39 protein-coding genes (1 of these 39 cut by a window edge) are annotated in these 43,527 nt (G+C 62.2%); 19 read left to right on the forward strand and 20 right to left on the reverse strand.

The annotated features are described in order from the left end of the window. Both znuC and zur read right to left on the reverse strand, forming a co-directional pair. Nucleotides 1-369, reverse strand: partial view of a zinc ABC transporter ATP-binding protein ZnuC gene (gene znuC / locus BLU85_RS14925; RefSeq protein ID WP_092200118.1) — the beginning only. Its footprint begins 414 nt before the window's first position; only the first 369 of its 783 coding nucleotides appear in the window; the start codon lies at nucleotides 367-369; its stop codon lies beyond the left edge, outside the window. Beyond that, entirely contained in the window at nucleotides 369-851 is a 483-nt protein-coding gene (zur, locus tag BLU85_RS14930) for a zinc uptake transcriptional repressor Zur (RefSeq protein WP_092200115.1), read from the reverse strand. Before zur ends, znuC begins: the two co-directional genes overlap by 1 nt. Nucleotides 852-917: 66 nt before the next feature. On the opposite strand from zur, the gene znuA reads away from it, so the two are divergent. Further along, entirely contained in the window at nucleotides 918-1,847 is a 930-nt protein-coding gene (gene znuA, locus BLU85_RS14935; RefSeq protein WP_092200112.1) for a zinc ABC transporter substrate-binding protein ZnuA, read from the forward strand. Between the two features lie 175 nt (nucleotides 1,848-2,022). Here the strand turns inward: znuA and BLU85_RS14940 are convergent, their stop codons facing one another. Together BLU85_RS14940 and BLU85_RS14945 are read right to left on the reverse strand one after the other, a co-directional pair. Further along, entirely contained in the window at nucleotides 2,023-2,973 is a 951-nt protein-coding gene (locus BLU85_RS14940) for a homoserine kinase (RefSeq protein ID WP_092200109.1), read from the reverse strand. A gap of 59 nt (nucleotides 2,974-3,032) precedes the next feature. Beyond that, nucleotides 3,033-3,320 carry a DUF2782 domain-containing protein gene (locus BLU85_RS14945; protein ID WP_018602771.1) on the reverse strand — a complete coding sequence of 96 codons (288 nt, stop codon included), beginning with the start codon at nucleotides 3,318-3,320 and terminating at the stop codon, nucleotides 3,033-3,035. Between the two features lie 74 nt (nucleotides 3,321-3,394). Between BLU85_RS14945 and polA the strand changes: the two genes are divergently transcribed. Then, entirely contained in the window at nucleotides 3,395-6,163 is a 2,769-nt protein-coding gene (gene polA, locus BLU85_RS14950) for a DNA polymerase I (RefSeq protein ID WP_092200106.1), read from the forward strand. A gap of 439 nt (nucleotides 6,164-6,602) precedes the next feature. Here the strand turns inward: polA and yihA are convergent, their stop codons facing one another. Next, the gene (yihA, locus tag BLU85_RS14955) at nucleotides 6,603-7,244 is read right to left on the reverse strand and encodes a ribosome biogenesis GTP-binding protein YihA/YsxC (RefSeq protein ID WP_003196227.1); all 642 of its coding nucleotides are present in this window, start codon (nucleotides 7,242-7,244) and stop codon (nucleotides 6,603-6,605) included. Between the two features lie 191 nt (nucleotides 7,245-7,435). Here yihA and BLU85_RS14960 point away from each other — a divergent pair, with 191 nt between their 5' ends. The 7 genes from BLU85_RS14960 to BLU85_RS14990 all read left to right on the forward strand — a co-directional run bounded on the left by BLU85_RS14960 (nucleotide 7,436) and on the right by BLU85_RS14990 (nucleotide 14,748). After that, on the forward strand, nucleotides 7,436-7,726 hold the full coding sequence (locus BLU85_RS14960) for a c-type cytochrome (protein ID WP_038980343.1): 291 nt from the start codon (nucleotides 7,436-7,438) through the stop codon (nucleotides 7,724-7,726). A 46-nt stretch (nucleotides 7,727-7,772) separates the two neighbouring features. Then, a complete protein-coding gene (locus BLU85_RS14965; RefSeq protein WP_092200103.1) occupies nucleotides 7,773-8,384 on the forward strand; it encodes a c-type cytochrome in 612 nt (203 codons plus the stop codon). Between the two features lie 187 nt (nucleotides 8,385-8,571). Beyond that, entirely contained in the window at nucleotides 8,572-9,213 is a 642-nt protein-coding gene (locus BLU85_RS14970; RefSeq protein ID WP_092200100.1) for a thiol:disulfide interchange protein DsbA/DsbL, read from the forward strand. Nucleotides 9,214-9,228: 15 nt separating this feature from the next. Then, nucleotides 9,229-10,107 carry an endonuclease/exonuclease/phosphatase family protein gene (locus BLU85_RS14975; protein ID WP_092200097.1) on the forward strand — a complete coding sequence of 293 codons (879 nt, stop codon included), beginning with the start codon at nucleotides 9,229-9,231 and terminating at the stop codon, nucleotides 10,105-10,107. Further along, complete coding sequence (locus BLU85_RS14980) at nucleotides 10,104-12,176, forward strand: diguanylate cyclase (RefSeq protein WP_092200094.1); 2,073 nt, start codon at nucleotides 10,104-10,106, stop codon at nucleotides 12,174-12,176. Before BLU85_RS14975 ends, BLU85_RS14980 begins: the two co-directional genes overlap by 4 nt. 103 nt (nucleotides 12,177-12,279) lie before the next feature. Then, nucleotides 12,280-13,059 (forward strand): N-acetylmuramoyl-L-alanine amidase, encoded by a 780-nt coding sequence (locus tag BLU85_RS14985; RefSeq protein ID WP_092200091.1) that lies wholly within the window; start codon nucleotides 12,280-12,282, stop codon nucleotides 13,057-13,059. 75 nt (nucleotides 13,060-13,134) lie between these two features. Next, a complete protein-coding gene (locus BLU85_RS14990; protein ID WP_092200539.1) occupies nucleotides 13,135-14,748 on the forward strand; it encodes an EAL domain-containing protein in 1,614 nt (537 codons plus the stop codon). Nucleotides 14,749-14,766: 18 nt separating this feature from the next. Here the strand turns inward: BLU85_RS14990 and BLU85_RS14995 are convergent, their stop codons facing one another. Together BLU85_RS14995 and algB are read right to left on the reverse strand one after the other, a co-directional pair. Next, on the reverse strand, nucleotides 14,767-16,557 hold the full coding sequence (locus BLU85_RS14995; RefSeq protein ID WP_092200088.1) for an ATP-binding protein: 1,791 nt from the start codon (nucleotides 16,555-16,557) through the stop codon (nucleotides 14,767-14,769). 10 nt (nucleotides 16,558-16,567) lie between these two features. Beyond that, nucleotides 16,568-17,914 (reverse strand): sigma-54-dependent response regulator transcription factor AlgB, encoded by a 1,347-nt coding sequence (gene algB / locus BLU85_RS15000; RefSeq protein ID WP_053126909.1) that lies wholly within the window; start codon nucleotides 17,912-17,914, stop codon nucleotides 16,568-16,570. 437 nt (nucleotides 17,915-18,351) lie between these two features. Here algB and BLU85_RS15005 point away from each other — a divergent pair, with 437 nt between their 5' ends. The 5 genes from BLU85_RS15005 to BLU85_RS15025 all read left to right on the forward strand — a co-directional run bounded on the left by BLU85_RS15005 (nucleotide 18,352) and on the right by BLU85_RS15025 (nucleotide 22,940). Further along, nucleotides 18,352-18,636 carry a hypothetical protein gene (locus BLU85_RS15005; protein ID WP_092200085.1) on the forward strand — a complete coding sequence of 95 codons (285 nt, stop codon included), beginning with the start codon at nucleotides 18,352-18,354 and terminating at the stop codon, nucleotides 18,634-18,636. Nucleotides 18,637-18,716: 80 nt separating this feature from the next. After that, on the forward strand, nucleotides 18,717-18,881 hold the full coding sequence (locus tag BLU85_RS15010) for a DUF1328 domain-containing protein (protein ID WP_003177151.1): 165 nt from the start codon (nucleotides 18,717-18,719) through the stop codon (nucleotides 18,879-18,881). A 2-nt stretch (nucleotides 18,882-18,883) separates the two neighbouring features. Next, nucleotides 18,884-19,348 carry an inhibitor of vertebrate lysozyme family protein gene (locus tag BLU85_RS15015; protein ID WP_092200082.1) on the forward strand — a complete coding sequence of 155 codons (465 nt, stop codon included), beginning with the start codon at nucleotides 18,884-18,886 and terminating at the stop codon, nucleotides 19,346-19,348. A gap of 713 nt (nucleotides 19,349-20,061) precedes the next feature. Next, nucleotides 20,062-21,393, forward strand: coding sequence for a glutamate/aspartate:proton symporter GltP (gene gltP / locus BLU85_RS15020; RefSeq protein ID WP_060739872.1), 1,332 nt, complete (start codon nucleotides 20,062-20,064; stop codon nucleotides 21,391-21,393). A 317-nt stretch (nucleotides 21,394-21,710) separates the two neighbouring features. After that, the gene (locus tag BLU85_RS15025; protein WP_092167832.1) at nucleotides 21,711-22,940 is read left to right on the forward strand and encodes a nucleoside recognition domain-containing protein; all 1,230 of its coding nucleotides are present in this window, start codon (nucleotides 21,711-21,713) and stop codon (nucleotides 22,938-22,940) included. Between the two features lie 5 nt (nucleotides 22,941-22,945). On the opposite strand, the gene BLU85_RS15030 is transcribed toward BLU85_RS15025, so the two are convergent. The 10 genes from BLU85_RS15030 to BLU85_RS15075 form a co-directional block, all read right to left on the reverse strand. Further along, complete coding sequence (locus tag BLU85_RS15030) at nucleotides 22,946-23,578, reverse strand: ABC-type transport auxiliary lipoprotein family protein (RefSeq protein WP_092200079.1); 633 nt, start codon at nucleotides 23,576-23,578, stop codon at nucleotides 22,946-22,948. Further along, nucleotides 23,575-24,513, reverse strand: coding sequence for an MlaD family protein (locus tag BLU85_RS15035; protein ID WP_092200077.1), 939 nt, complete (start codon nucleotides 24,511-24,513; stop codon nucleotides 23,575-23,577). The genes BLU85_RS15030 and BLU85_RS15035 overlap by 4 nt, the downstream gene beginning before the upstream one ends. A gap of 1 nt (nucleotide 24,514) precedes the next feature. Continuing rightward, the gene (locus BLU85_RS15040; RefSeq protein WP_060739868.1) at nucleotides 24,515-25,318 is read right to left on the reverse strand and encodes an ABC transporter ATP-binding protein; all 804 of its coding nucleotides are present in this window, start codon (nucleotides 25,316-25,318) and stop codon (nucleotides 24,515-24,517) included. Further along, nucleotides 25,315-26,463: an ABC transporter permease gene (locus BLU85_RS15045; protein WP_092200074.1), complete on the reverse strand. Its 1,149-nt coding sequence runs from the start codon at nucleotides 26,461-26,463 to the stop codon at nucleotides 25,315-25,317. The genes BLU85_RS15040 and BLU85_RS15045 overlap by 4 nt, the downstream gene beginning before the upstream one ends. Before the next feature lie 52 nt (nucleotides 26,464-26,515). Beyond that, on the reverse strand, nucleotides 26,516-27,541 hold the full coding sequence (locus BLU85_RS15050) for a DUF5924 family protein (RefSeq protein WP_092200071.1): 1,026 nt from the start codon (nucleotides 27,539-27,541) through the stop codon (nucleotides 26,516-26,518). 197 nt (nucleotides 27,542-27,738) lie between these two features. Beyond that, the gene (locus BLU85_RS15055; protein WP_092200068.1) at nucleotides 27,739-29,121 is read right to left on the reverse strand and encodes a M16 family metallopeptidase; all 1,383 of its coding nucleotides are present in this window, start codon (nucleotides 29,119-29,121) and stop codon (nucleotides 27,739-27,741) included. Between the two features lie 185 nt (nucleotides 29,122-29,306). Continuing rightward, on the reverse strand, nucleotides 29,307-30,965 hold the full coding sequence (locus BLU85_RS15060; RefSeq protein ID WP_092200065.1) for a Na/Pi cotransporter family protein: 1,659 nt from the start codon (nucleotides 30,963-30,965) through the stop codon (nucleotides 29,307-29,309). A gap of 324 nt (nucleotides 30,966-31,289) precedes the next feature. Further along, a complete protein-coding gene (locus BLU85_RS15065) occupies nucleotides 31,290-32,057 on the reverse strand; it encodes a TerC family protein (protein ID WP_092200061.1) in 768 nt (255 codons plus the stop codon). Nucleotides 32,058-32,132: 75 nt separating this feature from the next. Then, nucleotides 32,133-33,440, reverse strand: a complete 1,308-nt coding sequence (locus BLU85_RS15070; RefSeq protein ID WP_092200058.1) for a CitMHS family transporter — start codon at nucleotides 33,438-33,440, stop codon at nucleotides 32,133-32,135. 449 nt (nucleotides 33,441-33,889) lie between these two features. Beyond that, nucleotides 33,890-34,228 carry a DOPA 4,5-dioxygenase family protein gene (locus tag BLU85_RS15075; RefSeq protein WP_072407747.1) on the reverse strand — a complete coding sequence of 113 codons (339 nt, stop codon included), beginning with the start codon at nucleotides 34,226-34,228 and terminating at the stop codon, nucleotides 33,890-33,892. A gap of 84 nt (nucleotides 34,229-34,312) precedes the next feature. On the opposite strand from BLU85_RS15075, the gene BLU85_RS15080 reads away from it, so the two are divergent. After that, nucleotides 34,313-34,972, forward strand: a complete 660-nt coding sequence (locus tag BLU85_RS15080; RefSeq protein ID WP_092200055.1) for an NAD(P)-dependent oxidoreductase — start codon at nucleotides 34,313-34,315, stop codon at nucleotides 34,970-34,972. 78 nt (nucleotides 34,973-35,050) lie between these two features. Here BLU85_RS15080 and BLU85_RS15085 read toward each other — a convergent pair whose 3' ends face one another. Then, a complete protein-coding gene (locus BLU85_RS15085; RefSeq protein ID WP_092200052.1) occupies nucleotides 35,051-36,001 on the reverse strand; it encodes a choline sulfate utilization transcriptional regulator in 951 nt (316 codons plus the stop codon). A gap of 114 nt (nucleotides 36,002-36,115) precedes the next feature. Here BLU85_RS15085 and betC point away from each other — a divergent pair, with 114 nt between their 5' ends. The 3 genes from betC (at nucleotide 36,116) to BLU85_RS15100 (ending at nucleotide 40,378) form a co-directional block, all read left to right on the forward strand. Continuing rightward, nucleotides 36,116-37,630, forward strand: coding sequence for a choline-sulfatase (gene betC / locus BLU85_RS15090; RefSeq protein WP_092200049.1), 1,515 nt, complete (start codon nucleotides 36,116-36,118; stop codon nucleotides 37,628-37,630). Between the two features lie 15 nt (nucleotides 37,631-37,645). Then, complete coding sequence (gene choX / locus BLU85_RS15095) at nucleotides 37,646-38,566, forward strand: choline ABC transporter substrate-binding protein (protein WP_092200046.1); 921 nt, start codon at nucleotides 37,646-37,648, stop codon at nucleotides 38,564-38,566. Between the two features lie 243 nt (nucleotides 38,567-38,809). Next, nucleotides 38,810-40,378 carry a SulP family inorganic anion transporter gene (locus BLU85_RS15100; protein ID WP_092200043.1) on the forward strand — a complete coding sequence of 523 codons (1,569 nt, stop codon included), beginning with the start codon at nucleotides 38,810-38,812 and terminating at the stop codon, nucleotides 40,376-40,378. Between the two features lie 137 nt (nucleotides 40,379-40,515). Here BLU85_RS15100 and aroE read toward each other — a convergent pair whose 3' ends face one another. Then, nucleotides 40,516-41,337, reverse strand: a complete 822-nt coding sequence (gene aroE / locus BLU85_RS15105; RefSeq protein WP_092200040.1) for a shikimate dehydrogenase — start codon at nucleotides 41,335-41,337, stop codon at nucleotides 40,516-40,518. A gap of 13 nt (nucleotides 41,338-41,350) precedes the next feature. Beyond that, the gene (gene hemF, locus BLU85_RS15110) at nucleotides 41,351-42,265 is read right to left on the reverse strand and encodes an oxygen-dependent coproporphyrinogen oxidase (protein WP_092200037.1); all 915 of its coding nucleotides are present in this window, start codon (nucleotides 42,263-42,265) and stop codon (nucleotides 41,351-41,353) included. Between the two features lie 162 nt (nucleotides 42,266-42,427). Between hemF and BLU85_RS15115 the strand changes: the two genes are divergently transcribed. Continuing rightward, nucleotides 42,428-43,405: a quinone oxidoreductase family protein gene (locus BLU85_RS15115; protein WP_092200034.1), complete on the forward strand. Its 978-nt coding sequence runs from the start codon at nucleotides 42,428-42,430 to the stop codon at nucleotides 43,403-43,405. The last annotated feature ends 122 nt before the right edge of the window (nucleotides 43,406-43,527 follow it).

The following is a 43,527-nucleotide window of genomic DNA, read 5'->3' on the forward strand; positions in this document are numbered from 1 at the left end:
GGAGACACTTTGCACCGGGCTGTCGATCACCTGTTCGGCGCCGACTTCGTTGAGCGCGGCCAAGGCCCGTGCGCGGTCCACGCCCGGCACCAGGCGCAGGAAGCGCAGCACGGACAGCGGCAGCGTCGGATCGACGTGAAGTTTTTGCGGCATGTAGCCGACGCGCAACCTGGGCTTGCGCCAGACGCTGCCGCTGTCGGGCTTGAGCAAACCCAGCACGGCGCGCACCAGGGTGGTCTTGCCGGCGCCGTTGGGGCCGATCAGGGTGACGATCTGCCCCGGCTCGACGCTCAGGTGAATGTTGTCCAGCACGTTCTGCCCGGCGAACGTCACGGCCACCTGCTCGAGGCGGATCAGCGCATGGCTCATCAGGCCCCCTGGCAGCCGGAGCAGAGACCGACCACCTCGACGGTCTGGGTGTCGACCACGAAGCCGACGTCCTTGGCGCTGGCGATGATGGCATCGCTGATGGACTTCTGTTCCAGCTCGATGGCGGCGTGGCATTCGCGGCAGATCAGGAACTGGCCCTGGTGGGCGTGCTCCGGATGGTTGCAGCCGACGAAGGCGTTCAGCGACGAAATGCGATGCACCAAGCCGTTTTCCAAGAGGAAATCCAGCGCCCGGTAGACCGTCGGCGGCGCGGCACGGCGGCCGTCCTGTTCGCTGAGTACGGCGAGGATGTCGTAGGCGCCCAGCGGCTTGTGGCTTTGCCAGACCAATTCCAGCACGCGCCGCCGCAGGGCGGTCAGGCGCAACCCTTGGCGCGCGCAGATGGCGTCGGCCTCGGACAGCGCGGTGTGCACGCAGTGGGAGTGATCGTGGGGACGACTGGCAAGGGGCGTAATAGGCATGGGCAGCGACGAGTTTAGTGAGAGACGTTATTATGTTACCCGTTCTCGCCTCTTCGAGTGGTCATCGTGTCCCGATTTTTTTCGCTCTTTGTCGCTTTTATCGCAAGTTTTCTACTGATCGGCCCGGCCCAGGCCGACGTCAAGGTCCTCACCAGCATCAAGCCGTTGCAGTTGATTGCCGCCGCCGTGCAGGACGGCGTGGCTGTTCCGGAAGTGTTGCTGCCGCCAGGGGCTTCGCCGCATCACTATGCGTTGCGGCCATCGGACGTGCGCAAGGTGCAGTCGGTGGACCTGCTGTACTGGATTGGACCGGACATGGAAGGTTTCCTGCCGCGCGTGTTGAACGGTCGTACGCTGCCGTCGGTCGCGGTGCAGGCGCTGCCGGGGCTCAAGTTGCGTCACTTCGGCCAGGACAGCGCGTCCCACGAGGACGATGACCATGACGGCGATGAGCACGATCACGACCACCGACCCGGCACCGTGGATGCCCACCTGTGGCTATCTCCGCACAATGCGCGGGTGATCGCCGCGAAAATGGCGGCTGACCTGAGCGCGGCGGATCCGGCGAATGCGGCCCGCTACCAGAGCAACCTCACGGGTTTCAACCAGCGTCTCGACGCCTTGGACGCGCGCCTCAAGACGCGTCTGGCCGGGGTCGCCGGCAAACCGTATTTCGTGTTCCACGAAGCGTTCGACTATTTCGAAGACAACTACGGCCTCAAGCACGCCGGTGTGTTCGCCGTGGCCGCCGAAGTCCAGCCTGGCGCCCAGCATGTGGCAGCGATGCGCACGCGCTTGCAAGCGGTGGGCAAGACCTGCGTCTTCAGCGAACCGCCCTTGCGCCCGCGCCTGGCCGAAACCCTGGTGGCCGGGTTGCCGGTGAAACTGGCGGAGCTGGATGCACTGGGCGGCTATACCCCGGCGACGGCGCAAGGGTATGAGCAGTTGTTGGAGAAGTTGGGGAATGATCTGGCGGGATGCCTGGAGTCGCTGTAACCCCGTCGATGCACAAACCTGTGGCGAGGGGATTTATCCCCGCTGGGGCGCGCAGCGGCCCCCAAGAAATATCTTCCACCGCGGTCCGCCAGATCCAAAGCATGGGGCTGCTTCGCAGCCCAGCGGGGATAAATCCCCTCGCCACAAGAACAGCCCGCTTCGCGCTTGCCTGCTGTTACAGGGCGAACGGCAACAACGCATGAACCGTCTGCCGCTGCGCCAGGCGCTGCTGGAACTCCATCGGATCGTGAATCAACACATCCTGCCCGGCGAACGACTCGGCGGCGATCAACCGCGACAGCCAGAACCGCACGCACGCCACGCGCAGCATGGTTGGCCATAGCTGGGCCTCGGCGGCGGTGAACGGCCGCAGCGCCGCATAGGCACCCAGTAAAGCCCGCGCCCGGGGACCATCGAGCACACCGCTGTCATCCGAGCACCAGTCATTCAAGGCGATGGCGACGTCATACAGCATCGGCCCGGAGCAGGCGTTGTAGAAGTCGATCAACCCGGTCAGGTGCGTGCCTTCGAACATCGCATTGTCGCGGAACAGATCGGCATGGATGTTGGCGCGCGGCAGCGCCAGGATGCCAACCTTCTGCTGCGCGATTTCATCCAGCGCCGTTTCGAGCAGCCGACGCGGCTCAGCGTCGAGGTGCGAGAGCAGCTTGGCGCCCTCCTCCTGCATCCAGTCCAGGCCGCGATCGGTCTTGCGCTTGATCATATTGTCGCGGGTCGCCAAGTGCAGATGCGCCAGCAACTCCCCGACCTGGGCGCAGTGCTGGGCGTTGGCCTGCTTGATGTGCTTGCCCGCCAGGCGCGGTTGCAACAGCGCCGGCTTGCCCGCCAGTTCCCGCAGCGCGACGCCGTCGGTGGTGCGCAAGGCGTAAGGCACCGGCAGGTCGGCGTCATGCAGCACATCCAGCAGTTCGATGAAGAACGGCATTTCCTGCACCGGGCCGCGCTCGACCAGGGTCAGGACGAATTCGCCCTGCTCCAGGCTGATGAAGAAATTGGTGTTTTCGCTGCCGGCGGCGATCCCCTGGAAATCAAGCAGACGGCCAAGCCCGTAAGGGGCGAGAAAGGTTTCCAGCTCGGGCCGAGCCAGGGGCGTGAACACAGACATGGTTAAAACTGCCAGTACGGGCGCCCTTCAGCGGGCGCCGGTTGAAGTGCAGAGTGGGGCTACCACTCAAAGATTTTCCACGAAGGGATCAGCATATCCGGCTGGTCCGAGCGGATGAAGTTTGCATCAGTGCCATCGGCGCGTACCAGGAAATAAGGCTTGCCGTTCTTGGGCGTGACCTTGATCGCGTACAAAAATCCGTTTTGCCGATACTCCTGAATGGTTTTATCGCCTTCGGTGCGGATGGTGACATCCGGGTCCGCCGAGGGTGCGTCATCCGCTGCCATGACGGCCAACGGGGTGATTGCAAACAAGCCAGCCAGTAACAGGCGATTTAGTGTACGCATGATAACCTTGTCCCTTTGTCGTCAACGGTCCCGCTATTCTAGCCCCGGACCCGCCGAAAAGGTTGATCCTGCTCATGAGCCAAGCCCCCCTCGTCCTGGTGGACGGTTCTTCTTATCTGTACCGCGCCTTCCACGCGCTGCCGCCGCTGACCACGTCCAAAGGCCTGCCGACCGGTGCGGTCAAAGGCGTGTTGAACATGCTCAAGAGCCTGCGCAAGCAGTATCCGGACAGTCCGTTCGCCGTGGTGTTCGACGCCAAGGGCGGGACATTTCGCGATGCGCTGTACGCCGAATACAAGGCCAACCGCCCGAGCATGCCCGACGACATGCGCGTGCAGATCGAGCCGCTGCATGCCAGCGTCAAGGCCCTGGGCTTCCCGCTGCTGTGCGTGGACAACGTCGAAGCCGATGACGTGATCGGCACCCTGGCCCGCAGCAGCGCGGCGGCCGACCGCCCGGTGGTGATCTCCACCGGCGACAAGGACATGGCGCAGTTGGTCGACGGGCACATTACCTTGGTCAATACCATGACCGGTAGCGCCCTGGACGTGGCTGGCGTGAAGGAGAAGTTTGGCGTCGCTCCAGAGCAGATCATCGATTACCTGGCGCTGATGGGCGATTCGTCCGACAACATCCCGGGCGTTCCGGGCATCGGACCGAAGACCGCTTCCGGCCTGCTGGTGGGCGTCAATGGCGGCCTGACCGAGCTGTACGCGCAACTGGACATCGTCGCCACCTTGCCGATCCGTGGTGCCAAGACCTTGGCCGCCAAGCTCGAAGAGCACAAGGAAATGGCGTTTCTTTCCTACGAGCTGGCGACCATCAAGACCGACGTGCCGTTGGACATCGGCCTTGACGACCTGCAAATGGGCGCACCCGATCACGAAAAGCTGGCCGAGCTGTACACGTTGCTGGAGTTCAAGAGCTGGTTCGAGGAAAACCAGCGGGACGCCAAGCGTGCCGGCCAGGAGATCGTCGAAGTGGCCGAAGAACAGCCCGGTGCCGCCGAGGCCAAGTATGAGGTCATTCTCGAGCAGGCGCGCTTCGAGGCGTGGCTGGCGAAACTGGAGAAGGCGCCGTTGTTCGCTTTTGTCACCGAAACCAACGGCGGTGATGCCCAGCATTCGCAACTGGTCGGCCTGTCGTTCGCCGTGGCCCCTTTCGAGGCGGCCTACATCCCGCTGACCCACTCCTACATGGGCGTGCCGGAGCAACTGGACCGCGACACGGTGCTCACGGCGCTCAAACCGCTGTTGGAAAACCCGAACAAGCTCAAGATCGGCCAGCACGCCAAGTTCGAAACCAACATCCTGGCCAACTGCGCCATCGGCGGCGACCAGAACAACGGCATCCTGGTCCAGGGCATCGCCTTCGACACCATGCTCGAATCCTACGTGCTGGACTCCACCGCGACCCGCCACGACATGGACAGCCTGGCGCTCAAGTACCTGGGCCAGAGCAAGACCGATTTCCAGGACATCGCTGGCAAAGGGGTCAAGCAACTGACCTTCGACCAGATCTCCCTGGAACTGGCCGGCCCTTACGCCGCCGAAGACGCCGACGTGACCTTCCGCCTGCACCAGGCCTTGCAGGAAAGGCTGGCCGCCACGCCAAGCCTGGGCCCGGTGCTTAATGACATCGAAATGCCGCTGATGCCGGTCCTGGCGCGCATCGAGCGCCAGGGAGCGTTGGTCGATGCCAACCTGCTGGGCGTGCAAAGTGTCGAGCTGGGCGAAAAACTGGTGGCACTGGAGCGTGAGGCGTTTGCCATCGCCGGCGAGGAATTCAACCTGGGTTCGCCGAAGCAATTGGGCGTGATCCTGTACGAAAAGCTCGGCTTGCCGGTGCTCAGCAAAACCGCCAAGGGCCAGGCGTCCACCGCCGAAGCGGTGCTCGCCGAGCTGGCGGAGCAGGATTACCCGCTGCCCAAGGTGCTGATGCAGTACCGCTCCCTGAGCAAGCTCAAGAGCACCTACACCGATCGCCTGCCGGAACAGATCAACAGCCGTACCGGCCGCGTCCACACCAATTACCAGCAGGCCGTCGCCGCGACCGGGCGCCTGTCATCCATCGACCCGAACCTGCAGAACATCCCGATTCGCACGGCCGAAGGCCGACGCATCCGCCAGGCATTCGTCGCGCCGAAAGGCTACAAGCTGCTGGCGGCGGACTATTCGCAAATCGAACTGCGGATCATGGCGCACCTGGCCAAGGACGAAGGGTTGCTTCATGCGTTTCGTAATGACCTGGACGTGCACCGGGCCACGGCGGCCGAGGTGTTCGGCGTCGACTTGGACGCGGTCACCCATGACCAGCGCCGCAGCGCCAAGGCGATCAACTTCGGTTTGATCTACGGCATGAGCGCGTTCGGCCTGGCCAAGCAGATCGGCGTCGATCGCAAGCAGTCCCAGGCCTACATCGACCGCTACTTCACCCGCTACCCAGGTGTGCTGGCGTACATGGAACGCACCCGCGCCCAGGCGGCCGAGCAAGGTTTTGTCGAAACCATTTTCGGTCGCCGGTTGTACCTGCCGGACATCAACGCGAAAAACCCGGCCCTGCGCAAAGGCGCCGAGCGCACCGCCATCAACGCGCCGATGCAGGGCACGGCGGCCGACATCATCAAGAAAGCCATGGTCGCCGTGGATCGCTGGCTGACGGCGTCCGGGCTGGATGCGAAGGTCATCCTGCAGGTCCACGACGAACTGGTGCTGGAAGTGCGTGAAGACCTGGTCGATCAGGTGCGCGAAGAAATCCGCCAGCACATGAGCACCGCGGCCACGCTGGACGTGCCGCTGTTGGTGGAAGTGGGCGTGGGCAATAACTGGGACGAGGCGCACTGATTCCCAAGCCCTGAGGTCGAGGACCCTTCTGGCGGCCGATGCCTCTGCGGGGGAATGAAAGATGGTCATCGCGAGCAAGCTCGCTCCCGCAATGGGTTTTGTGTCGAGCCGAATACCGAGCCCGACACCCATTCCCTGTGGGAGCGAGCTTGCTCGCGATAGCTTCGGCCCAACCATCCCATGCCACATTGGCTCACTGAAAATCCAGGGGCGATGTCTTTAGTTCGGAAAATTCCTAAGGCTATTTCCAAAAATAATCTGAACTAAACCCGTGAATCGCCACTCAGAGATTCTGAATGGCTGGTGAAGCCCTTCAATGCTCCTATGTTGTGTTAAGTGTTGGCAGATATCTGGACCCCGCCCTAGCGGTCCGGAACTTGAACCCCGAACTTCCCCCTCCCCATAAGAAGTCCGGGGTTTTTTTTGCCTGCGATTTGGCTTATTCGGCCTCTTCGCTGCCCTTGTCCGCCAATTCCATCCAGTCGGCCAGCACCGTGTAGGCTTCTTCCAGGCCCATGCGCTTGGGCGCCGAGAACAACTGGATGGTGATCGCGTCGCCCCAGCCCTTGCGAATTTCCGATTGCACTTTGAGCAAGGTGTTTTTCGCCGCGCCGTAGGTGAGCTTGTCGGCCTTGGTCAGCAAGATGTGCATCGGCATGCCGCTGGCGACCGCCCAGTCGAGCATCAACAGGTCGAAGTCGGTCATCGGATGGCGAATGTCCATCATCAGAATCAGGCCTTTCAAACTCTCGCGGCTGCCCAGGTACGCTTCCAGGTGGCGCTGCCAGTGTTGCTTGAGCGGGATCGGTACTTTCGCGTAGCCGTAGCCGGGCAGGTCGACCAAACGCCGTTCATCGTCTAGCTTGAAGAAGTTCAAGAGCTGCGTGCGACCCGGGGTTTTCGAGGTGCGCGCCAGGCTCGCATGGGTCAAGGTGTTCAGCGCGCTGGATTTGCCGGCATTGGAACGCCCGGCAAAAGCCACTTCGAAGCCTTCGTCGTCTGGGCATTGATCGACTTTGGCGGCGCTGAGCATGAAGGTGGACTGTTGGCACAGGCCAAGGATGGGGTTCTTCAGTTGCATGGGATTTCCGATGTGGGCGGCGTCGGGAATGGACGCGGCAAGCTGTGTCGTTTCCGTTTCAGTGACGCCAGTATATAATGCCGCAGATTTTGTGTGCGCTTTGTCCCAGCGTAGGATGAAGCTCACGGGAGCGACCGACCGAAATTGCGCATTAGAACGCAGCTCGTTCCCAACCCTGAAAAGGTCGTTTTATGACGAAATGGCTGCTAGCTGCCGGTGTCTTGATGCCGCTTTACAGCGCTCAGGCTACACAGGATCCGGAAGCTGTGTACAACCGTGTTTGTGGTGCCTGTCATTCCGGCCAACTCCCCATGGCGCCCCGCAAGGGTGATCAGGAAGCTTGGACGCCGAGGTTGGCGAAAGGTATGGAGACGCTGGTGCAACACGTGACCCAGGGTTTCAAGGCGATGCCGCCGCGTGGTTTGTGCATGGACTGCAGTGCCGAGGATTACCGAGCCATCATCCACTGGATGAGCGAGTAAACCCGGTCCATAACTCTTTAACCCTTAGCCGTAGTTGGATTAGCTGATGAACAAACTGATCGTGAGTCTGCTGTTGACCTTGGGGATATCCGGCGTAGCCCACGCCGCTGGCGATGCCGCTGCCGGTCAGGCGAAAGCGGCCGTATGCGGGGCCTGCCACGGCCCGGATGGCAATAGCATGGCGCCCAACTTTCCGAAACTGGCGGGCCAGGGCGAGCGTTACCTGAACAAGCAACTGCACGACATCAAGTCCGGCAAGCGCACGGTGTTGGAAATGACCGGCCTGCTGACCAACCTGAGCGATCAGGACCTGGCGGACATCGCGGCCTATTTCGCCAGCCAGAAGGGCAGCGTCGGCGCCGCCGATCCAAAACTCGTGGCTCGCGGTGAAGCGCTGTTCCGCGGCGGCAACCTCGACAAAGGCTTGCCAGCCTGCACCGGTTGCCATTCCCCGGATGGCAAAGGCAACGCCGCTGCCGGTTTCCCACATCTGGGCGGCCAGCATGCCCAGTACGTTGGCAAGCAACTGACCGACTTCCGCAAAGAAGAAGGCGGCCGGACCAACGATGGCGACACCAAGCCCATGCAGAGCATTGCCAAAAAGCTGAGTGACGAAGATATCGCGGCCCTCTCCAGCTACATCCAGGGCTTGCACTAAGGGCGTTGGAGGGGATACACCTCTTGCAACGTTAACGCTCGATTAATCTGTCGATGCGAGCATCAAAAGGGTGGCTTTGGCCGCCCTTTTTTGTGGCCGCTACCGTTACACTAGAGAAACTGAACCCGCTACGGTCTGTCTTAAGAAGCAGGTCTTGCGAGGCCCCCTCATTGTCCAGGAGTAAAGCATGCGTAATCTGATCATCAGCGCCGCGCTCGTCGCCGCCAGCCTGTTCGGCATGACTGCCCAAGCGGCTGAAAAGCCCGCCGCCCCCTATGTCGAATTGACCAACCCCGTTGCGGTGGCAGAGCCTGGCAAGATCGAAGTCGTGGAGTTGTTCTGGTACGGCTGCCCGCATTGCTACGCGTTCGAACCGGTCATCAACCCATGGGTCGATAAGCTGCCGTCGGACGTTAACTTCGTCCGCATCCCCGCCATGTTCGGTGGCCCATGGGACGCTCACGGCCAGATGTTCCTGACCCTCGAAGCCATGGGCGTCGAGCATAAGGTTCACGCGGCGATATTCAACGCGATCCAGAAAGAAGGCAAGAAGCTAACCAAGAAAGAAGACATGGCCGATTTCCTGGCGACCCAAGGCGTGGACAAGGAGAAATTCCTGGCCACCTTCGACTCCTTTGCCATCCAGGGCCAGATCAAGAAGGCCCGTGACCTGGCGAAGAAGTATGAGATCACCGGTGTACCGACCATGATCGTCAACGGCAAATATCGCTTTGACATCGGCTCTGCCGGCGGTGCCAATGAAGCGCTGCAACTGGCCGACCAACTGATCGCCAAAGAGCGAGCGGCCACCAAGGCTGCCGCCAACTAAGCGCGGCCCACGCCCATGGCCCGCTGGAGTAGCGAACGCATCGTTGGCCTGCATGAACCACGGGTCAACGAGCACCATGTCACGTCCACGGGCCTGCCTGGCGACAGCCGCTTGCGGCTGCTCAGCTTCAATATCCAGGTGGGCATCAGCACCGAACGCTACCGGCATTACCTGACCCGCGGCTGGCAACACTTGCTGCCGCACACCGGGCGTGCCGGCAACTTGCAGAAAATCGGCGACCTGCTCAAGGACTTCGACCTGGTAGCCCTGCAAGAGGCCGACGGCGGGAGCCTGCGGTCAGGCTATGTCAATCAGGTGGAACACCTGGCCCAATTGGGTGCCTTCCCCTACTGGTACCAACAACTCAATCGCAACCTCGGACGTCTCGGCCAGCACAGCAATGGCGTGTTGAGTCGTTTGCGTCCCTGGGCGATCGAGGACCATCCGCTGCCGGGCCCCAAGGGACGCGGGGCGATTCTCGCGCGTTTCGGCGAAGGTCCGGAAGCGCTGATCGTGGTCATGATGCACCTGGCGCTCGGGGCGCGTACCCGGACGATGCAGCTGGCGTACATTCGCGAGCTGATCGGCGGCTACAAGCACCAGATACTGATGGGTGACATGAACACCCACGCCAACGACCTGCTGCAGACCTCGCCCCTGCGCGATCTCGGTCTGCTCGCACCCCAACTGGAGGCGACATTCCCCAGCTGGCGTCCCCAGCGTTGCCTGGACCACATCCTGTTGAGCCCGACCCTGACCCTCGAACGCGTCGAGGTGTTGGCCCAACCCATTTCCGATCACCTGCCGGTCGCGGTAGAAATTCGTTTGCCGGGTTCGCTCACGGTCGATGCATTCCCCGCGCTGAGTACTGCCCCTCGCGGATCCGATGAATGAGCGACGAAGCCGAACGCTGGAGAGAGAAATACTTCAAGAGCATCGAGCAGCAGGAAAAGCTCGAACGCCGTTGGGATGCTCGGCTCGACTTGCTGCGTCGTGGCCTGGTGCGCAGCACACTGGCCGCCGAGGGCACTGATCGGGTCGTCGACCAATGCATGAAAGAGATGCGCGAGGTGGTGCGCACCGATGACATGGACGCCGGCCTCGCCGCCCTGCTGCCGCGCCTGGAAAAAGCCGTACTCGATTCCGAGCAGCGCCGCGAAACCCGCATCGAGCAGATGAGCACCGCATTGACGGCCCTGGTGGCCCAGTTGCAAAGCCTGCCGCTGCCGAAGGAAGTCAGCCGGCCCCTGAAGAAATTTTCCAAGCAGTTGGAAGAGCGGGTCGGCCAGGCCCGGGAGATTCCGCTGCTGCTCAGCGAATTGAGCGGTTTGCAAGGCAAGGCCCTGAGGGTTCTGGACGCCCCTGTCGAACCGAGCCGCCCTGGATTGCTGCAACGGCTGTTTGGTGGCCAAGGCCATGAGGACGCGCCGCCCCAGCCTCACGAGCCTGCCCAGGCCAGCGTGGCGCCCGCGGCAGACACGTCCCTGCCGCTAGTCGTTGAGCCGGCAGTTCACACAGCATCCGTCGCACCAGCACCAGCACCAGCACCAGCACCGTCGGTAGCGGAGCAAGCACCCACGCTGGAGGTAACGCCCGAACCGGTCGGCCAGGTTACGCCGCAGGCCGAACCCGCGCCGGCGCCCGCCCTGGCACCAGCAGCCGAAGAGGCTCAGCCGATCGACGAGCCGGACGAAGCCGCCGAGCCAGTCCCCTTGCCCGCGCTGGTCGTCGCCGACGAGCTCCCGGTAGCGGCACCCACCCTGGAAAATCCCGACGAGCTGATGCCCGAGGAGGCGCCACAGGCCCTCTCCGCCCCCTCGGCACCTCCAGCAGAAGCCGAGCCTGACGCGCCCGCGCCCTTGACCGCCGCCGATGTGGCTGACGCCCAATACGCCCTGCCCGACTCGCCTGAACCGTCCTACAGCTCGGTCGCCAAGCACATCGAAGACACTTTGCTGGGCCTGTTGGGCGACCTGACCTTGCCCGAGCGTCATCGGCCACAAGCCGAAGCCATGCGTGAGCGGTTGCGAAATGGCTTGAACTGGTATGAACTGCTACCGATCCTCGATGATCTGGCGGTATTGATGCTGGCCATCACCGACACCGGCCAGCATGAGTTCGAAGCGTACCTGCAACGCCTCAACGATCGTCTCGAGTCCTTCCAGAGCAGCCTGCAGGCCGCCAGTGAAGACCATGCCGACAACCTTTCGGCCTCCCGGGAAATGGACACCCAGATTCGCGAACAGGTGGACGGCCTGCAAAGCAGCGTGCAACAAGCCGATGACTTGGAAGGCCTCAAGCAGGTGCTTGAGAATCACCTCGAAGGCTTGCTCGGGACAATGGACCAGCACCGCCGGCAACGTGATCAACGCGAGCAGGAAGTCTCGACGCGCCTGAAAAGCCTGGCCGATCGCGTCGCGCTGATGGAGCAGGACGCCCAGGTCGTGCGGGAAAATCTTGAGGAACAGCGGCAGAAAGCGCTGGTCGATCCGCTCACCGGGTTGCCCAACCGCGCCGCCTGGTCCGAGCGTCTGGAGCATGAAGTCGTCCAGTGGCAGCAGCACGGCAACAGCTTGCTGCTGGCCATGCTCGATCTCGATCATTTCAAGCGCATCAATGACAACTACGGCCATCTGGCCGGGGACCGGGTGTTGAAACTGATCGCCTCGGTCCTGCGCAAACGCCTGCGTGGCGGCGATTTCATTGCGCGTTTTGGTGGCGAGGAGTTTGTCCTGCTGGTGCCGGATACCCCCCTGGCGGCTGGCGCCAAGCTGGCCGAGGCGCTGCGCCTGGCCATCGAAGCCTGCCCGTTTCATTTCAAGGGCGAACCGGTGACGGTGACGGTCTCGGTGGGCATGACGGCCTTCAAGCCGGGCGAACACAGCGATTCGGTGCTTAAAAGAGCCGATCAGGCGCTGTACCGGGCCAAAAATGCCGGACGCAACCGCGTGGAGCTGGGCTGAGGGCTAATTGTTCCAATTTGTTTAATATCGTCCCACGTACCGGATCATCGCGGGGCGATACGTTACACTGTTGCATTACTTCCAGCGCGTAATGCCTTCCGCCATGAAATTTTTCTCGCTCATTGTTTCTTTATTTATCCTGGCCGGCTGCACCAGCGGCCCTCGGTTCGACACCAGTCACCCCTCCGTCAACCATGACAACCGCATTCAATTCGTGGTGGTGCATTACACCTCGGCGTCCCTGGAGCGTTCGCTGGCCCTGCTGACCCATGGCGAAGTCAGTGCCCATTACCTGATTGGCGACGATAAAGACGCGACGATCTACAAGCTGGTGGATGAAAGCCGGCGCGCCTGGCACGCCGGGGAAAGTGAATGGGAAGGCCGGACCTGGCTCAATTCCAGTTCCATCGGCATCGAAATCGTCAATCCGGGTTTCGTCGACACGCCCACCGGGCGTCTCTGGTATCCCTACAGCGAAGCTCAGGTCCAGGCCTTGACCGTCTTGCTCAAGGACATCATCCAGCGCAACGGGATCAGCCCGCGCAGCATCATCGGCCACAGCGACATCGCGCCCCTGCGCAAGCTCGATCCGGGGCCGCTGTTCCCCTGGAAGCGTCTGGCGCAAGCGGGCCTGGGGGTTTGGCCGGATGAACAGGCCGTCGCACGCCAGCAGGTTTTCTTCGCCACGCAGCTACCCCCTGCCAGTTGGTTCCAGGCCGAGCTGGCCCGTCTGGGCTACCCGACGCCCCAGACCGGCGAATGGGACGTAGCCACCCACCACGTGATGGCCGCTTTTCAGATGCACTATCGGCCGACTCGCTTCGATGGCATGCCGGACCCGCAAAGCGCGGCGATTCTGCAGGTACTCAACCAGACAAAATAATGACGCCCGTCCGACGAATCGGGCCAAATTCAAATCAGAAGCTATAACTCATTGGTAACTTTCGGATTACCCATGATGACGGCTGCGCGCGAAACCTTACAGAGCTGGCTCCATCGCCCCTTGTTCCTGGCGATGATGGCGGCTGCCCTGAGTACGCTCCTACTGCTGACGGGCAGTCTGTTCGTGGTCGTGGAGCAGATCCAGCAGCGGGAAAGCGACCAGATGAATGCCCAGGGCGAGCGCTTTCTGCAACGGCTGGAACAGCTTTTCGGGCAATTGCGTGAAAGCCTCGACGACCTGCAAAACCAGCCGTTGCGCGGCTGCGACGATGACATGATCGCGACCTTGCGAGAAGTCAGCTTCAATTACCGTTTCGTTTATGAGGCGGTGTACATCGATGGCAGCGGCGTCTGCTCCAATCGTCCGCGCCAAAGCGGGTTGTCGGTGGCCCGTCCGCCCGATCTTCGAGGCCCGACCTACAGCTATTGGCTCAATACCACCACCGAACCCAACGAAGACCGCGCTGCGTTGATGCTGGGCCGTGGCAATTTCCGAGTCGCCACCTCCCGGGGGCATTTGGCCGACGTGGTCGACCTGCCACCGGGCAGCAGCCTGCTGGTGGTCCTGGATCACGGCACGCGGGCGATTCCCGTGTTGGGCACCCAACAATACTGGCCGCCCACAAAGCCTTGGCCACCGAAAAGCCAGAATGCCTTGCAGGTGACGCAGACCCAGCTGATTTATCGGATGCCCACCGACAGCCCGGAATATCAATTGGTGCTGATCGCCCAGCGCAACGGTTTCAAGGTGCCGGCCTATGCCTGGTGGATGTTGCCCATCAGCCTGGTGCTGGGCCTGGGGATTGGTTTCCAGGTGTTTCTGCTGGCGCGCCATCGCCAGTCCATGGACGCCGAACTGCACGGGGCCATCCGGCGCGGTGAATTGCAGGTGCTGTACCAGCCGATTTTCGACCTGGACAGCCGTAACTGCGTCGGTGCCGAAGCCTTGCTGCGCTGGCGACGACCGGACGGCACCCTGACCAGCCCGGACTTGTTTATCCCGATGGCCGAAAACACCGGGCAGATCCGCCAGATCACCGATTTCGTGCTGCAGCGGCTGTTCGATCAATTGGGCCAGTTGCTGCGGGCCAATCCGCAGCTGTATATCTCGGTGAACCTGGCGGCCTGCGATGTGATGGTGCCGCGTATTGGCGAAGTGATAGCTCGCCTGCTGGCGTTGCATCGGGTCTCGGCGCACCAGATTGCCTTCGAAGTGACCGAGCGTGGGCTGATCGATGTGTTGGTTGCCCGGGATAACCTGCAATCGCTGCGCGACGTTGGGCATCAGGTGCTGATCGACGATTTTGGCACCGGTTATTGCAGCCTGGCCTACCTGCAAACCCTGCCGGTGGACTGCCTGAAGATCGACAAGGCCTTCATCGACGCCTTGGGTCACGATGCCGCCAGCAGCGGCGTGGCTCCGCACATCATCCGCATGGCCCACGCGCTGCGGCTCAAGGTGATCGCCGAAGGCATCGAGCATGAAGCCCAGGCCTCTTATTTGAGCAGCGAAGGGGTGAGGTTCGGCCAGGGCTGGCTGTTCGCCCATGCCCTCAGCGCGGTCCAGCTCATCGAATTGATTACCCGTGGCCGACGCCTGCGTGGGCGTCGCCTTGATGATGAAGCCTAGGTTCCCCAGGCCTTGCGCTCAGACCGTCAGCGCCATGTAGAACTGCGTGCCCTGCCCCGGCCTTGAATAAACGCCCATGCGTCCGCCGTGGAGCTGGACGATCTCCTTGCACAGGGCCAGACCGAGGCCGGCGCCACCCTTCTTGCGTCCGACCTGGACGAAAGGCTCGAAGATCCTTCCCTGTTGGCCGTAGGCAATGCCTTCACCGTTGTCTTCGACACTGATGATCACCCGCTCGCCGTGGCGTCGGGCCTGCAGGCGTATCTGGCCGTCTTCGCCGGTGTGGCGCATGGCGTTGTCGATCAGGTTATCGAGCACCCGGTCCAGTTGCGCAGCGTCGGCATGCAGCCGCGGCAATGGGCCCTGGATCGCCACCAGCAGCTCGATACCCTTGGCTTGGGCCTGCTCGGCGAACCGCAGCCGGGCCTCTTCCAACAGGTCGTCGATGGAACAAGGCGCCAGGGTCAGCTTTTGCAGGCCGTTCTGGTAGCGAGAGAAATTCAGCAGGTCGTTGATCAGTTGCATCAGGCGCTGCATTTCTTCCGTGACGGTGTTGAGCAGGTCGGCCTCGCGGGACTCCGGCGGGAAGTGCAGGCGCTCCTGCAGCAGGCCGAAGGCCATGTGCATGCCCGTCACTGGCGTGCGCAGCTCATGGGAGGCACGCAGGACGAACTCGCTGCGCACCCGTTCGAAGGCGCGCTGTTCGGTGACGTCATGCAGCACCATGACCGCGCCGAGGATGTGGCCCTGGGTGTGGCTGACCGGCGTGAGGCTGTAGGTCAGCACCCGCGACTCGCCATCGACCTCGATGGTCAGGTCTTCCGGCGCTCGCTCCAGGGTTCCGCCGCGCAGCACCAGGTGCAATTCTTCATCCAGCTCCAGGCGTCCCAGCGCCTCGCCGAGCCCTTGGCCCAGGCGCGCCTCATCCCAGCCCAATTGACGCTGGGCCACCGGGTTGAGGTGCTCCAGCTGGCCTTGGCGATCGATCATCAGCAAGCCGTCGTCGATACTGTCGAGCACCGCTTGCAAACGCTGCTGGCCGGCGAGCAGTTCATCGACATTGGTGGCCTGATGTTCGCGCAGTGCCTGGGCCATGACCCCGAAACGACGGGTCAGCAAATTCAACTCGGCGGCGGAAGAAACGGGCAGCGTGACCTCGAAATTGCCCTGGCCGATGTCATCCGCCGCTGCGGCCAGCGCCTCGATCGGTGCGCCGAAACGCCGGGCAAGGCCATGGGCCGTGATAAAACCGATGACCAGGACCGCAAACCCCACCAGCCCCAGCAACCCGGAAATCCACAAGGCGCGTTCGCGCGCGCGGTCCTGGGTTTCACCGATCTTGGTCAGGGCCTGGCGATAACCTTCGATCAGTCCATTGCGCAGCACGTTGAATTTTTCGGTGAGGTCCTTGATGCCCGTGAGCTGTCTCGGTTGCTGGCGAGACGCGGTGAAGGCCTCGAGAAATTCAACGTAGTCGGCCTTGGCCCTGCTGAAGCTGGTGGCCGTGTTGTCCAGCTTTCTTTCGTGGGCGATCCCTTGGTCGATCAACGCCAGGTATTGCCGCTCGGATGCCTCCAGAGCGGCCAGGTCGGGGTTGTCGTCGAGCATGATGATCAACTGATCGCCGAGGGTCTGGCGCAGCTTGAGACCCAGGTCCAACAGGATGAAGTTGTCGCGTACCGATTGTTCCTGGGTATTGGCCATTTGCATGACGCTGACCAAGCCAAGCACCAATCCCAGCAATGCCACGGTGATCAGGGCCGAAATACTGAGGAACAGCCGTGTACGCAGCTTCATCGCAAGTTTCATAAGGTGTCGCTCACAGGTTGTACTGCTTGCGTTTGCGATACAGCGTGGAGGCATCGATACCCAAGGTCTTGGCCGCCTGATCGAGCGTGTCAGCCGTGGCCAGTACTGCCCCGATGTGGGCCTTTTCCAACTCGTCGAGGCTCAGTGCGGCACCGATGCGCGGGGCATTGTTGACTGGCTGCTCGGCCATGCCCAGGTGACTGATTTCGACTTTTTCCTGCGGGCAGATGATGCTGGCGCGCTCGACCACGTTGCGCAATTCGCGAATGTTGCCGGGCCATCGGTAGCCTAGCAGCGCTTCGCGAGCCTCGTCGCTGAAGCCCCGGGCCGGGCGTGCGTATTCCTTGACGAAACGGGCCAGGAAGCGGTCGGCCAGGGTCAGGATATCTTCGGCGCGCTCACGCAACGGTGGCAGATGCAGGGTGATGACGTTCAGGCGATACAGCAGGTCTTCGCGAAAGCGCCCGTCGCGCACCATGTCCTCGAGGTTGAGGTTGGTGGCGGCGAGAATCCGCACGTCGGCGCGGCGAGTGACCGGGTCCCCTACCCGCTCATATTCCTTGTCCTGGATGAAGCGCAATAACTTGGGCTGCAACGTCAGGGGAAAATCGCCGATCTCGTCGAGAAACAGCGTACCGCCGTCGGCCTGGTTGACCCGTCCCAGGGTACTTTCGCTGGCGCCGGTGAAGGCCCCACGGCTGTGGCCGAACAATTCGCTTTCCATCAATTCGGCGGTCAGCGACGGGCAATTGATGGTGACGCAGGACTTTTTCGCCCGCTTGCTCCAGCCATGGATCGCCCGGGCCAGTTCACCTTTACCGGTACCGGATTCGCCGAGGATCAGGATATTGGCGTCGGTGCTGGCGACCTGGCGGGCGGTCTCCAGGACGACCTTCATCGCCGGGCTATGGGAATCGAGACCGTCCTTGGGTTTGCGTACTTCCCCTTCCAGGGCTTCGAGCCTTGCCGACAGCTGGCGCACTTCCAATTGCTTGGCGGTGGCCAGTCGCAGTTGATCCGGGCTGCAAGGCTTGACCAGATAGTCGGCGGCCCCGGCCTGGATCGCATCGACTGCGGTGTCGACGGCCGAGTGGGCGGTGACGATGACGACCCGCATCCAGGGCGCCTGGATGCGCATTTGTGCCAGTACATCCAGGCCGTTGTCCTCCCCCAGGCGCAGGTCGAGAAAACACAGGTCAAACACCTGGCGTTGCAGCAGTGTGTCGGCCTGGGCGGCGCTGTTAGCGGTGGCGACGGTATAGCCTTCGTCTTCCAGGCAGTAACGGAACGTACGCAGGATGGCGGACTCATCGTCTACCAGCAGAATGCGGCCTTGGTGCTCAGTGGCGGATTCCATTTTCCTACGCTCCTTTAATGAATGATGTTGGTTAGTGTCAGAAAAATCGGGCAAGTTGCATGGTCGATTCTGAGGGGATATTACCCATCGAACCTGCCTCTGTGGACGTGTGACTCCTAAAAGACTGATTTGAGTTCCTTTTTTTCTTGTTCGTAAGGGTCGGACGGTTCGCATCGCTGATTCCGACGGCTGCGTCTGACAGGAAATTCCAAAACAACCTTACGCCTTTTCCTTCCCATTCGTGCAATACGCACGACGTGCGCGTGGGCCATCGTGCAGGATGCGTTCCCCATGTCTCTCAATCATTTATTAACTAATTGATTTTAAAGGGATTTAACTCTTAAAAAATCCTGGCACGCCGACTGCAATGCTTTGGTCAACGTGGCGTGAGAGCGCCTCAACCAGATCACCACACCCGGGTGGGGAGGAATTTCAGGATGAATCGTCAATGTGCCGTGCAGTTTCGACTCTCTTCCTTGAACGTCCAGCAGGGCTTATGGGCTGCACTGGCCTTGCTGGTCACGCTCGTGATTGGCCAGCAATGGTTGCTCTGGCATGAACGTCAACAGCCAGAAGCGCCACAGGTGTCCATTTACCGTGCCCCACAAACCCATTTCACCGCCGTCAGCGTCGCAGAAGCCTCCGCTTCCATGCGCATGATGGATGTCGATCAGGCTCAGCCAGTGACCGATATGCCGCGTGAAGAGCGTTGGGTGTTTTAACTCGATGTACCGGTCGTCCACTGTGCCGGAACCATCACCGCGAGACCCTCACTAAATAGAAAAGCGTAAGGAGAATCACCATGTTGAGCTGGGCAATTACTTTCCTGATCATTGCCATCATCGCCGCCGTATTGGGCTTCGGTGGTATCGCAGGCACCGCCACGGGTATCGCCAAGATTCTCTTTGTCGTGTTCCTGGTGATGTTCATCGCTTCCTTCTTCTTTGGCCGTCGTGGCCGAGGCTGACCATGAGCGTTTCATTCAAAGGACTGGCCGCCGCCCTGTTGCTGGGCGGCAGTGCCGTGGCAATGGCTGCCAATGACGGACAAATGCGCGCCAACCAGTTGCTGGAGGCGGACCCGCAATACCGCGAGACTTGGCAGCATGTCGTCAAAAAAGAAGAACGCCTGCCCGAATGGGTGATGAACCTGTCAGGCGATTCGGAACAGATGAATGCTGTCGAGGAGGACGGCGACAAGTACCTGGTGGGGCCGCTGTGCGAAACCCAGGCCACGTGTCGCAGCAAGCGGCTGATCGTCGCCTTCAGTTTCGACAAGGACGAGGCCTACGCCATGTTGGTGGAAGTCCCCGCCGGACTGCCGGCCGACAAGTCGCCGACCCGTCATGCCGACTACCGTTTTCTCGGTGATCCCGATGAAGGTATGCAAAAACTGTTAATGGAACAACTCAAGAAAGACCCGAACTGGTACTGATTTTGAAATGATTTTGAAAATGGGAAAAGCAGCCTTGCTTTTCCCTGTTGCACAGCCCGAGGAGGGCCCGTGCATGACCAAGGGGCTGGGACGTTCTGGCGGATGGGCGTCGGAGTGACCTACGGGCACAAGGGGTGCCTGCGAAAGGGCCGGGTCAGGTAAAAGCTGCGACGCAAGTTCGCAAAGCCCTCACGGCTTGGCGAACTTGCGTAGAGCTTCGTCTCACACCATGCATGCCCAGAGCGGTTGCTCGATGCTGGCGTCGCAAGCAGGCCGCGATGCGGCATTTTGTCTCCTTCGGCCAATTTATTGCCCTTTCCCTGACCGTATATCGGAGAATACCGAGACGATTTCACTCCTGGGTCGCGTCTCGATCCGTTGCCGTTTCATCGACTCCTCACGCCTGGAAGAAAAAGCCCGGCTACGCTGAAATGGCCGGTTCACGGCACTTATGCCAGCAAGAATGTCGCATTCGAACCGCTCGTAATGCGGGTTTCGTTTGGAAATTCTCATGCCGATTCGGCATAGGGTAGGCGTTTACGGCATTAGACGAGCCCCCCTGGCATCGCAATAGTTGCGCCTTTTTTCGCCTGCCAGTAAGCCGCTCATGCGCTCGGGGTGACCTTATACGGGGGCGGTGGCGCAAATGTCTTTTCGTCAGCGACGAGCCGTTCGCGCCACTGCCCGAGTCCAACTGAAGTAAGGGTAACGATATGAAGAAGGCACGACTAAGCCTCGCCTGGCAGATCCTCATCGGTCTGGTGCTCGGGATTGCATTGGGCGCGCTGCTCAACCATTTCAGTGCCGAAAAGGCCTGGTGGATCAGCAATGTGCTGCAACCGGCGGGCGACATCTTTATCCGTCTGATCAAGATGATCGTGATCCCGATCGTGATTTCCTCGCTGATCGTCGGCATTGCCGGGGTCGGTGACGCGAAGAAACTCGGGCGTATCGGCCTCAAGACCATTCTCTATTTTGAAATCGTCACCACCATCGCCATCGTCGTCGGCCTGCTGCTGGCCAATTTCTTCCAGCCGGGCAGCGGCATCGACATGAGCACCCTGGGCACGGTGGATATTTCCAAGTACCAGGCCACCGCCGCTGAAGTCCAGCATGAGCATGCGTTCATCGAGACCATTCTCAACCTGATCCCGTCGAACATCTTCGCAGCGGTCGCCCGTGGCGAGATGCTGCCGATCATCTTCTTCTCCGTACTATTCGGCCTGGGCCTGTCCAGCCTGCAATCGGACCTGCGCGAACCGCTGGTGAAGATGTTCCAGGGCGTGTCGGAAAGCATGTTCAAGGTCACACACATGATCATGCAATATGCGCCAATCGGTGTGTTCGCCCTGATCGCGGTGACGGTCGCCAACTTCGGCTTCGCATCCCTGCTGCCGCTGGCGAAACTGGTGATCCTGGTTTACGTCGCCATCGCCTTCTTCGCCTTCGTGGTGCTGGGCCTGATCGCCCGTCTGTTCGGCTTCTCGGTGCTCAAGCTGATGCGCATCTTCAAGGATGAGCTGGTGCTGGCCTACTCCACCGCCAGCTCCGAAACCGTACTGCCGCGGGTGATCGAGAAGATGGAAGCCTACGGCGCTCCGAAAGCCATCTGCAGCTTCGTGGTGCCCACCGGTTATTCGTTCAACCTCGACGGCTCGACCCTGTACCAGAGCATCGCGGCGATTTTCATCGCCCAGTTGTACGGTATCGACCTGTCCATCAGCCAACAATTGCTGCTGGTGCTGACCCTGATGGTCACCTCCAAAGGCATCGCCGGCGTACCGGGCGTGTCGTTCGTGGTGTTGCTGGCTACCCTGGGCAGCGTGGGCATTCCCCTGGAAGGCCTGGCCTTCATCGCCGGTGTCGACCGCATCATGGACATGGCCCGTACCGCGCTGAACGTCATCGGCAACGCCCTGGCCGTGCTGGTCATCGCCCGTTGGGAAGGCATGTACGACGATGCCAAGGGCCAGCGCTACTGGAACTCCCTGCCGCACTGGCGCAGCAAGGAGCCGCTGCCGGCGGGAGAACCTTCCAGCCATTGAGATCCATTGTGGGAGTTTGGGCCAGCAGCCAAGTGCCTGAACAACCCCGACCAATGTGGGAGCCGAGCTTGCTCGCGATTGCGGAGTGTCAGCCAACATCCATGCTGACTGATCCGACGCAATCGCGAGCAAGCTCGCTCCCACAGGAACTTTTGTCAGGCGCAGAGATTCTGAACAACCCTGGCTCCCACAGGATTTTCTGCCATAGGACTTTTGGTAGTCCCTGCGCAGCGCCAAGCGAACCCCGGAGAAATCCGGGGTTTGTCGTTTCTGCCAGCCCCGCTATCATTCGCCGCATCTTCCGGGGGATTTGACCGATGCTCAATGGCCTGTGGCTTGGCTTCTTTATCGTGGCAGCCGTGTCGGCGCTGGCGCAGTGGCTGATCGGTGGCAACGCCGGGATCTTCGCGGCCATGGTGGAAAGCATTTTCGCCATGGCCAAGCTGTCGGTGGAGGTCATGGTCCTGCTGTTCGGCACCCTGACCCTCTGGCTGGGCTTCCTGCGCATCGCCGAAAAGGCCGGCATCGTCGACTGGCTGGCCAAGGCCCTCGGCCCGCTGTTCTTGCGCTTGATGCCGGAAGTGCCGGCCGGCCATCCGGCGATCGGCCTGATCACCCTCAACTTCGCCGCCAACGGCCTGGGGCTGGACAACGCGGCCACCCCCATCGGCCTCAAGGCCATGCGTGCCCTGCAAGACCTCAACCCCAGCCCGACCATCGCCAGCAATGCGCAGATTCTGTTCCTGGTGCTCAACGCCTCGTCGCTGACGCTGCTGCCGGTGACCATCTTTATGTACCGCGCCCAGCAAGGCGCGCCGGACCCGACCCTGGTGTTCCTGCCAATCCTGATCGCCACCAGCGGCTCGACCCTGATGGGGTTGTTGTCCGTGGCATTCATGCAGCGCCTGCGCCTCTGGGACCCGGTGGTGCTGGCCTACCTGATCCCCGGGGCGCTGGCGCTGGGCGGCTTCATGGCGCTGCTGGCGACGCTCTCGGCCACGGCCCTGGCGGGGTTGTCATCGATCCTCGGCAACCTGACCCTGTTTGGCCTGATCATCCTGTTCCTGGTGGTGGGCGCGCTGCGCAAGGTCAAGGTGTACGAGGCCTTCGTCGAAGGCGCGAAAGAAGGGTTCGACGTTGCCAAGAACCTGCTGCCGTACCTGGTGGCGATGCTCTGCGCCGTCGGCGTGCTGCGGGCATCTGGGGCGCTGGATTTCGGCCTGGACGGCATCCGCCACCTGGTGCAATGGGCCGGCTGGGATACGCGGTTCGTCGACGCCTTGCCGACCGCCATGGTCAAGCCGTTCTCCGGCAGCGCCGCCCGGGCGATGCTGATCGAGACCATGAAGACCTCCGGCGTGGACAGCTTCCCGGCCCTGGTGGCGGCGACTATCCAGGGCAGCACCGAGACCACGTTCTACGTGCTGGCGGTGTACTTCGGCGCCGTGGGCATCCAGCGGGCGCGCCACGCCGTGGGTTGCGCGCTGTTGGCCGAACTGGCGGGCGTCCTGTCGGCGATCGGGGTCTGCTACTGGTTCTTTGGCTGAGGCCTTCAGGGGGCCGGCGTTGCGAAACGCTGGCCCTGCTCCAACGTCCAGTTCACCACCTCTACGGTCAGCCGGTCGCTGGCCCGACCAAACCCGTCCACCACCGCTGGCACCTTCACGTCGTTCAATGGCTGGCGCACTTCGAAACGGCGGCTGGCCAGGATGCGCTGGTCGAACCCTCGCACCAGCAACGCGTCCAGGCGAACCACCACGCTGGCGGCGTTGCCCTGGTACTCGGTCTGGAACGCCTGCAATTGCCCGCCCAGCTCCAGGTCGGCTTGCAGGTTGCTGTCAGCGACACTCAACAGCCGGACCCGCCCGTCCTGGGCAAAGCCGTCGAGCAGGCGGTTGCGCACCAATACCGGGGCGGGGTCGCTCCAGCGCGAGGCGGCGTAGCTGCTGAACAGGTTGCCTTGGGGAATGACCGCGATTTTCGGGCTGTTGAGCACTTCGCTGGCCTGCGGGCTGGCCAGGCGCAACGACCAGCTCACCGGCGTGCCGGCGGAGGCCGCTGCCTGGGCGGCGGGCAAGCGATAGATGTCCGAAGGCTCGGCCTTGGGCAGGATCGAACAACCGGCCAACAGGATAAACCCCGCCAGCACCAGGCCCGGACAGACGAATCGATGGAACGGTTTCATGGCGTGAATTCCTTGTCCTTGTCATTGCCCAGCAAATAGCCGCTGGGGTTGGCATCCAGGCGTCGGGATATACCGCGCAGGGCACTCAGGGTTTCGCGCAGCTCGCGCACGGCTGGTGCCAGGGCATTGAGGCCCTGCATGCCGTTGTTCAGCGAATCGCGGTTGTCGTTCAGCAGTTTGTCGAGAGTCGCCGTGCTGCGGGCCAGAGAATCCATGGCCTGGCCGGCGCTGCCGAAGGCCTGTTTGCCCTGGTCGTTGAGCAGCCCATTGGCATTGCGCATCAACGCCGTGGTCTGCTCCAGCGTGGCGCTGGCCTGTTTGCCGACGGCCGCCAATTGCTGCATGGCCTGGCGAATATCGCCACGCTGATCGGCGATGACCCCGGTGGTTTGCTCCAGATGATCGAGGGTACTGCTCAGGCGCTGGACGTTGTCCGAGGAAAACACCTCATTGGCGTTGTGCAGCAGCAGGTTGATGCTGGTCATCAAGTCATCGCTGTTGTTCAAAAGGCGGGCGATCGGCGAGGGCGCGGCGATGATCACCGGCGGTTCGCCGTCGTGCCCGGTCAATGGCGGGCTCTGGGGTGTGCCGCCGCTGAGCTGGATGATCGAGGTGCCGGTGATGCCGGTCAGCGCCAGCTTGGCCTGGGTGTCTTGCTTGATCGGGGTCTCACCGCTCAAGCGCACCCGCGCCAGCACCCGGCGCGGGTCGTTCGGGTCCAGGCGCAGGTTCACCACGTCGCCGACCTTGATGCCGCTGTACTCCACCGAGCTGCCCCTGGACAAGCCGCTGACGGCCTCGTTGAACACCACTTCGTAATCCTTGAACTCGCTGTCCACGCTGGACTTGGCCAGCCAGAGGCCGAACAGCAGGGCGCTGACCACCACAATGACGGTGAACAGGCCGATCAGCACATGATGGGCTCGGGTTTCCATGTCAAACCTCGTTGGACTGTGTAGCGGCGGATAAAGCCGCGCGGCCGCGAGGGCCATGAAAGTATTCATGAATCCAGGCGTCGTCGGTTTCCGACACCTTGTCGATGACATCGGCCACCAGCACTTTTTTCTGCGCCAGCACCGCCACCCGGTCGGTGATGGTGTAGAGGGTGTCCAGGTCATGGGTGACCAGGAACACGCTCAGGCCCAGGGCGTCGCGCAGCGTCAGGATCAACTGGTCGAACGCCGCCGCGCCGATGGGGTCGAGGCCGGCGGTGGGTTCGTCGAGAAACAGGATGTCCGGGTCCAGGGCCAGCGCACGGGCGAGGGCGGCGCGCTTGATCATGCCGCCGGACAGCGAGGCGGGGTACTTGTCCGCGGCCGAGAGCGGCAGCCCGGCCAGGGCGAGTTTCACCGCCGCCAGGTGTTCGGCATCGGCCCGACTGAGGCCGGCGTGCTCGATCAGGGGCAGGGCGACGTTTTCTGTCACGGTCAGGGACGAAAACAGCGCGCCTTTCTGGAACAGCACGCCAAAGCGCCGTTCCACCCGCGAACGCTGCTCCTGGGACAGGCTCGGCAAGTCCTGGCCGAACACCCGCACCGAACCCTCGCTGGGCTGGTTCAGGCCGACGATGCTGCGCAGCAGCACCGACTTGCCACTGCCGGAGCCACCCACCACGGCGAGGATCTCGCCCTTGTAGACGTCCAGGTCGAGGTTTTCATGCACGCTCTGGCGGCCAAAGCGGTTGCACAGGCCACGCACCTGAATCACCGCCTCGGCGGGCGTCCTGGAAGGTCGACTCACCAGCTCATCTCCATGAAAAACAGCGCGGCCACGGCATCCAGCACAATCACCACGAAAATCGACTGCACCACGCTGGAGGTGGTGTGGGCCCCGACCGATTCGGCGCTGCCGCTGACCTTGAAGCCTTCCAGGCAGCCCACGGCAGCGATCAGGAAGGCGAAGATCGGCGCCTTGACCATCCCCACCACGAAGTGCTGCACGCCGATGTCCGATTGCAGCAGTGACAGGAACATGGCCGGGGAGATGCCCAGCGACAGCGCACACACGACACCGCCGCCAATGATGCCCGAGAGCATGGCCACGAACGTCAGCATGGGCAGCGCCACCAGCAGGGCCAGCACCCGCGGCACCACCAGCAGCTCGACGGGGTCGAGGCCAAGGGTGCGGATCGCGTCGATTTCTTCGTTGGCCTTCATCGAGCCGATCTGCGCGGTGAACGCGCTGGCGGTGCGGCCCGCCATGAGAATCGCCGTCAGCAACACGCCGAATTCCCGCAGGAACGAGAACGCCACCAGGTCCACGGTAAAGATACTGGCGCCGAAATCCGCCAGCACCGTCGCCCCGAGAAAGGCCACCACCGCGCCCACCAGGAACGTCAGCAAGGCCACGATGGGCGCCGCGTCCAGGCCGGTCTGCTCGATGTGCACGACCATTGGCGTAATGCGCCAGCGCCGCGGGTGAAACAGCCCGCGGGCCAGGGTTTCCAGGATCAGGCCGACAAAACCGAGCAATTGCAGGGTGTCCTGCCAGACCTTCTCCACGGCGCGACCGATGCGCGTCAGCAACTGGGTCACGACGCTGACTTTCGGTTCTTTGTCCGGTACGCAGAAATCCGTCAGCGAGCAGTACACCGTCTGCAACAACGCGCGCTCGGCTGCCGGCAAACTGCAGTCCGGGTGTTCGGTGGTCTTGCCCAGCCGTTCGGAGCCCAGCAGTTCCACCAGTAACGAGGCCCCGGCGGTGTCGAGGGCACCGAGGCCGTTGAGGTCGATCCGGGTGTTTTCGTCGTACTGGCCGCGCAGCGATTCACCCAGGCGCTTGAGCTGGGGGTAATGGGCCAGCGTCCAGTCGCCGCTGATCCACAGCTGCGCCGGCGAGCCGGACGTGTCGAGTCGGGCACTGCCCATGTGGGGGCTGGGGGTCATAAGTTCCATGCTCGTTCGGCTTGAACAGCGCTACCTGATAGCACAATCGCCATTATTTTGCTTCGGGTGCAGCGGCGCTCACGTTGAAACGCAGCACACCGATCATCTGGCCATTTTCCGTCAGCACCCGCACCTGCCATTTGCCTGTCGGGTCGTCCGGGAAATTCTGTTTGTGCGTCCAGGCGCGATAGCCTTCCTTGCGCCCGCCATGGATGTCCAGGGCGATACGATCCACTTCCTTGCCGTTGAACTGCCAGACGTGATAGATCCGCTCGTCGAGCCCACGTGGTGCGTTGATCGCGGTGTAGGCGTACAGGCCGTTGCCGCGGATCTGGGCGGCGCTGACTTCCTTGAGGCTGGCTCCGGGGGTGCGGTCTTCCAGTTGGGTGCTGATCGCCACCTTGGTCATCCACAATGTCGCTGGCGGCACCCAGGAGCGCAGCACCCAGCCGGCGGCGCCAATCCCGACGGTGATACACAAAATGGCCAGGGCGTTGCGTACGGTGCGGATCGGGAAGATCGAGGCCAGGCTGGGAAACGACAGCAGCATGGCAATGCCCAGGGCCAGCTTGAAACTCTGGTCGGTGGTCAGGTGCAGGATGACCGGCAACGCGGTGAGCAGGGCGGCGAACAGCGTCAGCGTGTGCAACGCCAGGAACGCCCAGCGCCGCGGTGCAAGCCATTTGTAGTACAGCGGATCGGTGATCGAAATCAGCGCCGCGATGCTCAGCAGGCCGGTGAAAATCAGTTGGCTGCTGTTCCAGGTGGTGGTGATGAAGAAAAACGGCAGGACGAAAAACAGGCTTTCCTGGTGGATCATCTGCGTGGCGTAGCGCAACAGCGGCTGGGGGATCTCCCGTTTGAAAATCCGCGTGAACAGCCGGGTCATGCTGTTCTCGACCATCAGCCAGAGCCAGCTCACCAGCATCATGATGGCGATCCAGGTCGCCAGGCCCTGCTGGCGGTCCACCAGCATGAAACTGCCGACCCCGGAGATGAAACCACCGAGCGCAATGACCCCTGGATAGCGCTTCATCAATTCAAGGATGCGCTGGATATACACCGTCAGGTTTTGCATTCGGTAGTTTCACAGTAAGTCGTGGGAAATATCCCTGACAGAGTATCGCCAGGACATCGATGTGACGAGCACTCTTGTGGTGAGGGAATTTAGCGAAACGCCGCACTACCCTGTAGGAGCTGCCGAAGGCTGCGATCTTCTGATCTTTCGCTTGCACCTCAAATGCCAGCGGAAAGATCGCAGCCTCGTTGCACTCGTCAGCTCCTACGTTGTCGGCGTACCTGCCACACCACCAATCCGAGCAGCAACAACCCCAGCAAGCCGCCCAGCCCCCAGACGAGCTCATCGTCACTGAGCAACGGCTTCTCGATGCGCAGGTAACCCGGATCCTTGAGCAGTTCGCGCAGGGCCACGTTGGCCTGTTCCAGGCTCACCTCCTGCAGGCGCACGGCCGGGTTGGCGAAGCGACCGTCTTCGTAGTCGCCCAAGGCGCCCCAGTAGTAGTCGGCCAGCGCGCTGTTACCTTGAACCGCCCAGGACTGATGGGCGATGGCCGCGCGTTTGATGCGCACGAAACTGGCGGGGTCGAGGCCATCCTTGAGCAAGGTCTTGCGCAGTTCTTCCAGCGCCTGTTCGGCTTCGGGCAAGTCTTCGCGGGACAGGTCGGCATTCAGGCTGAAGAAGCCGACGCCGCCGAACACTTCGCGCTCGGTCCACGGCCCGTAGGACAGGCCGCGGGCCAGGCGCAGCTGGCGATAAAGTGCCCAATCCAGGTAGTCCTTGAGCAGGTCGAAGGTTTCGTCATGCTGCTCGTCCAGCACCGGTTCCGGGAACAGCCAGTGGAGCTTGGCACTGTCGCCGGCCAGGCCACGGATCAGGTTGCGCTTGGTGACCGCCTTGTAGCGGATCTGTGGCAGCGCCTCGTGGGCACTGGGCTCCACCGGCTCGAGTTCGCCAAAGGCGCGTTCCAGGTAGGCGGGCAGCAGTCGGTCGAGATCCCCGACCACGATCAGCGTCATGTTGTTCGGCGCATACCAGGCCTTGCGCACTTGTTCGAGGCGGGCGAGGGTATGGCGCTGGACCTCGGCCCGTTCCGCGCAGCGCAGGCCCAACTCGACCGCCAGTTGGTTGCTGGCCTTGTGGCCCAGGTCCTGGTGATCGAGCCAGCGTTGCAGGTGGGTGTAGTGACCACCGTCCTCGCGCTCCACCACCCGCTTGGCCGCCTCCAGGGCTTTTTCGTCGATACGGGTGCGGGTCAACAGCGTCAGCAGCAGGTCCAGCACCTTGCGTTGATTGCGCGCCGGCGCCTCGATGACGAACGTGGTGTCGGCGTTGCTGGTGAAGGCATTCCATTCGCCACCCAAGGCCTGCATGCGCTCTTCCAGGCCGCCTTCGCCACTGTCGTCGACGCCGCTGAACAGCAGGTGTTCGAGCAGGTGCGGCAGTTCCTTGTCGGCGCAACTGAAGTCGTCCAGGCCCACGCCGACCACCAGCCGGATCGCCACATGCCCGCGTTCGGTGCCGGGCTTGAGCATCAGCTGCATGCCGTTGGGCAGCGTATAGCCTTCGACCTGGAACCGGTCCAGGGCAACCACGGGCAGCGAGCCGAGCAAAAGAAAGGCGAGCAACAGACAACGCATAAGGGCTTCCTGGCGGCTGGGTGGAGGTCCATGGTGCCGGGCAGGCCGTCATCGGCGGATCGCGCCCGGAGTTGGCTCGCTCCCCCTATCGAATCTATGCAGTATTCATGACAACGGGAGCAGGCGGGCCGCTGAACGGTTTCAGGCCCGAGCCATTGTTACTGACTGACCAATGCGCCAGTTGTTCAAGGCGAATGGGTAATGTCGGAAATTTCATCCGCCGCCAGCGCACCGATCTCGGCCGTCTCCAGCACCACATAGGCGCTGCCGCAAAACAGCGAATTGAGGCGCCTCATGTCGGCAATCAGCTCCAGGTGCAGGGAACTGGTCTCCAGGCTTTGGACGACTTTGCGTTGCAGGCGGCTGACATGGGCATGGGCCATGCGCCGTTCCTGCGCCCGAAAACGACGTTTCTCACGCAGCAACTGGCGGGCGCTTTCCCGGTCGGCGCTGAGGAATACCGACAACCCCAGCCGCAGGTTGGCGATCAGGTGGCTGTGCAGCCCCGCCAACTCTTCCAGGCCCACATCGGAAAAGGAACGGCGCTGCGAGGTCTTCTGCTGCTGGACCTTGCGCAACATGCGCTCGATCAGGTCGCTGGCCAGCTTGAGGTTGATCGCCAGTTCGATGATCTCGGCCCAGCGGCGGCTGTCCTGTTCGCTGAGGTCTTCACGGGGCATTTGCGCCATGTACAACTTGATTGCACTGCACAGCGCCTCGACGTCATCGCTCATGCGCCGCACGTCCTGGGTCACCGCGGTCTGCTGGCCGCGCAGCACGTCCAGCATGGCTTCGAGCATGTTTTCGATCAGGTCGCCAATGCGCAGGGTTTCACGGGCCGCGTTGGCCAGCGCCAGGCTCGGGGTGGCGAGGGCCGTGGGGTCCAGGTGGCGGGGCTTGGCCGTGCCGTTGGTCTCGGGCCGTTCCGGCAGCAGCCAGCTACAGAGCCTGGCCATCGGGTCGACGCTGGGCAGCAGCACCAGGCATCGCACGGTGTTGTAGAGCAGATGAAAACCGATCACCGTTTCCTGGGGGCTGAAATCCAGGCTGTCGAGCCAGCCCACCAGCGGATCGAGCACCGGAATGATCAACAACAGCCCGATCAGCTTGTACAGCAGGCTGCCCAGCGCCACCTGGCGTCCGGCGGTGTTCTGCATGCTGGTGCTGAGGAACGCCAATACGCCGCTGCCGATGTTGGCGCCGATCACCAGGCCGATGGCCACCGGCAGGCTGATCACCGCGGCACCGGCCAGCGTCGCGGTCAGCAGCACGGCGGCCAGGCTGGAATAGGAAATCATCGCGAACAGCGCGCCGACCAGCGCATCGAGCAGGATGTCGCCGGTCAGTGAGGCGAAGATCACTTTCACGCCTTGGGCGTGGGTGATGGGCGCGGCGGCTTCGACGATCAATTGCAGGGCCAGGATGATCAGGCCCAGGCCGATACTGACCCGGCCCATTTGCCCGACGCGGGTCTGTTTGCGCGAGAGGAAAAAAATCACCCCGAGGAAGATCAGCAGCGGCGACAGCCACGACAGGTCGAGGGTCAGCACCCGTGCCATCAGTGCGGTGCCGACATCGGCGCCCAGCATGGTCGCCAGGGCCGGCGTCAGCGCCATCAGGCCCTGGCCAACGAACGAGGTGACGAGCATGGCCGTGGCGTTGCTGCTCTGGACCATGGCCGTGACCATGATCCCTGCGATAAACGCCAGCCAGCGCCGGGACATGTTCTGGCCAATGACATGGCGCAGGTTCGAGCCGTAGACCCGCAAGATGCCGGTACGCACGATATGCGTGCCCCAGATCAGCAGGGCCACGGCGGAGAGCAAATTCAGCAGGGTCAGCATGAGAGGCCCCCTGTTAGCGTTCCAAAGGAACAAATTGACGATGCCACATGCTTCTTTCTTGTACTTAAGCTGTAGTTGGCGAACGGTTCGGGCGCCAGCATTGCACAGCTAAAGAATCGTTTGAAACAAAACTGTCATAAAAAACACCCCGCAGCCCCTGTGGGAGCGAGCTTGCTCGCGATGGGGCCCTGACATTCAACATCTTCTTTGGCTGACAGACCGCTATCGCGAGCAAGCTCGCTCCCACAGGGTTGTGCGCACCGGCCTTTCCTGGGGCATGAAAAAGGGGCTCCAAAGAGCCCCTTCATTCATTGCCCCGAGCCGTTACTGACCCGGTACGTCCTTGCGCAGTTTCACCGGATCCTGCTGCTTGCGCTTGCGTGCGATCGCGGTGCGCATCTTGATGTTGACCGCTTCCACCGCCAGGGAGAACGCCATGGCGAAGTAGACGTAGCCTTTTGGCACGTGCACGTCGAACGACTCGGCGATCAGCACGGTACCGACCACCAGCAGGAACGACAGCGCCAGCATCTTCAGCGACGGGTGCTTGTCGATGAACGAGCTGATGGTGCCCGAAGCCAGCATCATCACCAGTACGGCAACGACGATGGCGGCAACCATCACCGGTACATGGGAGACCATGCCAACCGCGGTAATGACCGAGTCCAGGGAGAACACGATGTCGATGATCGCGATCTGGATGATGGTGTAGATGAAGTTGCCGCCCTTGCCCGAAGGTTCGTCGTTGCTTTCATCTTCGCCTTCCAGCGCGTGGTACATCTCCTGGGAGCTTTTCCACAGCAGGAACAGGCCACCGAAGAACAGGATCAGGTCGCGACCTGAGATGCCCTGGCCGAACACTTCGAACAAATCCGCCGTCAGGCGCATGACCCAGGTGATGGACAGCAGCAACAGGATCCGCGTGACCATGGCCAGCGCCAGGCCGAAGATCCGGGTGCGCGCCTGCATGTGCTTGGGCATGCGGCTGACCAGGATCGAGATCATGATGATGTTGTCGATGCCCAGGACGATTTCCAGGGCGGTCAAGGTAAAGAAGGCAACCCAGATTTCCGGGTTGGTCAGCCATTCCATGTGAGTTCCTTTGAGCGAGTGTTAGGCCACGCCGCGCCGTCTTGTCAGACCGGCACGGCACAGCGAGCGTTGCTTTTATAGAGTGCTGAACAGCGGAAAAATCCCCATCAGCAAGGCGGCAAACATTATGCACAGGCAAACCAGTACTGCCCACTTCAAGGTGAAGCGCTGGTGATCGCCGAACTCGATCCCGGCCAAGGCTACCAGCAGGTAGGTCGACGGAACCAGCGGGCTCAACAGGTGGACGGGCTGGCCGACGATGGAGGCACGGGCCATTTCGACGGCGGTGATGCCGTAATGGCTGGCGGCCTCGGCGAGAACCGGTAACACCCCGTAATAAAATGCGTCGTTAGACATGAAGAAAGTGAAGGGCATGCTCACCAGCGCAGTGATGACCGCCAGGTAAGGACCGAGGAAGTCCGGGATCACCGCCAGCAGGCTCTTGGACATGGCGTCGACCATGCCGGTACCGGACAGGATGCCGGTGAAGATACCCGCGGCGAAAATCAGCCCGACCACCGCCAACACACTGCCGGCGTGCGCCGCGACGCGGTCTTTCTGCTGTTGCAGGCACGGGTAGTTGACGATCATCGCGATACTGAAGGCCACCATGAACAGCACCGGCAGCGGCAACAGGCCGGCGATCAGGGTGCACATCAGGGCCAGGGTCAGCGCGCCGTTGAACCAGATCAGCTTCGGACGACGGGCATCCGGGAACTGGGACACGCTGATTTCGCTGTGGTCGATCTCGTCGCCGGCCAGGTGCAGTTCACCCAGGCGTGCGCGTTCGCGTTTGCCGTACATGTAGGCGATCGCCAGGATCGCCACGACACCGGCCAGCATCGCCGGAATCATCGGCACGAAGATGTCGGACGGGTCCACATGCAGCGCACTGGCCGCCCGGGCCGTCGGGCCGCCCCACGGGGTCATGTTCATCACGCCACCGGCGAGGATGATCAGGCCGGCCATGATGCGCGGGCTCATGCCGATGCGGCTGTAGAGCGGCAGCATCGCGGCCACGCAGATCATGTAAGTGGTCGCGCCGTCACCATCGAGGGAAACGACGAGCGCCAGAACGGCGGTACCGACCGAAACTTTCAACGGGTCGCCCTTGACCAGCTTGAGGATCTTGCGCACGGCCGGGTCGAACAGGCCGGAGTCGATCATCAGGGCAAAATACAGAATCGCGAACATCAGCATCACCCCGGTCGGGGCGAGCTTGGTGATGCCTTCGAGCATCATCGGGCCGATCTTCGGCGCGAAGCCACCGAACAGGGCGAACAGGATCGGGATGATGATCAGGGCGATCAGCGCGGACAGGCGCTTGGTCATGATCAGGAACATGAACGTGATGACCATGGCGAAGCCAAGGAAAGTCAGCATGGGAAATACTCCAGGCGTAGCGCGGCTATGAAAGACGAACCGGACAGGTCAGCGCGAAATGCAAAGCACGAGGGGGACGGATGGAGTGGGTGCGGCGGGACGGGTAGCAGCGGACATCAGAATCACCATTGTTGTTGTTAAAAGGGCCGAACGAGCCTTGAAAACTCGCTTTTGGCCGACCGGTCTTTTGCCGGAAGTGAGGTGATCCTAATCGCGCTAGCTTTCAGCAAGCTTTCGCAGGGTAAATGGGCGACGAGCCGTAGATGATGACCTGTCGAGCAGCACTCCTGTGGCGAGGAGATTTATCCCCGCTGGGGCGCGAAGCGGCCCCGAAACCCGTCATCCTGCACTATCTGGAGAGTGCATTCTGTTCCTTTGGGCCTGCTGCGCAGTCCAGCGGGGATAAATCCCCTCGTCACAGAACCATGTCTCTGGTCCATGCAAAGCAATCAGGTGCTTGCCTTGAACGCTGAAAGATTCAACGGCCGTACCGCGCCCATCCAGATCGCATGCTCGGTGTGGTCCGTCAGGTCATCGCCGGTCTCCGGGTGCAGGAAAATCACCAGACCCTTGCGATTCAGCGCCAGCCACGGCAGGACCACGCCGATGTACTGCGGATCGAACGCCAACTGACAGCTCCAGTCCGGGTGCGGGCCGACCGGACGTTGATGGACACGGCCCATTTTCAGCGGGAACAGCCGCGCCGCTTCTTCGCACAGGGCCCGCGCCTGGTCGAGTGTGCTGGCGTCGAAATACACGTGGGCGTGGTAGCCCTTGATCCGCTGCATCTGTACTCCTTGGAAAAGAGGCCGAACCCTCGCCGTTTGCCGCGGGTCAGAGCCTTTACATGCGCGTTAAAGAGGAAAACAGCCATGAAAAACGCTGAAACCCCGGTCATCAAAGTGGTGCTCTATGGTGCCATGAGCAGCCTCGGCAGTGCGTTGATGGCTGAAATGCTGCGGCGCCAGCATGAGGTCATCGCCATTCTCGACGATCTTACCGCCCTGGCTCCACGCCCGGGCCTGCGGACCAAGACCGGCGATCTTTTCGACCCGGAGCGGGTCAAGCAAAGCGTTGCCGGTGCCAGCGCCGTGGTGTGCCTGTTGAACGCGCCGGGGTTGCCGATGAACAGCGAACAAGTGGAGCGCACCTTGATTCCTGGCCCGGTGGAGCAAGTCTTGGCGGTGGATGCCCTGATCGCCGGCATGCAGGCGGTGAACGTGCCCCGGTTGTTCCTGATCGGCGACTTCGCCGTGCTCGACGAAGAGCAGGCCGACGACGATTTGCAGCGCCATGCCGCCGAAGAAGTGCTCGACGCCCTCAAGAACAGCACCTTGCAGTGGACCTTGGTCAACGCCCCTTACGCCGCGCCTGGCCTGGGCATCGAGCATTTCAGCCAGGTCAGCACCAGCCTCGAACCCGGCATGGCCGAATCCCTGGAGCGGCTCAACCGCGTGGCGGTCGGCATCGCTGACGAACTGCACTTGAACCTGCATGTGGGCGAGCATGTCAGCTTTGTCGCCGCCCACTAGCTGTCGACATCCGTGGCGAGGGAGCTTGCTCCCGCTGGGCTGCGAAGCAGCCCCAAAAACATGGCGCTCGCCACGGCCTCAAACCGCAATCGAAGGCAACGGCAATCCCGTGAGCGATTCAGCACTGTTGGCCTGTTCTTCCATCAGCCAATCGACGAATTGCCTGATCAACACACCGCGTCGTTTACGCTGGGGCAAGACCACGTAATACCCCAGCCGCGACAGCACCGTTTCGGCGATCGGACGACACAGCAGCCCCTGGGCCAATAAGTTATCCACAAGGTGTCGCCAGCCGATGGCGACGCCTTGGCCACCAATCGCCGCCTGGATGAGGAGCGTGTAGTTGTCGAAGCGCAATTGCCCGGGGGCTGGCGGCGAGGTGATGCCCAGCTCGCGGAATACGCCGCTCCAATCGAACCAGCTGTTGCTGTTGCTCGCGCGCAGGTGCAGCAATGGAAATTCCGCCAAGGCCCGGGCGGGCAAGGGCAGGGGACGCTCCTTGAGCAGCAGCGGGCTGCACACCGGAAAGACTTCTTCGCTGAACAGCCAGCGACTTTCGCCTTGTTTGAAGCGACCGTCGCCGAACAGCACGGCAACGTCGATATCGGTCCGCAGCATGTTGTGGTTGCGTTCGCTGGTCACCAGGCTCACGTCCACCTGGGGGTTGGCGGCGTGAAAGCGATGCAGGCGCGGCATCAGCCAGTAAGCGGCGAAGGCGAAGTCCGTGGCGACCTGCAGCACCTCATGCTGCTGTTGGGCGGTGATCGCGCTCAGCCCGGCATCGATGCTTTGCAAACCGGCCTGCACCTGCTCGAACAGGATCGTCCCGGCCTCGGTCAGTTCGATGCCCCGGTAGATCCGGTCGAACAGCCGTGTGCCCAGTTGTTCTTCCAGGCGCTTGATCTGCTGGCTGATGGCCGGTTGCGTGGTGCCCAGCTCAATCGCCGCCGCCGTGAAGCTTTGTTGGCGGGCCGCGGCTTCAAAGGCACGGAACAGTTCCAGGGACAGGCTACCCAGGGCGTCATACATAAGCTGTGCTTATCCTAGTCATTATCCTGCATGGGCTTTACCCCAAAACCCGGGGGCTACATGCTCGATCGCAGCACTATCGCATAACTGCCTACTATGGAATGCCGCGAATACATGAAGCGCAAGAACATTCTTTTCATCATGGCCGATCAAATGGCCGCGCCAATGTTGCCGATCTACGGTCCTTCGCCGATCAAGCTGCCGAACCTGTCGCGCCTGGCCGCCGAGGGCGTGGTGTTCGACGCCGCCTATTGCAACAGCCCGCTGTGCGCGCCGTCGCGTTTCACGTTGGTGAGCGGCCAGTTGCCCAGCAAGATCGGCGCCTACGACAACGCGGCGGATTTTCCTGCGGACGTGCCGACCTACGCCCATTACCTGCGTCGCCTCGGCTATCGCACGGCGTTGTCCGGCAAGATGCACTTTTGCGGTCCCGACCAACTGCACGGCTACGAAGAGCGCCTGACCAGCGACATTTACCCGGCAGACTACGGCTGGGCAGTGAACTGGGACGAGCCGGACGTGCGGCCGAGCTGGTACCACAACATGTCGTCGGTGTTGCAGGCCGGCCCTTGCGTGCGCACCAACCAGCTGGATTTCGATGAAGAAGTGGTGTTCAAGGCCCAACAGTACCTGTTCGACCACATCCGCGAAGACGGTGACCAGCCGTTCTGCCTCACCGTATCGATGACCCACCCACACGACCCGTACACGATTCCCAAGGCGTTCTGGGATTTGTATGACGACAACGACATTCCGTTGCCGCAGACTCCGGCGCAAACGGACCTCGATCCACATTCCCAGCGGCTGCTGAAGGTCTATGACCTGTGGGACAAGCCGCTGCCTGTGGATAAGATCCGTGATGCCCGCCGCGCCTATTTCGGCGCGTGCAGCTACATCGACAGCAATGTCGGCAAGCTGCTGCAGACCCTGGAAGATACCGGTCTGCTGGACGACACGATCATCGTCTTCTCCGGCGATCATGGAGACATGCTCGGCGAAAAAGGCCTGTGGTACAAAATGCACTGGTTCGAAATGGCTGCCCGCGTACCGTTGCTCATCAGCGCACCGGGGCAGTTCGCCAGCGGTCGGGTGGGTGCGGCGGTGTCCACCGCCGACCTGCTGCCGACCCTGGTGGAACTGGCCGGCGGTACGCTGGAACCCGGCTTGCCATTGGATGGCCGTTCGCTGGTGCCGCATCTGCAAGGGCAGGGCGGGCATGACGAAGTCTTCGGTGAATACATGGCCGAAGGCACCATCAGCCCCCTGATGATGATCCGTCGTGGCCCGTGGAAATTCATCTACAGCGAAGATGACCCGTGCCTGCTGTTCGACGTGCGCAACGATCCCAAGGAGTTGGAAGATCTCAGCCAGTCTCCCGAGCATCGATCCCTGTTCGCCGATTTTCTCGCCGAGGCGCGCGCCAAGTGGGATATTCCGGTTATTCACCAACAGGTGCTCGCCAGCCAGCGCCGCCGCCGTTTTGTCGCCCAGGCGCTGACCCTGGGCAAACTCAAGAGCTGGGACCACCAGCCGCTGGTGGACGCCAGCCAGCAGTACATGCGTAACCACATCGATCTCGACGATCTGGAGCGCAAGGCCCGTTATCCACAACCCTGCCAAAACCAATAACGTAAGGGCAAGCACATGCAAAAGTTATCCACAGTACTGACCGCTGGGCTGTTGGCGTTGAGCAGTGTTTCGGCGTTGGCCGAGCAGAGCTGCGAGACCGTGAAAATGGCTGACCCGGGCTGGAGTGACATCGCCGCGACCAACGCCATTACCGGTTTTCTGTTGGATGGCATGGGCTACAAGGCCAAGGTCGACACCCTCGCGGTGCCGATCACCTTCGGTGGCCTCAAGGACGGCCAGGTGGATGTGTTCCTGGGTAACTGGATGCCGGCGCAGCAGGGCTTCTATGACAAATTCGTGGCCACGGGCGATGTCACGCAACTGGCCAAGAACCTCGACGGCACCGAATTCACGCTTGCGGTCCCGGATTATGTCTGGGACGCCGGTGTGCATGACTTTGCCGACCTGAACAAATTCGCCGACAAGTTCGAGAAGAAGATCTACGGCATCGGCTCCGGCGCCCCGGCCAACCTCTCCCTGAAAGAAATCATCAAGACCAATGATTTCGGCATGGGCGAGTGGAAACTGGTGGAGTCCAGCGAGCAGGCGATGCTGGCGGAAGTCTCCCGGGCGGTGAAGAAACAGAAGTTCGTGACCTTCCTGGGCTGGACGCCGCACCCGATGAACGTGCAGTTGAAAATGCATTACCTCAAGGGCGGCGAGAAGTATTTCGGCGATACGGGCAGCGTCTATACCCTGACCCGCAAGGGTTATGCACAGGCCTGCCCGAACGTTGGCAAGCTGTTGACCAACCTCAGCTTCACCCAGGAAATGGAGAACAGCATCATGGCCGAGGTGGTGAACAACAAAGTCAGCAACGCCGATGCGGCCAAGGCCTGGATCAAGGCCAACCCGGCGGTGCTGGACAAGTGGCTGGACGGCGTGAAGACCGTGGATGGCAAGGATGCGTTGGCGGCGGTTAAGGCCAAGCTGTAAAGCCGATGTGCCGGTGAGTTGCGCTTGTGGCGAGGGAGCTTGCTCCCGCTGGACTGCCCTGTAGGAGCTGCCGAAGGCTGCGATCTTTTGATCTTTCGCTTGGGACTTAAGTGTCTGGGGAAAGATCGCAGCCTCGTTGCACTCGTCAGCTCCTACACAGCTCCTGCGTAGTGCCTACAGGCCGAGCGGGAGCAAGCTTGGCTCACCTGATACTCTTGCGCCAAACCCCATCCTTGAGGCCCCATGGCAATCCCCACGCGCCATTCACTCTTTCCGTTCCTGAGCTGGCTGCCCCGGCAAACCCGCGCCAGTGTCGGCCGTGACCTGATCGTCGGCCTGAGTGGTGCGATTCTCGCGTTGCCGCAGTCCATTGCCTACGCCCTGATCGCCGGCCTGCCACCTGAGTACGGTCTGTACGCGGCGATTGTTCCCGTTTTGATCGCCTGCCTCTGGGGTTCGTCGTGGCACTTGATCTGCGGCCCAACGGCGGCCATCTCCATCGTCCTGTACGCCACCGTCAGCCCTCTGGCGGTACCCGCCAGCCAGGACTACATCACCTTGATCCTGCTGCTGACAGTCCTGGCGGGGATTTTCCAGTGGCTGCTGGGGCTGTTGCGTTTCGGCGCGCTGGTGAATTTCGTCTCCCATTCGGTGGTGCTGGGTTTCACCCTGGGAGCGGCGGTGGTGATCGCATTGGGGCAACTGCCGAACCTGCTGGGCCTCGATTTGCCCAATGAAGCCACGGCATTGAAGGGCCTGCTGACGTTGGTCAGCCATATCGAGGCTGTGGATAAACCGTCATTGCTGCTGGGTTTGGGCACGCTGCTCCTGGGCGTGGTGCTCAAGCGCTTGCTGCCGCGCTGGCCGAGCCTGTTGATAACGTTGGTCATCAGCAGCCTGGTGGTCTGGTTGTGGCCGGCGATGTTCGGGCATGTGGCGCTGGTCAGCGCCTTCGCCGGGCGCCTGCCACCGCTGACGTTGCTGCCGCTGGACCTGGAACTGATCCTGCGCTTGCTGCCTGGGGCCGTCGCGGTGGGCATGCTCGGGCTGGTCACCAGCCTGTCCATCGCCCGTTCGTTGTCGGTACGTTCCGGGCAATTGCTCGATGCGAATCAGGAGGTGAGGGCGCAGGGGCTTTCCAACCTCATTGGCGGATTTTTCTCTGGATCCTTGTCGGCCGGTTCCTTCACCCGTTCCGGCCTCAGTTATGAAGCCGGCGCCTGCTCGCCCCTGGCCGGGGTGTTCTCGGCCTTGTGGGTGGCGTTGTTCGCGGTCGCCGGGGCGAAACTGATCGCGCACATCCCGATTCCGGCCATGGCCGGCAGCATCCTGCTGATCGCCTGGGGGCTGGTGGACCACCGTGGTATCCGGGCGTTGTACCGCGTGAGCCGCGCCGAATTCATGGTGATGATCCTGACCTGCCTGGCTACGTTGCTGCTGGAACTGCAGACCGCCATTTACGCCGGCGTACTGGCTTCGCTGTTCTTCTACCTCAAGCGCACCTCACAGCCGCGGGTGCAGCACTTTCGCGAGGGGGAGGCGGAGATCCTGCGAGTGGGGGGCTCGATCTTTTTCGGCGCCAGCCATTACCTGCAAGTACGCCTGCAACGGTTGCAGGCGCAGCGGGTGGTCATCGATGCCCAGCAGATCAACTTCATCGATTATTCCGGGGTGGAAATGCTCCACCAGGAAGCCCGGCGCCTGCGCGGCCAGGGCCGTAGCCTGACCTTGCGCAAGGCCAGGCCCCAGGTGGTGGAGGAGTTGTTGAAGCTGGAAGGACCGGAGCGTTGCCCGATCCATTTTGAGGATTAAAAACTGTAGGGGACTTGAGGCAGCACATACCTGTGGCGAGGGGATTTATCCCCGTTGGGGCGCGAAGCGGCCCTGCTTTTTTGGGACTGCTTCGCAGTCCAACGGGGATAAATCCCCTCGCCACAACAGCCTGAAGCCTAAAGCGCGAGCTGGCGGCGCAGCTCGGCCAGCACCGGCGCGGTGTCCGGGCGTACCCCGCGCCACAGGTAGAACGCTTCGCCCGCCTGTTCGGCGAGCATGCCCAGGCCATCCATCGCCACCGCCGCCCCGTGCGCACTGGCCCAACGGCAGAATGAGGTCGGTTCCTTGCCATACATCATGTCGTAGCAGACCGTCTTGCCGGGCTCGATCAAGCTGGCGGCAATCGGCGGTACCTCCCCCGACAGGCTCGCGGAGGTGGCGTTGATGATCAGGTCCACCGGCTCTTGCAGCCAATCGAAGCCACTGGCCGAGACCGGGCCCAGGTCGGCGAACGATTCGGCCAGCCATTCGGCTTTTTCCACCGTGCGGTTGGCGATAATCACCGAGGTCGGCGCTTCGGCCAGCAGCGGCTCCAGGGCGCCGCGCACCGCGCCGCCGGCCCCCAGCAACAGGATGCGCTTGCCCTGGAGGCTGAAGCCGGCGTTGACGGTCAGGTCCCGGACCAGGCCGGCGCCGTCGGTGTTGTCACCCAACAGGCGGCCGTCGGCCAGTTTGCTCAAGGTATTGACCGCCCCGGCCCGCTGGGCCCGCTCGGTCAGGGTGTCGGCCAGGCGGAAGGCGTCTTCCTTGAACGGCACCGTGACGTTCGCCCCACGCCCCTCGCGGAAAAATGCCCGGGCGCAACCGGAGAAATCCTCCAGCGGTGCCAGCAGCGTGGTGTAGTCCAGCACCTGCCCGGTCTGATCGGCGAACAGGCGATGGATCAACGGCGACTTGCTGTGGCCGATCGGGTTACCCATTACAACGTAGCGATCCATGGAATATCCCCGTTCAGGCCGTTGCCAGCCAATCGCGATCCTGCAGGAAGTACTCGGTCAGCCGCGCCTCTTCGCTGCCCGGCTCGGCTTTCCAGTCGTAGCCCCAGCGCACTTGCGGCGGCAGGGACATCAGGATCGACTCGGTACGCCCGCCCGATTGCAGCCCGAACAGGGTGCCGCGGTCGTAGACCAGGTTGAATTCCACGTAGCGCCCACGGCGAAATTCCTGGAATTCCCGTTGCTTGGCGGTGAACGCGTCGTGCTTGCGGCGACGCACGATGGGCAGGTAGGCATCGATGTAGGCGTCGCCGATGGCGCGGATGAAGGCGAAGCAGGTGTCGAAACCCCACTCGTTCAGGTCGTCGAAAAACAGGCCGCCGATGCCCCGGGGCTCGTTGCGATGCTTGAGGTGGAAGTAGCTGTCGCACCAGGCCTTGTAGCGCGGATACACCTCGGGGCCGAACGGCGCGCAGGCTTGCTCGGCGACGCGGTGCCAATGCACGCAATCCTCTTCGACGCCGTAGTAGGGCGTCAGGTCGAAGCCACCGCCGAACCACCAGACGGCTTCTTCGCCTTCCTTTTCGGCGATGAAGAAACGCACGTTGGCGTGGGAGGTCGGTACGTGGGGGTTGTGCGGGTGGATCACCAGCGACACGCCCAGGGCTTCGAAGCCGCGTCCAGCCAGTTCCGGCCGATGGGCGCTGGCCGAGGGTGGGAGACCGCTGCCAAATACGTGGGAAAAGTTGACGCCGCCCTTTTCGATCACCGTGCCGTTTTCGATCACCCGCGTGCGACCGCCACCCCCGGCCGGCCGGGTCCAGGCATCTTCGACGAAGCGCGTGCCGCCGTCCTCGGTTTCCAGGGCGGCGCAGATTCGGTCTTGCAGGTCGAGCAGATAGGCTTTCACGGCCTCGGTACGAGTGGACATGACGTCACCTTGATCAGGGCTACGCTACGCGGCGTATAGCGGGCCGGTGGCAAATGGGCGCACAGGATACCACCGCACTTGCCCACGCCACAGTTGACGACGGTCAAGGTTAGGAGTCCGATAGCAGGCTTGGTAAAAGTCTGCGACAAGGAGAAAGTGAAGATGGCCAAACGTATCCAGTTCCGTTCCAACGGCGGTCCCGAAGTGCTCGAGTACGTCGACTATCAGCCGGCCGAGCCGGGCCCGCAGCAGGTACGCGTCAGCAACAAGGCGATCGGCCTGAATTTCATCGACACCTACTACCGCAGCGGTCTTTATCCGCTGCCGGCGCTACCTTCGGGCCTGGGTGCCGAGGGCGCGGGCGTGGTCGAGGCCATCGGTCCAGGCGTCACGCGGTTCAAGGTCGGCGACCGGGTGGCGTACGGCAGCGGACCGCTGGGGGCCTACAGCGATGTGCATGTATTGCCCGAAGCCAACCTGGTGCATCTGCCCGAATCCATCAGTTTCGAACAGGCCGCCGGCGTGATGCTCAAGGGCCTGACTGTGCAATACCTGCTGCGCCAGACCTACGAACTCAAGGGTGGCGAAACCATCCTGTTCCACGCCGCCGCCGGTGGCGTGGGCTCCTTGGCCTGCCAATGGGCCAAGGCCTTGGGCGTGAAGCTGATCGGTACCGTCAGCTCGCCGGAAAAAGCCGCCATTGCCAAATCCCACGGCGCCTGGGAAACCATCGACTACAGCAAGGAAAACGTCGCACAGCGCGTGCTGGAATTGACTGACGGCAAGAAGGTGCCCGTGGTGTACGACGGCGTTGGCAAGGACACCTGGTTGACCTCCCTGGACAGCGTCGCCCCCCGTGGCCTGGTGGTGAGCTTCGGCAATGCCTCGGGTGCCGTGGACGGTGTGAACCTGGGGATTCTTTCGGCCAAGGGCTCGCTGTACGTCACCCGCCCGACCCTGGCGACGTACGCCAACAATGCCGAAAACCTGCAGCGCATGGCTGATGAACTGTTCGGGATGATCAGTAGCGGCAAGCTCACAGTGGACATCAACCAGCGTTATCCACTGGCGGAAGCGGCCAAGGCCCAGACCGAGCTGTCGGCGCGGCGGACGACGGGGTCGACCATTCTCCTGCCTTGAGATTTGGTGGTTCAGATTGCTTGAAAACCTGTGGGAGCGAGCTTGCTCGCGATAGCGGTGCGTCAGTCAACATCAATGCTGGCTGACCTGATGCCATCGCGAGCAAGCTCGCTCCCACAAGG

It is taken from the genome of Pseudomonas sp. NFACC14 (assembly GCF_900106885.1).
Taxonomy (GTDB): domain Bacteria; phylum Pseudomonadota; class Gammaproteobacteria; order Pseudomonadales; family Pseudomonadaceae; genus Aquipseudomonas; species Aquipseudomonas fluorescens_AA.

Excerpts from the sequence above, each read along its gene's own strand:
- zur (WP_092200115.1), bottom strand. The coding sequence starts at position 851 with ATGCCTATTACGCCCCTTGCCAGTCGTCCCCACGATCACTCCCACTGC.
- BLU85_RS14940 (WP_092200109.1), bottom strand. The coding sequence starts at position 2,973 with ATGTCTGTGTTCACGCCCCTGGCTCGGCCCGAGCTGGAAACCTTTCTC.
- BLU85_RS14945 (WP_018602771.1), bottom strand. The coding sequence starts at position 3,320 with ATGCGTACACTAAATCGCCTGTTACTGGCTGGCTTGTTTGCAATCACC.
- polA (WP_092200106.1), top strand. The coding sequence starts at position 3,395 with ATGAGCCAAGCCCCCCTCGTCCTGGTGGACGGTTCTTCTTATCTGTAC.
- yihA (WP_003196227.1), bottom strand. The coding sequence starts at position 7,244 with ATGCAACTGAAGAACCCCATCCTTGGCCTGTGCCAACAGTCCACCTTC.
- BLU85_RS14960 (WP_038980343.1), top strand. The coding sequence starts at position 7,436 with ATGACGAAATGGCTGCTAGCTGCCGGTGTCTTGATGCCGCTTTACAGC.
- BLU85_RS14965 (WP_092200103.1), top strand. The coding sequence starts at position 7,773 with ATGAACAAACTGATCGTGAGTCTGCTGTTGACCTTGGGGATATCCGGC.
- BLU85_RS14970 (WP_092200100.1), top strand. The coding sequence starts at position 8,572 with ATGCGTAATCTGATCATCAGCGCCGCGCTCGTCGCCGCCAGCCTGTTC.
- BLU85_RS14975 (WP_092200097.1), top strand. The coding sequence starts at position 9,229 with ATGGCCCGCTGGAGTAGCGAACGCATCGTTGGCCTGCATGAACCACGG.
- BLU85_RS14980 (WP_092200094.1), top strand. The coding sequence starts at position 10,104 with ATGAGCGACGAAGCCGAACGCTGGAGAGAGAAATACTTCAAGAGCATC.
- BLU85_RS14985 (WP_092200091.1), top strand. The coding sequence starts at position 12,280 with ATGAAATTTTTCTCGCTCATTGTTTCTTTATTTATCCTGGCCGGCTGC.
- BLU85_RS14990 (WP_092200539.1), top strand. The coding sequence starts at position 13,135 with ATGACGGCTGCGCGCGAAACCTTACAGAGCTGGCTCCATCGCCCCTTG.
- BLU85_RS14995 (WP_092200088.1), bottom strand. The coding sequence starts at position 16,557 with ATGAAACTTGCGATGAAGCTGCGTACACGGCTGTTCCTCAGTATTTCG.
- algB (WP_053126909.1), bottom strand. The coding sequence starts at position 17,914 with ATGGAATCCGCCACTGAGCACCAAGGCCGCATTCTGCTGGTAGACGAT.
- BLU85_RS15005 (WP_092200085.1), top strand. The coding sequence starts at position 18,352 with ATGAATCGTCAATGTGCCGTGCAGTTTCGACTCTCTTCCTTGAACGTC.
- BLU85_RS15010 (WP_003177151.1), top strand. The coding sequence starts at position 18,717 with ATGTTGAGCTGGGCAATTACTTTCCTGATCATTGCCATCATCGCCGCC.
- BLU85_RS15015 (WP_092200082.1), top strand. The coding sequence starts at position 18,884 with ATGAGCGTTTCATTCAAAGGACTGGCCGCCGCCCTGTTGCTGGGCGGC.
- gltP (WP_060739872.1), top strand. The coding sequence starts at position 20,062 with ATGAAGAAGGCACGACTAAGCCTCGCCTGGCAGATCCTCATCGGTCTG.
- BLU85_RS15025 (WP_092167832.1), top strand. The coding sequence starts at position 21,711 with ATGCTCAATGGCCTGTGGCTTGGCTTCTTTATCGTGGCAGCCGTGTCG.
- BLU85_RS15030 (WP_092200079.1), bottom strand. The coding sequence starts at position 23,578 with ATGAAACCGTTCCATCGATTCGTCTGTCCGGGCCTGGTGCTGGCGGGG.
- BLU85_RS15035 (WP_092200077.1), bottom strand. The coding sequence starts at position 24,513 with ATGGAAACCCGAGCCCATCATGTGCTGATCGGCCTGTTCACCGTCATT.
- BLU85_RS15045 (WP_092200074.1), bottom strand. The coding sequence starts at position 26,463 with ATGACCCCCAGCCCCCACATGGGCAGTGCCCGACTCGACACGTCCGGC.
- BLU85_RS15050 (WP_092200071.1), bottom strand. The coding sequence starts at position 27,541 with ATGCAAAACCTGACGGTGTATATCCAGCGCATCCTTGAATTGATGAAG.
- BLU85_RS15055 (WP_092200068.1), bottom strand. The coding sequence starts at position 29,121 with ATGCGTTGTCTGTTGCTCGCCTTTCTTTTGCTCGGCTCGCTGCCCGTG.
- BLU85_RS15060 (WP_092200065.1), bottom strand. The coding sequence starts at position 30,965 with ATGCTGACCCTGCTGAATTTGCTCTCCGCCGTGGCCCTGCTGATCTGG.
- BLU85_RS15065 (WP_092200061.1), bottom strand. The coding sequence starts at position 32,057 with ATGGAATGGCTGACCAACCCGGAAATCTGGGTTGCCTTCTTTACCTTG.
- BLU85_RS15070 (WP_092200058.1), bottom strand. The coding sequence starts at position 33,440 with ATGCTGACTTTCCTTGGCTTCGCCATGGTCATCACGTTCATGTTCCTG.
- BLU85_RS15075 (WP_072407747.1), bottom strand. The coding sequence starts at position 34,228 with ATGCAGCGGATCAAGGGCTACCACGCCCACGTGTATTTCGACGCCAGC.
- BLU85_RS15080 (WP_092200055.1), top strand. The coding sequence starts at position 34,313 with ATGAAAAACGCTGAAACCCCGGTCATCAAAGTGGTGCTCTATGGTGCC.
- BLU85_RS15085 (WP_092200052.1), bottom strand. The coding sequence starts at position 36,001 with ATGTATGACGCCCTGGGTAGCCTGTCCCTGGAACTGTTCCGTGCCTTT.
- betC (WP_092200049.1), top strand. The coding sequence starts at position 36,116 with ATGAAGCGCAAGAACATTCTTTTCATCATGGCCGATCAAATGGCCGCG.
- choX (WP_092200046.1), top strand. The coding sequence starts at position 37,646 with ATGCAAAAGTTATCCACAGTACTGACCGCTGGGCTGTTGGCGTTGAGC.
- BLU85_RS15100 (WP_092200043.1), top strand. The coding sequence starts at position 38,810 with ATGGCAATCCCCACGCGCCATTCACTCTTTCCGTTCCTGAGCTGGCTG.
- aroE (WP_092200040.1), bottom strand. The coding sequence starts at position 41,337 with ATGGATCGCTACGTTGTAATGGGTAACCCGATCGGCCACAGCAAGTCG.
- hemF (WP_092200037.1), bottom strand. The coding sequence starts at position 42,265 with ATGTCCACTCGTACCGAGGCCGTGAAAGCCTATCTGCTCGACCTGCAA.
- BLU85_RS15115 (WP_092200034.1), top strand. The coding sequence starts at position 42,428 with ATGGCCAAACGTATCCAGTTCCGTTCCAACGGCGGTCCCGAAGTGCTC.